The 45,293-nt window shown below is 49.0% G+C and carries 34 protein-coding genes and 2 rRNA genes; 18 read left to right on the plus strand and 18 right to left on the minus strand.

What is annotated here, in order from left to right; translation table 11 throughout:
- From FIM25_RS14270 to mobA, 5 genes are all read left to right on the plus strand, one after another.
- Positions 1-151 (plus strand): 23S ribosomal RNA (locus tag FIM25_RS14270); the annotation flags it as partial.
- Between the two features lie 141 nt (positions 152-292).
- Positions 293-409: ribosomal RNA gene (gene rrf / locus FIM25_RS14275) — 5S ribosomal RNA — on the plus strand.
- Between the two features lie 207 nt (positions 410-616).
- Positions 617-2,872 (plus strand): molybdopterin-containing oxidoreductase family protein, encoded by a 2,256-nt coding sequence (locus tag FIM25_RS14280; RefSeq protein ID WP_139450536.1) that lies wholly within the window; start codon positions 617-619, stop codon positions 2,870-2,872.
- 2 nt (positions 2,873-2,874) lie between these two features.
- Complete coding sequence (locus tag FIM25_RS14285; protein ID WP_139450537.1) at positions 2,875-4,476, plus strand: FmdE family protein; 1,602 nt, start codon at positions 2,875-2,877, stop codon at positions 4,474-4,476.
- A 13-nt stretch (positions 4,477-4,489) separates the two neighbouring features.
- Positions 4,490-5,101, plus strand: coding sequence for a molybdenum cofactor guanylyltransferase (gene mobA / locus FIM25_RS14290; RefSeq protein WP_139450538.1), 612 nt, complete (start codon positions 4,490-4,492; stop codon positions 5,099-5,101).
- 226 nt (positions 5,102-5,327) lie between these two features.
- Here mobA and FIM25_RS14295 read toward each other — a convergent pair whose 3' ends face one another.
- The 5 genes from FIM25_RS14295 to FIM25_RS14315 form a co-directional block, all read right to left on the minus strand.
- A complete protein-coding gene (locus tag FIM25_RS14295) occupies positions 5,328-5,573 on the minus strand; it encodes a hypothetical protein (RefSeq protein ID WP_139450539.1) in 246 nt (81 codons plus the stop codon).
- The gene (locus tag FIM25_RS14300) at positions 5,551-6,627 is read right to left on the minus strand and encodes a lipase secretion chaperone (protein ID WP_139450540.1); all 1,077 of its coding nucleotides are present in this window, start codon (positions 6,625-6,627) and stop codon (positions 5,551-5,553) included. Before FIM25_RS14300 ends, FIM25_RS14295 begins: the two co-directional genes overlap by 23 nt.
- A 76-nt stretch (positions 6,628-6,703) precedes the next feature.
- A complete protein-coding gene (locus FIM25_RS14305) occupies positions 6,704-7,582 on the minus strand; it encodes an esterase/lipase family protein (RefSeq protein WP_139450541.1) in 879 nt (292 codons plus the stop codon).
- 284 nt (positions 7,583-7,866) lie between these two features.
- Positions 7,867-9,204, minus strand: a complete 1,338-nt coding sequence (locus FIM25_RS14310; RefSeq protein ID WP_139450542.1) for a sigma-54-dependent transcriptional regulator — start codon at positions 9,202-9,204, stop codon at positions 7,867-7,869.
- Between the two features lie 26 nt (positions 9,205-9,230).
- Positions 9,231-10,991, minus strand: a complete 1,761-nt coding sequence (locus tag FIM25_RS14315; RefSeq protein WP_139450543.1) for an ATP-binding protein — start codon at positions 10,989-10,991, stop codon at positions 9,231-9,233.
- A 215-nt stretch (positions 10,992-11,206) separates the two neighbouring features.
- Here FIM25_RS14315 and FIM25_RS14320 point away from each other — a divergent pair, with 215 nt between their 5' ends.
- Positions 11,207-11,596: a periplasmic heavy metal sensor gene (locus FIM25_RS14320; protein WP_139450544.1), complete on the plus strand. Its 390-nt coding sequence runs from the start codon at positions 11,207-11,209 to the stop codon at positions 11,594-11,596.
- An 80-nt stretch (positions 11,597-11,676) separates the two neighbouring features.
- Here the strand turns inward: FIM25_RS14320 and rsmA are convergent, their stop codons facing one another.
- Positions 11,677-12,525 carry a 16S rRNA (adenine(1518)-N(6)/adenine(1519)-N(6))-dimethyltransferase RsmA gene (gene rsmA / locus FIM25_RS14325; RefSeq protein ID WP_139450545.1) on the minus strand — a complete coding sequence of 283 codons (849 nt, stop codon included), beginning with the start codon at positions 12,523-12,525 and terminating at the stop codon, positions 11,677-11,679.
- The gene (locus tag FIM25_RS14330) at positions 12,500-13,039 is read right to left on the minus strand and encodes a DUF2062 domain-containing protein (protein ID WP_139450546.1); all 540 of its coding nucleotides are present in this window, start codon (positions 13,037-13,039) and stop codon (positions 12,500-12,502) included. The genes rsmA and FIM25_RS14330 overlap by 26 nt, the downstream gene beginning before the upstream one ends.
- 504 nt (positions 13,040-13,543) lie before the next feature.
- On the opposite strand from FIM25_RS14330, the gene FIM25_RS14335 reads away from it, so the two are divergent.
- The 3 genes from FIM25_RS14335 (at position 13,544) to rnk (ending at position 17,712) form a co-directional block, all read left to right on the plus strand.
- A complete protein-coding gene (locus FIM25_RS14335) occupies positions 13,544-13,966 on the plus strand; it encodes a hypothetical protein (RefSeq protein ID WP_139450547.1) in 423 nt (140 codons plus the stop codon).
- 177 nt (positions 13,967-14,143) lie between these two features.
- Positions 14,144-17,101, plus strand: a complete 2,958-nt coding sequence (locus FIM25_RS14340; protein ID WP_179953407.1) for an insulinase family protein — start codon at positions 14,144-14,146, stop codon at positions 17,099-17,101.
- Between the two features lie 194 nt (positions 17,102-17,295).
- Positions 17,296-17,712 carry a nucleoside diphosphate kinase regulator gene (rnk, locus tag FIM25_RS14345; protein WP_139450549.1) on the plus strand — a complete coding sequence of 139 codons (417 nt, stop codon included), beginning with the start codon at positions 17,296-17,298 and terminating at the stop codon, positions 17,710-17,712.
- 129 nt (positions 17,713-17,841) lie between these two features.
- Here the strand turns inward: rnk and tpx are convergent, their stop codons facing one another.
- The 3 genes from tpx to FIM25_RS14360 all read right to left on the minus strand — a co-directional run bounded on the left by tpx (position 17,842) and on the right by FIM25_RS14360 (position 21,542).
- Positions 17,842-18,351: a thiol peroxidase gene (gene tpx, locus FIM25_RS14350; RefSeq protein ID WP_139450550.1), complete on the minus strand. Its 510-nt coding sequence runs from the start codon at positions 18,349-18,351 to the stop codon at positions 17,842-17,844.
- 220 nt (positions 18,352-18,571) lie between these two features.
- Positions 18,572-19,624 (minus strand): tetratricopeptide repeat protein, encoded by a 1,053-nt coding sequence (locus FIM25_RS14355; protein WP_139450551.1) that lies wholly within the window; start codon positions 19,622-19,624, stop codon positions 18,572-18,574.
- Positions 19,611-21,542 carry a class I adenylate cyclase gene (locus FIM25_RS14360; RefSeq protein ID WP_179953408.1) on the minus strand — a complete coding sequence of 644 codons (1,932 nt, stop codon included), beginning with the start codon at positions 21,540-21,542 and terminating at the stop codon, positions 19,611-19,613. The genes FIM25_RS14355 and FIM25_RS14360 overlap by 14 nt, the downstream gene beginning before the upstream one ends.
- A gap of 167 nt (positions 21,543-21,709) precedes the next feature.
- On the opposite strand from FIM25_RS14360, the gene FIM25_RS14365 reads away from it, so the two are divergent.
- Positions 21,710-23,671: an HDOD domain-containing protein gene (locus FIM25_RS14365; protein WP_139450553.1), complete on the plus strand. Its 1,962-nt coding sequence runs from the start codon at positions 21,710-21,712 to the stop codon at positions 23,669-23,671.
- A gap of 18 nt (positions 23,672-23,689) precedes the next feature.
- Here the strand turns inward: FIM25_RS14365 and FIM25_RS14370 are convergent, their stop codons facing one another.
- The 5 genes from FIM25_RS14370 to FIM25_RS14390 form a co-directional block, all read right to left on the minus strand.
- Positions 23,690-25,648, minus strand: a complete 1,959-nt coding sequence (locus tag FIM25_RS14370) for a cyclic nucleotide-binding domain-containing protein (RefSeq protein ID WP_139450554.1) — start codon at positions 25,646-25,648, stop codon at positions 23,690-23,692.
- A 72-nt stretch (positions 25,649-25,720) separates the two neighbouring features.
- Positions 25,721-26,506 carry a hypothetical protein gene (locus tag FIM25_RS14375; RefSeq protein WP_139450555.1) on the minus strand — a complete coding sequence of 262 codons (786 nt, stop codon included), beginning with the start codon at positions 26,504-26,506 and terminating at the stop codon, positions 25,721-25,723.
- 54 nt (positions 26,507-26,560) lie between these two features.
- Positions 26,561-27,424 (minus strand): Rossmann-like and DUF2520 domain-containing protein, encoded by an 864-nt coding sequence (locus FIM25_RS14380; protein ID WP_139450556.1) that lies wholly within the window; start codon positions 27,422-27,424, stop codon positions 26,561-26,563.
- A 230-nt stretch (positions 27,425-27,654) separates the two neighbouring features.
- Positions 27,655-28,983, minus strand: a complete 1,329-nt coding sequence (locus FIM25_RS14385) for an aminotransferase class I/II-fold pyridoxal phosphate-dependent enzyme (protein WP_139450557.1) — start codon at positions 28,981-28,983, stop codon at positions 27,655-27,657.
- 344 nt (positions 28,984-29,327) lie between these two features.
- Positions 29,328-29,600 carry a PxxKW family cysteine-rich protein gene (locus FIM25_RS14390; protein ID WP_139450558.1) on the minus strand — a complete coding sequence of 91 codons (273 nt, stop codon included), beginning with the start codon at positions 29,598-29,600 and terminating at the stop codon, positions 29,328-29,330.
- Between the two features lie 446 nt (positions 29,601-30,046).
- Here FIM25_RS14390 and FIM25_RS14395 point away from each other — a divergent pair, with 446 nt between their 5' ends.
- Both FIM25_RS14395 and FIM25_RS14400 read left to right on the plus strand, forming a co-directional pair.
- Positions 30,047-31,015, plus strand: a complete 969-nt coding sequence (locus FIM25_RS14395) for a KpsF/GutQ family sugar-phosphate isomerase (RefSeq protein ID WP_139450559.1) — start codon at positions 30,047-30,049, stop codon at positions 31,013-31,015.
- Between the two features lie 392 nt (positions 31,016-31,407).
- Complete coding sequence (locus tag FIM25_RS14400) at positions 31,408-32,706, plus strand: ATP-dependent 6-phosphofructokinase (protein ID WP_246052218.1); 1,299 nt, start codon at positions 31,408-31,410, stop codon at positions 32,704-32,706.
- A gap of 5 nt (positions 32,707-32,711) precedes the next feature.
- On the opposite strand, the gene FIM25_RS14405 is transcribed toward FIM25_RS14400, so the two are convergent.
- Together FIM25_RS14405 and FIM25_RS14410 are read right to left on the minus strand one after the other, a co-directional pair.
- A complete protein-coding gene (locus tag FIM25_RS14405; protein WP_139450561.1) occupies positions 32,712-34,019 on the minus strand; it encodes a 3-deoxy-D-manno-octulosonic acid transferase in 1,308 nt (435 codons plus the stop codon).
- Positions 34,003-35,925 (minus strand): penicillin-binding protein activator, encoded by a 1,923-nt coding sequence (locus FIM25_RS14410; protein ID WP_139450562.1) that lies wholly within the window; start codon positions 35,923-35,925, stop codon positions 34,003-34,005. The genes FIM25_RS14405 and FIM25_RS14410 overlap by 17 nt, the downstream gene beginning before the upstream one ends.
- A 199-nt stretch (positions 35,926-36,124) precedes the next feature.
- On the opposite strand from FIM25_RS14410, the gene FIM25_RS14415 reads away from it, so the two are divergent.
- Positions 36,125-36,640 carry a DUF4124 domain-containing protein gene (locus tag FIM25_RS14415; protein WP_139450563.1) on the plus strand — a complete coding sequence of 172 codons (516 nt, stop codon included), beginning with the start codon at positions 36,125-36,127 and terminating at the stop codon, positions 36,638-36,640.
- Here FIM25_RS14415 and miaA read toward each other — a convergent pair.
- On the minus strand, positions 36,604-37,566 hold the full coding sequence (miaA, locus tag FIM25_RS14420) for a tRNA (adenosine(37)-N6)-dimethylallyltransferase MiaA (protein ID WP_139450564.1): 963 nt from the start codon (positions 37,564-37,566) through the stop codon (positions 36,604-36,606). The two genes, FIM25_RS14415 and miaA, sit on opposite strands and share 37 nt — an antisense overlap.
- Before the next feature lie 330 nt (positions 37,567-37,896).
- Between miaA and FIM25_RS14430 the strand changes: the two genes are divergently transcribed.
- From FIM25_RS14430 to FIM25_RS14450, 5 genes are all read left to right on the plus strand, one after another.
- Positions 37,897-40,929: an FAD-dependent oxidoreductase gene (locus FIM25_RS14430; RefSeq protein WP_150136688.1), complete on the plus strand. Its 3,033-nt coding sequence runs from the start codon at positions 37,897-37,899 to the stop codon at positions 40,927-40,929.
- Positions 40,930-40,996: 67 nt separating this feature from the next.
- The gene (locus FIM25_RS17355) at positions 40,997-41,428 is read left to right on the plus strand and encodes a hydrogenase iron-sulfur subunit (RefSeq protein WP_150136689.1); all 432 of its coding nucleotides are present in this window, start codon (positions 40,997-40,999) and stop codon (positions 41,426-41,428) included.
- A complete protein-coding gene (locus FIM25_RS14440; protein WP_139450567.1) occupies positions 41,428-42,375 on the plus strand; it encodes a ferredoxin family protein in 948 nt (315 codons plus the stop codon). The genes FIM25_RS17355 and FIM25_RS14440 overlap by 1 nt, the downstream gene beginning before the upstream one ends.
- A 35-nt stretch (positions 42,376-42,410) precedes the next feature.
- Entirely contained in the window at positions 42,411-43,445 is a 1,035-nt protein-coding gene (locus tag FIM25_RS14445) for a 4Fe-4S dicluster domain-containing protein (protein WP_139450568.1), read from the plus strand.
- Positions 43,446-43,585: 140 nt separating this feature from the next.
- Positions 43,586-44,431 carry an FAD/NAD(P)-binding protein gene (locus tag FIM25_RS14450; RefSeq protein ID WP_139450569.1) on the plus strand — a complete coding sequence of 282 codons (846 nt, stop codon included), beginning with the start codon at positions 43,586-43,588 and terminating at the stop codon, positions 44,429-44,431.
- The last annotated feature ends 862 nt before the right edge of the window (positions 44,432-45,293 follow it).

A 45,293-nucleotide genomic window follows, 5' to 3' on the forward strand; every position in this document is an offset into this window, starting at 1 on the left:
ATCTAAGCGGGAAGCCAACTTCAAGATTAGATATCCCCTGACGTCAAGTCAGCTAAAGACCCCTTGGAGACTACAAGGTTGATAGGCCGGGTGTGTAAGTGCAGTAATGCATGGAGCTTACCGGTACTAATCGGTCGTGAGGCTTAGCCACAATATTGGTGATCTTTGATTGCAGCAAAAGCGCTTTGGTTTTAATGAGCTTGTCATAGATAAAAAAAATAACTCGACGCATGAATGAATAAGGTATAAAAGCCTTTAGTTCTTTTTTAATACAATACATCGAAATACAATTTTCGGTGGCGATGGCGTCAAGGTCACACCCGTTCCCATCCCGAACACGGAAGTTAAGCTTGACTGCGCCGATGGTACTGCATGGGCAACTGTGTGGGAGAGTAGGACGCCGCCGGATTCTTTTAACGCCCTGCCTTCAAGGTGATTTCACCTCGAAGACAGGGCGTTTTTTATTTGGAAGATTTGAATAGAAAAGAATATTTGTCTTGACCTTGGTACGCATGCGGACTATTCTTTGGCTGTTTTTTTATTTATACAGAATATGTAAGGGAAATTAGGATTGTAGAGTTTTTTATAGAAGACAAAGGCCTTGAAGGGAGATTCCATGGGAAACTGGCATAAGACAGGATGCGTACTCTGCGCCCAGAACTGCGGGCTGGAAATTCTGGTGGAGGAAGGCCGTATGGTGAAAGTGCGGCCGGATAAGGACAACCCCAGAAGCGAGGGCTATGCCTGCCGCAAGGGTCTGAATGTGCTTTATCATCAGTATCCTGCGGATCGTCTCACCCATCCCCTGAAAAGAGTGGACGGTGCCTTTATCCCCATCTCCTGGGATCAGGCCATGGAGGAAATTGCGGAAAAACTGAAAACCGGCCTTGCCGCCCACGGCCCCCGCTCCTTTGCCTATCTGGGAGCTTCCGCCCAGGGCGGTCACATGGAAGCCGGGTTTGGGGTAAGCCTCATGCGGGCTTTGGGTTCCCAGAACCTCTACACCTCCGCAGGTCAGGAGTTCAGCGGAGCCTGGTGGGTGCAGGGCCGCATGTTCGGAAAACAGTACATCCTCACCGGCCCGGATGAGCATGAAACCCAGATGCTGGTGGCCTGGGGCTGGAACGGGATGCAGAGCCATCAGATGCCAAAGACCCCTATGGTACTGAAGGAAATCAGTAAAAACCCGGAACGCCTTCTCGTGGCAGTCGATCCCCGAAAAAGCGAAACTGCTGAAATTGCGGATATCCACCTTGCCCTCCGGCCGGGAACGGATGCCCTCCTCATCAAGGCCATGATCGCCATTCTGGTGCAGGAAGGCTGGGAGAAAAAAGAATACCTTGAAGCCCATTGCGAGGGCTGGGAGCGTATCCGGCCCTGGTTTGAAAATTTTGACAGCATGGCCGCCATTGAAGTCTGCGGCCTTGCCTATGATACCGTGCATGAACTCTGCCGCCTTATGGCTACCCGCAGATGGTCCTTTCATCCGGATCTTGGCATCTACATGGGCAGGCACAGTACCCTCAACTCATATCTGCTCAATGTTCTCGGTGCTGTCTGCGGTATTTTCGGACAAAGGGGCGGCAATATCATCCCCGGCATGGTGATGCCTTTGGGTTCTCATGCGGATGAGCGCAGCGAAAAGGTCTGGAAATCCGCCGTTACCGGAATGCCCCCTGCCGCAGCCGGGTCTTTTCCCTGTAGCATCCTGCCCGAAGAAATCCTCACCGATCACAATGACCGCATCCGCTCCATCATCGTGAGCACCTGCAATCCCCTGCGCTCCTGGCCGGATACCAAGGCTCTGGAAAAGGCCTTCTTAAGCCTCGATCTTCTCGTGGTCTGTGACATGGTGATGAGCGAAACCGCCCGTTTGGCCCACTATGTGCTGCCCTGCCGCAGTTTCTATGAATCCTTCGATGGCACTTTCTTCCCATGGACCTATCCCGAGGTCTATTTTCAGCTGCGAAGGCCCCTTGTGAAACCCCATGGGGAAAGTCTCGAAGCCTCACAGATTTTCACCCTGCTTGCGGACAGGCTGGGACTGATCCCGGAAATTCCGGGAAAGGTGATGGAAGCCGCATCCAAAGACCGCATGACCTTTGGGGCTGAACTCATGGGCTGGATTGCAAACCATCCGGAACACCTTTCCAAAATGCTCTTCATTCTGGGAAAAACCCTGGGCAAAGCCTGGGACAGTGCGGCCCTTGCGGCTCTCTGGGGTATGATGATGACAGCCCCGAAGTCTTTCAGAAAAAATGCGGCCCGTGCTGGATTTGAAACGGGCTTTGACATGGGCGACCGGATCTTTCAGGCTCTGCTGGATCATCCTCAGGGACTCTGGGTTGGGAAGGTGGATAGGGAAAAAAACCTTGATGAAGTCAAAACCCCTTCCGGAAAGATCGATCTTTTCATTGAAGAGCTGGCGGAAAAGGCGGCATCCCTCAATGCAGCAGAAGAGATCAAGGCCCTGACCCTGCCGGAGGATTTTCCGCTGGTTCTCAATGCCGGGCGGCACCGCTCCACCAACATGAACACCCAGATGCGTAACCCGGAATGGATTAAAGGGAAAAGGGGCTGCACCATCGCCGTACATCCTGAAGAGGCCGCAAAACTCGGGCTTCAGGACAAAGACACCGTCCGGGTGGTCACGGAAGGGGGTAGTGCCGTAGGCGAGCTGGAGGTGAAAGAGGACGTGCGGCCGGGCATGGTGTTGATTCCCCATGGTTTTGGTCTCATCTATGACGGTGTGAAATGGGGCTTTAATGTGAATGATCTTACCATGCACACCCACCGGGACCCCATCGGAACGCCCCTTCACCGCTTTGTACCCTGCAGGCTTGAGGTCTGTGGGGAAGAAAAGGGGCTGTGATCATGCAGATCCGGGGTTTATCCATCGAAGCCTATCTGGAAAAAATCAGGGCCTTTCACGGTCATCTGGCTCCGGGCATGGTCTGCGGGGGCTTCATGGTGGAGCTTGCCTTTCAGAGCCTTCCCGAAGGAGGGCTCTACGATGCCATTGCAGAAACCAGAGCCTGCCTGCCCGATGCCATTCAGGTGCTCACCCCCTGCACCATCGGAAACGGCTGGCTGCGCATCGAGGATACGGGCCGTTTTGCCATTCTCCTCTATGACAAGCATACGGGAAAGGGAGTGCGGGTGGCTCTGGATCCGGAACGTCTCAAAAAGTGGCCGGAAGTCCATATCTGGGCCATGAAGCTGAAGCCCAAAAAGGAGCAGGATAAAAAACGGCTCTTCACTGAAATTATCGAAGCGGGTTTCGGGCTTTACAAGGTGGAGCGGATTGTTGTGGACCGGAAGCGTTTTCCCAAAAAAGGCCGGATTTTCACCTGTCCGGACTGCGGCGAAAGTTTCAGGGGATCGGAGCCGGGGTCTTGTGAGGCCTGCATGGGGAGGGTGGTCTTTTCCCCTTTGCGGGAGGAGCGTTCCGGGATGCAGGCCCTTCCCGTGGAAGAGGCTGCGGGCAGAAAAGTCCTGCATGACATGACCCGCATTGAGCCGGGTATTTCCAAGGGGGCGGCCATTGTGAAGGGTCAGAGCCTTGGGGATTCGGATATCATGCTTTTAAAATCCATGGGCCGGGAAAGGGTCTATGTTGAAGAGACCGGGGTGGGGGAGAGGGGGGATTCCCTTCTCCATGAAAACGAGGCCGCCCTTGCCTTTGCGGAAAAAATGGCAGGTTCCGGCATCGGCTACCTCCCCTTTCCCAAGGAAGGAAAGATTGATTTCACGGCAAAGCAGGGTGGGATTTTCTGTGTGAACCGGGAACGCCTTATTCGTTTTAATCGCTGCGAGGGGGTGATGTGCGCTACCCGCAGGAATTTAAGCCCAGTAAGTTCCGGTATGGTGCTGGGTGGCACACGGGCCATTCCCCTCTACCTTGAAAAATGGGACTTTGACAGGGCTATGGAGGTGCTGGCCGAAGGCCCGCTCTTTTCCCTTGCGCCCTATGTTTTTTCACGGCTGGGGGTTCTTGTGACGGGAACGGAGGTGTTTGAAGGCCGGGTTGCGGACGGGTTCCTGCCCATTCTGGAAGAGCTTGCGGCGGGGTATGGTCTGAAAGTCTCGGAAAGCCGCATCTGCCCGGACGATGCAAAAAAGATCGCAAAAGCCGCCTCGGAGATGGTGGCGGGAGGGGCCGAGGTGCTTGTGGTGACCGGAGGCCTTTCTGTTGATCCCGATGATGTGACCCGAAAAGCCCTTCAGGACGAGGGTCTTGTGGATGAGGTTTATGGTGCTCCTGTGCTGCCCGGAGCCATGACCCTTACCGGGCGCATTGCCTCCACCCGTATCCTTGGGGTTCCCGCAGGGGCTCTTTATTCTGCGCCCACGGCCATGGACTTTCTTCTGCCCTGGCTCCTTGCGGATCTCCCCATCACGCGGGTCGACATGGCAAGCCTCGGGGAAGGCGGTTTTCTCGATGCCGGACGCAGGAAATTTAAGGGAAAGCCATGACCGGTAAAAAACCATGATAAACGACTGCACGGGTGTTATCCTTGCAGGCGGGCGCAGTACCCGCTACGGAGGGCGGAACAAGGCCCTGGCTCCCTTTGGTGAGGGCCGCCTCATGGATGCCGTGCTCAGGCCCATGACAGAAATTTTTGGCGAAAAAATCCTCATCGTAAGCCGGGAAACCGGCCTCTATGGGGATTTTGGTTTTCCTGTGGTTGCCGATGTTCTTCCCGTTCCCGGAGCTGCCACGGGCATCCATGCAGGCCTTTTTCATGCGAAAACGGATACCGTTTTTGTGGTGGCCTGCGACATGCCCTTCATACGACCGGAGCTGATCCGCCTTGTGCTTTCACACATGCATCCTCCCCTCCTTGCCCTTTTTCCCTGCCATGGGAAAAACCATCTGGAACCCCTGTGCGCCGCCTATCACAGGGACGGCCTTCCTGTCCTTGAAAGCCACATCCTTGAAGGCAAAAGCAAGGTGCAGTGGATTTTTACGAATGAAAAGAAAGGTCTTGTGCCGGAAAGCCTTCTCAGGGAAGCGGATGAAGATCTGCAATCTTTTATCAACATCAATTCACCTGAGGATGCAAGGAAGGCAAGGGAGGCATTAATGATGTTTCCGTGAACCTGTCAGTTGGTGCGAGGGAGCCTGTTCATCTGCAGTGCGGCTGTACATATCCTGATGTAATTATTCAGCATAAATTTTTTAAGTCCTATACCTCAGGCAGATCCAGAGGCACCCAAGCTATTTGCCCGTGACGCAATCTTATTCGGGAGCTTCTTGCCCTGTGCGGAAGCGGCAAAAACTCCCCGCCACAGGCAGGATAAGCTTTTTGATTGCCATAGCTGGCTTAAGCACGCTGCCTCTGTGGCGGCTCAGACAGTTTGCCGCTTCTTTCGCACAGGGCTTCAAAGCTCTGATCCGAAACGATTGCAACGTCACTTACAAATAGCCGGGGTGCCTTACAATAGAGCTGAGCCCATGAAATTATAGCATTGGAATTTTGAATTAAAATGTGCTGAGCAATTAGATCCTGAGAAGGAACAACAGGATGCAGCCCTTCATGGCTGCCTTTATTTTTTTTGCTCTGAAGCATCCATGCGCTCCTGCAATGCCGCAGCAATGCGCTCACGCCTGCGCATGGACTCCGCATCTTCTCCAAAGAATTGGTCCTGAAGGATGTTCAGTTTCTCCTGTTTTTCTTCAGCATGCAGGGAGCTATCCCTAAGAAGGGCTTCCCTTTTCTCTCTGTACTTTTCTTCCCTTTCCCGTTTTGTGTGAATCTCCTGTTCCACAGCCTCCATGCGTAGTACGGCTTCTTCTGGAAGGGTTTCCTGTCTCAGGGCACGGATACGCTCTTGCCTTTCCGCATCGGAAGCCATGTGGGCAAGATCGAGCTTATGCACTTCCAGAAGTTCACGGTATTGCTGATAGGGATTCCGGGAAAGGGGAGGGGGATCATCTCTTTCCAAGCGGTAATTGTTATCCAGATCCTGCAGGGCGTGAAGTTTTTCCCGGGCACTCATGTCCGGATTGGACACAATCTCCACCCGGTCCATGCGATATCGGCCCTCCGCCATTTCCTTTCCAAAAAGCCATTCCGTATGGGTTTCACCCATATGGGCGATACGGAAATTTCGGACATCCTCCCAGAAAGCCAGGCGTTCTTCCCGGTTTTGCGGTACCTTCTGCATGGTAAGGTAGTCCGCAAGATCCATCTCACTCTGGATATAAGAGTCATAAACAGCAAGTATGGCTTCGGCACTCTCGTTATCGTAATTTTCAAACAGCCAGGCCCGCACCGCATCCATGTGCTCCACATAATCTGCAACCTGACCGAACTCCTGGGTCATCCAGGCAAACAGGGCACGCACCTCTTCACCCTTTTTCTGATCCATGAGATCCGCCATCAGATCCGGACTGCTTTCATCCTTTTTTTCCAGAAAAACAGGGGGAGGAGGGGGGGGCAGGGGGGAAAAAGTCTCGCTTCTGGGATCCTCAGAAATTTCATGGCCTGAGGATGGATTGGCATGTATTATTTTTTTTTCTTCTTTTCCCTGAGGGTAGAGATACAGAATCGCAGCCGTCATGATCAGAAAGAAAATTCCAATCCAGCCAAGGCGGGGTACATGACGGAAAAATATCCGCATGGTCAGACCTCCTTTTAAAAAAAGAACCCTCTGATCCCACAGAGGGGACCAGAGGGTTCATAAAAAAAATAAAAGATCAATGACCTTTTTGTTTCAGATCCGCAGCAATGCTCTTATAAAATTCCGGGGCGTTGAAACCGGGGGTGATACCAAAAAACATACCTACGACATTCAGATGATCACAGCCCGGAGAATACCAGGCCGCCTGCTGTACGCCCCTGAAGTCTCCCCATTGGGCACTTTCCACACTGACAAGGCCGTCATTTTCTCCTTCAAGGCCCAGCATGATGAGCCAGGGCACCTGCATTAGCACACTGGGTGCTCCCCACTTGGCCTTAGCTGCCCAGCTTTGATAATAGATCCCATCTATATCAGGAGTATTGGGATTGAAGTGATCCTGCACGATCTCCGTGGTCACATCCCAGCCATTGGCAAGGCTGTCGGGATTCTGATCCCCCATAATAAGGGCATAGATTATGTCCATGGCACCTCCTGCCAGACCATGCAGTTCTCCCGGAACTCCATTCATAATCATATCGGCCAACTTGCTACCCTGATGGGGGCCTGCAATACTGGTGTGGCTGGCAACTTTATCCCCAAGATCCAGATTGCTGATGGCATAGCGGGAATAGAGGGTGCCATGGGAGTGGCCGATAATATTTACTTTTTTTGCACCGGATGATGCAAGGATTTGAAGAACCTGATTATTGAAATCAATGGCTTTTGCTTCCGTGGAGTCCATGCCATTGACAGAGGTCACATATACCTCAGCCCCTGCCCGCTCCAGAGCTGAAGGGATGGCGCCCCAGTAATCCATGATACCCACAATTTTTTCAGAAGCACCCATGCCGTGGGCCAGCACTATGGGATATTGGGTGTCATATTTTGCCTGCGCAGCCGAAATGAAAACACAAAACAGGAAGATTGCGGTCAAAGGTGCGGTTTTTCCATACATGGCATGCTCCTTTCATCGGGTGTTTTTTTTGCTTTAAAAAAACTTCGAGATAACAGTGGTGGAACGTGTAGGATGCTTGGTGAACAGTGTTTATGGGTGTGTGCAAGTTATATGTGTGCAAGCTTTCTGTCAAGCTAAAATGTTTTTTATAGGTGAGCTGTTTTTATGTGTCCGGTTCAAAGGGCAGGGAGGTGAAATAAAATAGCCGTATTCATCGGATCATCAACAAATCAAAAAAGATAAAGGAATGCAAGCTGGGGGATGATAAAATATCTGCATGGCTTTCATGGTTCTCCATAGAGTTTCAGCTTGTTGTGCAGGGTTGCCCGTGTAATACCAAGTATCCTTGCGGCTTCGGATTTATTTCCTGCAGCCTGCTCCAGGGTTTTTAAAATTGCCTGACGCTCCAGATCCGCAAGGGTTTTGCCCAATTCTCCGGAAGGGAGGCAGTCTGCTATACCCATGGGCAGATGGTCTTCTGTAATGGTGTCTGCAGGGCAGAGGATAACAGCCCTCTCCACGGCATTTTCCAGTTCCCGCACATTGCCAGGCCATTTGTGATGTAAAAGGGCATCCATGGCTCTGGGGGAAAAGCGCAGTACATGTTTTCGGTTTTTTTCTGCATAGTGACGCAGGAAGTGATGGGCCAGTAAAGGAATATCTCCATTGCGTTCATTCAGTGGCGGGATCTGCAGATGCAATACATTGAGTCTGTAATACAGATCTTCCCTGAAGGTTTTTTCCTTGACGGATCGGACCAGATCCTGGTTGGTTGCCGCAAGAATCCGAACATCCACCTTCAGAACTCTGTCGCTGCCCACCCTTTGCACCTCCCCCTCCTGAAGAGCCCTCAGCAGTTTTGCCTGCATGGCAGGGGAGGTCTCACCGATTTCATCGAGAAAAAGGGTGCCACCATCGGCCTGCATAAAGCGGCCTTCACGCCTGCGGTCTGCTCCGGTAAAGGCACCCTTTTCATGCCCGAAGAGTTCCGATTCAAGCAGGGCATCCGTGAAGGCAGCGCAGTTTAAGGGGATAAAGGGTCTGTCTTTTCTGGGACCCATGGCATGGATGGCTTTGGCTATGAGCTCTTTACCAGTACCGGACGGGCCTGTGATTAGTACGGTGGCTTCGCTGCTGGCCATGGCCGTAAGCATTTCCATCATTTTTTTCATTACCGTACTTTTACCTATGATATCGGGAAGGCCGGGGTGGGCTGCCACCTGCTCTTTCAAACGACGGTTTTCATCTTTCAGGCGACTGTGTTCCAGGGAGCGGGATAAAAGAATACGGAGTTCATCAAAGTCCAGAGGCTTGGTCAGGTAGTCGTAGGCCCCGGCTTTCAGGGCTCTGCGTGCAGAATTTACGGAAGAATAGGCAGTCATGATGATGATGGGGAGGGCCGGGTTCCAGCTCAGCATCTGCTCTAAGGCCTCAATGCCGGAAATCCCTGCCATGCGGACATCCATGAGTATGGTATCCATGGCATCTTTTTTAACCATTTCCAGTGCTTCTTCGCCACTTTGTGCCTCTTCAATCCCATAGCCAAAACCTGAGAGCAGGGTTTTCAGCATTTTTCTGTGCGCATCATCATCATCCACCACAAGGATCTTTGCTGTTGTCATGGCAGGATTCCCTTGCCTTAAAAAAGTTATAGGGGAAAGGACAGGGAAAAGCGGGTGCCTTTTGCCAGAATACTGTCCACCCGTATCTTGCCGCCGTGGGCTGTGATTATTTTTTCCACCACGGCCAGTCCAAGGCCTGTCCCCTTGCTTTTGGTGGTATAGAAAGGGTCAAATATTTTTGAGATGTCTTCTTCTGCCATGCCTTTACCCGTATCCTCTATATCGAGAATTAGAAAAGATGCTTCTGTTCTTGCCCTGATACCAAGGGTTCCGCCTTCATCCATAGCCTGTATGGCGTTCAGGCAGAGGTTGAGCATCACCTGGGTGAAGCGGTCCGGATCCAGGCGGATTTCAGGCAATGGAGTCAGATTCTCACTTATCTTAATTTTTTTTATTTCAGCATCCGGTGCAATGAGACGGAGGGCATGCTGAATAAGGGGCAGGGGGAAGGTCTTAACGGGTTGAATGTCCGATGGTCTTGCAAATTCCAGCAGCTCACCAATTACACGGTCCATCCGGTTGACTTCCCGAATTAGAATATCAGCCGCTTCATGGTGGGGGCTTTCACTTGGAAAAAGCTGGCGGAAGTGTGTTGCAAATCCTTTGATGGAACTTAAGGGGTTGCGGATCTCATGGGCCACCCCTGCGGCAAGCTGACCTACGGCTGCAAGTTTTTCTTTGCGCCGGACTTCTTCTTCCAGGCGTCTTATTTCACTTAAATCCCTGAGCACCAGCACTTTGCCGAGGATGCCGTTTTCATTTTTTATGGCAGAAATGCCTGCGGATATGGGAATGGTGCTTGTTTTTGCCGGAAGAAGAATCTCTGATTCCGGTATCCGGGATTCAGTGTTTTGAATCAGGTGGGAAAGTGCGTCGGGCAGATGGGGTGCAATATCCTGCCCTATGAGTTTCTGCAGGGGTTTCTGCAAGAGGGCTTCTGCGGTTTTATTTGCAAAGCGCAGCCGTCCATGGGCATCCAGCACCAGAAGACCTGCGGGAAAGGAGCGTATGATTTCCATGGACATGGCCTGGGTATCCTTCAGACGCAATCTGGAGTAACGGAGTGCTTCGGCCCGAAAAAGGGCTATGATACCAAAAACAGCCAGAAGCAGCAGGACACCGGCAAGGATGAAGGTATGCTGTATGTCTTTGCTGCGGGCTGTATCCAGAGCCTGTACATCCATACCGACAACAAGGGTTTTCTGGGGGCTGGAAGGCTGGAACAGATCTCCGCAGAAAGGAGATCCGCATGGGGATTCTGCTGCTTTGCGGGCAATGGCCTGTCTTTTCATCGGATGCATCATGGAATGTTTTTCCATGGGGCGTACCACAGGGGTGAAGGTCTGGTGGAAGATAAAATGACGGTTTTCGCCTTTGCCGGATATGGTCCATCCTACCTTATCGTTTTGAGTAAGTTTTTGTAGTATGGATTGGGAAAGACTGCGTCGGGCAAGACCATCGGGATCTGCGTTAATATAAACCTGGCCGGAGGAATCCGTCAGAAGAATATAGAAGATATCAGGGAGTGCGGTGGTTTCTTCAAAAAGGGTTTTGAGTTGTGTGGCTTCCCCCAGTCTGCCCATCATGCCCGTGCGGGTTCCGGCTTCAAGGGATCTGGCAAGAAGATGTCCCTTTTCCTGAAGTATGTGGACCATATCCCTCTGGGTTCGCTGATGAAAGGCAAGAACCATGCTTAGTATGGACAGGGCAAAAATAAGGATCAGTGCCGGAATCAGCCACCTGGAACCGCTGATGGGAAGGGTTGAAGATACGGTTTGGTGTGACATGGGAACTCCGGTATGTATGATGTTTATACGATGTCATTATATTAAGTGTATGATTTTTATACGCCAGAAGTTGGAAAATGGAAAGAGTAAATAAGCTGATTTTTATAATTCTTTGTTTTTGTTTGGTTTTTTTTGCTTGGCATCCTAGTTGCAATAGTCGTGGTCAGTATTGTCGATGACGATGAAAAACTCATTCTTAAAAAAGGAGAATCAGGATGAAAAAATTAGTCTTTCTTATGATTGGAATGGCATTGGCTGGTGTGCTGGTGGTTCAGGGTTTTGCCTGGAGTGGGGGGCATGGCCGGGCTAAGGGGGGAATGGGTGCATGTGTGGAGGTGTCTCCTGAAAACAGGGCTGCCTTCATGAAAGATACTGTCGAGATTCGGGTTGCCATGGAAACGAATAGGGCTGAACTGGCTGCCTTGATGACAGAGGAACATCCCGATCAGGCCAGGCTGGAAGTTGTTTTTCAGGATATGGGAAGGTACAAGACTGCCATGGCACTGAAGGCCAGAGAACATGGTCTGACCGGAATGGGTGAGGGCTGCCCCTGCACAGGTACAGGTATGCGCCATGGCCGAAGGGGTGGTGCAGGAGTAGAGTAAACGGACTGGCTGACAGAACTGAGAGATAAAAAAACGGGACTTCTGGTCCCGTTTTTTATGTATGACTGCTTACCCGCTTTTCATTTATATTTAATGAAACAATCCGCCAGTCTGACAAATTCTGCAACCTCAAGGGTTTCTGCCCTTCGGCTGGGTTCAATGTCTGCTTCAATCAGAAGCTTTTCCGCATTTTGGGGTGTCAGTTCTTTCAGGCCGGAGGCAAGACTGTTTCTTAAGGTTTTACGCCTAAGGCCGAAGGCGGCCCTTACCACATCGAAAAACAGCTTTTCATTTTCTGACTGGAGCAGCGGTCTTTCAGGGAAAACCACCTCAATTATGGATGAATCCACCTTTGGTTTAGGATAAAACAGATGGGCTTTGACAGAAGCAAGAATGCGGACGCTCCCGCAGTATTGCATGGCCACGGAAAGTCTGCCGTAATCACGACTGCCCGGAGCTGCTACAATACGTTCGGCCATTTCTGTCTGCAGCATGAATACGCCGCGTGTAATACGGTGACGGAAGGAAAGGAGGCGGATAAGAATCTGGGATGAAATATTGTAGGGGAGGTTTCCGATCACAAGGGTACTCCGGCCTTCGGCCAGCATGGGTTCCAGGTCCACCTTGAGAATGCTGCCGGAATGTACGGTGACATTATTGCAGCCTGCAACACGTATTTCTGTTTCCAGCAAAGGGATGATTTCCCTGTCCAGCTCAACGGCATGGACATGATCTGCCCTCCTGGCTGCGGGAATGGTCATGGCTCCAAGGCCGGGGCCGATTTCAATTATTGTCTGTCCGCAGGCTTCACGGATGCCAGCCCGGTCCAGAATCATTTCCGGGGTGGACGGGTCTGTCAGAAAATTCTGTCCCATATCTTTTTTGGGTTTCAGATTCCAGGCTTTAAGAAGGGTCTGGGGTGCTGTCATTCTTATGCTTTTCCTCACTTGGTATAAGTCTTTCAGATGTGGATGCCCGTAAAAGGCGCAGCGTGAGATAATAGGTACCAATTGCCACCGGAATTCCCATGATAATCCCACCCGTAAGGGTGGCCCAGAGTACCGGCACCTTTCCATGAATCAGGTGACCGGCTTCATGTATTTTTTCCTGCAGGGTTCCGGGACCGTTGAAATGGTAGGCAAGGGTAAGGATTTCATTAAAGCTGACACCCTGTACTCCTGTAATTGTGACACCTAGCCAGTATGCGGCGTAATAAAGAAAAGGAATGGTGACCGGGTTGGAAATCAGGGTTCCTATGAAGGCTGCAGGTATGCTTCCCCGGAGTAAAAAACCAAGGATAACGGCCAGTACGGTGTTAAGGGGGATGGTGGGTGTCATGGAAATGAAAACACCGATGGCAAAACCCCGTGCAACAAAGGTTTTTTCGCCTCCCAGCTGTTCAAGTTGCCGATAAATATGAATAAGGCGTTGTTTCGGCGTCATGGTGCCTGACAGATTGGGGTTGAACGGAAACCGTCTGTTTTTATAATGCTGCTGTTTTTGTTTTACTTTATTGATACGATTGTGGATCAATGGGAGGGCATGGACTGCAGCATTTTAAAAACCCTGATATGGTTAACATGAAATTTCTGTCCGGGCAACTGAATCCCTTGAAAAAATCTTATTCATCGTAGCGTTTATCAGTTTAAGGGATTGGGCTGGATTTTTTGCCTGTATTCAGTGGATGATCTGTTATTCTGTATGGGAATCAGTGATATTTTTTATGGAATATATTTTTACTTTATGATCTGACAGGAAATAGGATTTTTGATTGTTTTTTTGGTTTATTGGCTCTTATTTCTTTTGAGATGATATGGTCTTTGTAGATGTTTTTTTGTGGTAAATAATTCTTTACTTGAATTTTTTACAGGAAAACGTATTTTTATTTCATGTCTTCTTTTGATTGCTTATATAAATTATAACCCGCATGGTATGAAGGAGTGTCCAATGGCCAAAAAGAAAGCCGCACGTCCTGTTTTAAGCGATCTTATTGAGCAGGTTCTGGATCAGCATGATATCCCGAAACGAAAGGATCTTGCAGATTTGATGGACAGGATGATTCAGTTGGAAAATCTTCTGAAGCAGATTCATCTTACGGTTGGCATGGATACAGTCACTCCACGTAAAACCAGCAGTCGCAAGGGAAAACGTTCCGGTCTCAACGCAGGCAATGTTGTTCTCTCTGTTATGCGGGAGCATGGTGGTCTGATAGAATTTAAAGAGATCCGTGAAAAAACGGGGTATGATGATAAAAAACTCCGTAATATTGTTTTTCGTTTGTATAAGACAGGGAAAATACACAGAGAGAAGCGGGGAAGCTACCGGGTTATTGCCGACAGTATGGGAGATGATTCTCTGAAGAGGTTATAAGTTTTTTTTGATTCATATATGAAGGTATGCCTGATATTGATGGTTCTGAGGGTTTTTAGTCAGTCAGTATCCTAATAGTCTTATTTTATTGTTTTAGACACAATCAGTATTTTCATGTCTGAAGCTTTTTTATGTGATCTGTTAAGTTTTAAACAGATGAAAGGATTTTCTTTTTTCATGAATATGATGAAAGATAGTGAAAAGAGCAGTTTATCCGAGGGCCAGCGCATTGGCGGTTATATTGTAAGGAAAACAGCCTCTCTTCCGGAGATCAGGGGAGAATATTATGCTCTGGAACATGAATCAACGGGTGCACGGCATGTGCATGTAGCCTGTGATGACAGTGAAAATACCTTTGCCGTAGGATTTAAAACAGTACCGGCAGATGAGACGGGTGTTGCCCATATTCTGGAGCATACAGCCCTCTGCGGTTCTGCCCGGTATCCGGTGCGGGATCCTTTTTTCTCCATGATTAAGCGCAGTCTCAACACTTTCATGAATGCCTTTACGGCTTCGGACTGGACCATGTATCCCTTTGCCACCCAGAACAGGAAAGATTTTTATAATCTTTTGGGGGTATATCTGGATGCGGCTTTTTTTCCGAAGCTGGATGTCTTGAGTTTCCGGCAGGAAGGACACCGTCTGGAGTTTGACGAAGATGGTGTACTGCAGCGCATGGGGGTTGTGTATAATGAAATGAAGGGAGCCATGAGCTCACCATCCCAGATCATGGGCCGTGGCCTGCTTAAAGCTCTGTATCCGGATGTGACCTATGGTCATAACTCCGGTGGTGATCCTGCCTTTATTCCTGAGCTGACCCATGAAGACCTGCTGGCCTTCCACAGCCGTCATTATCATCCCAGCAACGCCTGGTTTTTCACCTATGGTAATATGCCCCTGGAAGATCATCTTCAGGTTATTGAAAAAGAAGTCCTTTCCCATTTTAAACGTCTGGATCCCAAAACCGATGTGGCTTCCCAGCCCAGATGGAAAAATTCCCGCAAGATCCGGGAAACCTATCCTGCAATTGCAGGACCGAATCTTGAAAAGGAGTGCCAGATAGCCCTTGCATGGCTGACGCCGGATATTCTGGATACCCGTTCTGTATTGGGATTTGTTCTTCTGGAGCAGATTCTTTTGGGAAATGCCGGAGCACCTTTGCGTAAAGCTCTCATGGATTCCGGACTGGGAACGGCCGTCTGTGACGGTGCGGGTTTCGATGGTGACAACAGGGATACGGCCTTTTGCTGTGGGCTGAAGGGAATGGCTGAAAAGGATGCTGAGGCTCTCGAAACTCTGATAATGGATACACTAAGGGAGCTTGCAGAAAAGGGTATTGAGAGGGAGCTTGCGGATGCGGCCATTCATCAGCTGGAATTTCAGAAAAAAGAGATTTCCAATAGTCCCTATCCCTATGGCCTTAAGATGATCATGGGTGTTGCAGGCACATGGTTTCATGGTGGCGATCCTTTGAAGGTTATTCAGTTTGAAGGGGACCTTGAAGCTATCCGCAGTGAGCTGGACAGTGGGTATTTTGAAAATCTGATTCGTCACTACCTTCTGGAAAATCCCCACAGGGTGCTTTATATTCTGGCCCCGGATACGGAAAAACAGCGTCTCATGGATGAGAAGGAGCGCAGGGAGCTGGATGACATTGCTGCATCCCTTCAGGAAGAAGAAAAAAAGAGGATTCTTGAGGAAGCTCAAATACTGAAGAATCTTCAGGAGGCTGAGGAAGATCTTGCTGTCCTGCCAACCCTTGACCGTGAAGATATTGACAGAGAAATCCGTATCGTACATCCCTTTGAACAGAAGGGTAGTCTTGTTTGTTACGATGCGGCAACATCTGGTATTGTTTATGTTAATCTGGCATTTGGTCTTGCGGGACTGGAAGCCGAAAAAGAGGCCCTTGTTCCTTTGTTTTCCCATGTTCTTACCCGTATGGGTACAAAGAAGATGGATTATGTGGCTGTGGCCCGCAGGGTGGACGCCTGCACAGGAGGAATCGGAGCCATGGGCCATGCCCGTACCCGTATGGATGATGGCAGGCTTTCCCCCTTTATCACCCTTTCGGCCAAGGCACTGGAGAGAAACCTCTCTCCCATGCTGGAGCTTCTGGAAGATTTTACCGTATCCTATGATTTTTCTGATACGGAACGCTTGAAAAAGCTTTTGTTTGAATACAGGGCAGCCATGGAATCTGCCGTGGTGCAGAGCGGCCATCGTCTGGCCATTTCCCTTGCGTCAAGAAACTTAAGCCCCGGCTGTGCCCTCTCCGAAGAGTGGGGCGGGGTGCATCAGCTAAAACGCATTAAAGAGATCACGGATCAGATCAAGGCAGGTAAGGATGAAATACTGAGCCGTCTGCAAAATGATTTCAGAGATATGGCGGAAAAGATTTTTGCAAAAAACAATCTTCGTGCAGCCCTTGTATCGGAAAAGGATATCAGGGATACGGCCCGTAAAGGACTGGAAAATCTTCAGGAGAATCTGGGGGCTCAGGTAAATCTCAGTTTCATCTCTTCCCAGCCTCCGGAAATGTCCCGAGAAGGTGTCCGGGAAGCCTGGACAACGGCGACGGCGGTGAATTTTGTGGCATCTGCTCTGGATACACCCGGAATGGATCATCCCGATGCGCCGGTACTGGCCGTGATTGCCAAGCTGCTGCGTTCGGCTTATCTTCACAGGGAGATCCGGGAAAAAGGTGGAGCTTACGGTGGTTTTGCCCTTTTTAATGCCGAAGAAGGTGTTTTTGCCATGGCTTCCTATAGAGATCCCCATATCAGAAGAACCCTGGATGTGTTTGCGGCTGCGGCTGATTTTCTGGCTTCGGGCCATTTTGATGAAAGGGATATTAACGAGGCTATTTTACAGGTATGTTCTGAGATTGACAGGCCTGATACGCCCTCTGCCGCAGCCAGAAAGGCTTTTATGCGGAATCTGGCAGGTCTTTCCGATGAGGCGAGAATACGTTTTAAAGAACGCCTGCTGCAGGTGGATAGAAATGCCGTATGCGACGTGGCTTCCCGCATCTTTGTAAAAGACAGGATACTGCAGGGAGTGGCAGTGATTACTGGTGAAGATATACTGGCAAAGGAAGCGGTTAATCCGCCACTGGTATCCCATAGGATCTGATGTAAACATGATGGCTGTTTTATCATTTTGAAGTTTTTGATAATAAAGTTTAGATGTTTTACAGATAAGGAAAGCGGTGCATGTCAGATGTCAGGCCTGCTTCGCTCTGCGGTGGTTTTTCAGAAGGTTTCAGATTGCTGAAAAACCGCCGTTTGTTTTTCTGCTCGCCCCTTTTGGGTGGAAGGAGGATAGGAATGGTACAGGATCGAAGGATTTATATTACGGAAAAAGATCTGGAGCGTCTGGAACGTCTGGTGGAAGCTACTGATAAGCGGGGGAAACTGGGGGAGCATCTGGAGCGTTTGATGGATGAGCTGGATCGTTGTGAAATTGTGGAGCCCCAGAATGTTCCGGCGGATGCCATTACAATGAACTCAAAGGTTCTTTTAAAGGATCTGGCAACGGAAAAGGAAGCGGAATGGACGCTGGTTTTTCCTGGTAAGGCGGATATTGCCCAAAACCGGATTTCCATTCTGGCACCCGCAGGCATTGCTATGATCGGTCTTCGTGTGGGAGATGTGGTTACCTGGCCAACGCAGGACGGAGAAAAGCGCCTTAAGGTGGAAGCTCTTTTGTATCAGCCGGAAGCAGCAGGGGATTATCATTTGTAAGATTTAATGGTTGCGTCCCCGAATGGTGTCGGGACCGGGGACGCAACCTATGCAGGGATTCAAAATGTTTTTTCTGCGTGTCAATTCGCTTCATTTCATGTCTGACTCAGATCTGTCCGAAAGCTTTTCTTATGTCAGTGCGTCCAGTGCTTCCAGTGCCGCATCAAAGTTGGGATCCTGACCGATTTCCGGTACAAGTTCCGTATAGGCTACCTTTCCGTCTTTATCAATGATCACCACTGCGCGGGCCAGAAGTCCCCGCAGAGGACCGTCCGCAAGGGTAACGCCATAGGTTTCACCAAATTCAGGGTTTCGGAAGGTGGATGCGGAATGAACATCTTTTAAGCCCTCGCTGCCGCAGAAACGGCTGTGGGCAAAGGGAAGATCCGCAGAGATGCAGAGTACAGCTGATTCGGGCCTTTTGCCTGCTTCGGCATTGAAACGACGGACCGATGCAGCGCATACACCCGTATCAATACTTGGGAATATATTAAGTACCAGTTTTTTTTCTGAAAAACTTTCAAGATTTGTTTCTCCCAGATCTGCAGAGGTGAGTGTAAATGCCGGTGCTTTGCTTCCTGTTTCAGGCAGACTGCCTGATGTCTTAACGGGGGTACCTTGAAGGGTGACAGTGACCATGTGGCAAGCTCCTTTTGTCTTGGGTTGAAGGATACATGTGTCTTATTTTGAAACATGGGTACGGGCTGGGCTTTCGTCAAGTCAGGACAGCTTTTTTATACGACCTGCAAGGCTCTATGGTTGTATGTAAAGAAGAGTTCAATCGTTTCGGCTTAGGCATGGGCAAATTATCTGGGGTCTTATGCAGTTGCCTGAGAAGTGTGAGCTTTAGTAAACGAAGTCAGAGAATGCCAAGATCCATGGCTTTTAAAATCTGCCGTGCTTCTTTGAAGTCTTTTTTTATTGTCACAGCCCTTTCAAAGAGAATCCTTGCTTTTTCCATATCCTTCATATCCATACAGATTCGACCCATATTGTAATAAATATTGGGTTCATTGGGGTGAATCTTCAGAGCCTTGGTGTAATGGGCCATGGATTTTTTGTGGTCTCCCCGTTTTCTGTAGATGATGCCAAGGGAGTTAAAAACATTGAGGGATTCATATCCGAGTTCCAGCATTTCCTTTAAAATATCTTCAGCATGGCCATCCTGTTCCCTTTCCATGTAGATCTGGGCAGCATGATGCATGTAGGTATCCGCAAGATCCTCCCGGCCCATGGCAATATAGGCCCTTGCCATGGCTTCGTATGCCTTTGCAAAAAGCCGGTCCATCTGGGTGGCTTTTTTAAAGGCATCTATGGCTTCGGGATATTTTTTCTGGATACTTCGAATGTAGCCTATGTTGTAGTGATATTCCGGTCCTTCTTTTTGGTCCAGAACTGATTTGAGTTCCTTGATTCCTTCTTCGTTTTTACCCGCATCAATAAGGGCAGTTCCTTTTTCCACCTGTGTTTCTGTTTTCTGTATGATGGGATCTTTTTTTACCCTCATATTCTTAAAGAGCTTTTCCTGCAGGATTTTTGTGGAAAAGGGGACTACAATGAGACCACTGACTCCGGCATAACCGGCCTTCATGACCTTAAGACTTGTGAACTGATCATCCGTAAGGAAAAAAGGCGTGTAGATAAAACTCGACTTTTTCCGTATCAGGTTTAAAAAGCGCAGTCCCTCAATATTTTCTGTTTCATAGGCACAGATGAAAAAGGAAATTTTTTTTCTTCTGCTTTCCTCCATGGCTTCTTCAGAATTCTTAAGGGACAGGATGTTTATAAACCCCAGAGAATTTATGGAACGGGTTAATTCCGCAAGTATGACGGGATCCTCATGGAGTATCAGAACAGGGGCACTGGCATCGGAAGCGGGCTGGGCTGGGATGGGTGTGTCATATGATGTCAAGGCGCACGTTCCTTTGAAGGGGAGTGTTGACTTTTTGTTTTTTTATACTGGGGGAATCTTCAATGATGGTTCTGATACGCCCGACGGTCTGTGGCATGGCCTTAAGGGATATCTGAAAAATAAAATAGTGGCTGTCTTCTCCATGGTATTCCAGAACCTTCATTGCTGTATGATAACATTTGTCTTCTTCGGTATCAAGCGGGTCAAAGGGAAGGGCTTCAAAGAAAATTTCTCCCCATGAATTTCGTACCAGAAGCCCTGCCTTATACTTTTCAGATGATCCGTATAAGGCAACGATGATTCTTTCCCAGACAGGTTTCTTAAGAAAAACCTCGTCGGAGATGGGCATCCAGGGTTGCAGAGCCAAAAAAATTGTGGTGCATTTTTCTTCCTTTTCCAGAGAGCCAAAAACTTTAAAATTATCCGGCATATCAAGGCTATTTTTCCCAGGCTTGTAAATACCATTGGCCATGGCCCAGCCCAGCACCCTGAGCAGGCAGATATCAGAGAACAGGATCTTTGGCCCGGAACATAAATGCCAGGGAAATTCTTGATTTTCCGGCATTTTTATGGAGAGACTTGTGTGGGGAAGACTTCTTAAAAAAAGAGATGATCGGGGCATACGGTTTTTCTGGTCCTGCTGCATGACGCAGCGGGCTTTGTTGGCAAGGATGATGAGGTCTCCATTGTCATGGGATTTTCCCCCTTCATTTTCAAGAGAGTGCAGATACATCTGGACAATGGTTTGGGTCATGGTCTGGTCCAGAAGTTTTTTTTCCTCCTCATGCCAGAGATTGTAGTTCAGCAATTTGTGGAGGCGAGGGGCTGTCAGCTGCCATTTTTTTACATAATGGTTCAGTATCTTTCTTTTGGGTGAACCTTCTTCCGGCAAGGTAACCGCAGGAAAGCCGGACAAACGGAAAAAGATGGCTATTTTAGCTTCTGCCAGACTTGCGCTGTCTCCTTGTTCTTCATGGAAGGCCAGAACCCTGTTAAAGGCCTTTACATAGGGGTCTTTTGTGTAATCATCCATGTGAGGATGCTTGAAATTCTGTCTGATTTCATTGCAGAGCAGAGGCGCTGCTGTTTTTTTGTCTCTGCTCTGATAGCTGGCTGTGATACTGGCTTTAATAAGGGCTTTGGAAGGATCTTCCGGAGCTTTACATATCTGCCAGAGAAGTCCCTGTTGAACGACATAATGGGGAAGTGGTTCGGGAGGACATCCCATATCAAGGTATTCTTCAAGCTGCTCCGTATATTTTAGGAAATTCTCTTTTTCTTCCTCTGTCAGGTCAGGAGGTAGAATGGCCCAAAGCGGAATTTTGCCGGTAATCATGAGGAAGGTTCTGTAAAATTCTTCCTTGATAAGAAAAGGAGGGGGCTTGGCCATTACCTCGTCTGTCATATCCAGGATGTTATTTTTTAGTGTTTCTGCCGTGTGTATGAAAAAGCTGATTTCCTGGGAAAAGAATTTTTTACCGTAGGTGGTGATACGCTGCAGTTTTTCCTGGAAGGCAGCCAGCTGATGCTTGTCCATTTGGCAGGGATCAATAATTACCCAGAAGTCAAAGTCGGATTTGGCCGACTGGGTGAAGGTGCCGAGACTGCCTATGTGATAGAGTGCCTGTACCAGAGGCTTTTTTAAAGGAAGGTGGAGATGTTCTTTTATTTCTGGTCTTTTTTTTTGCAGTTCCTTTGCCATGCCTGAGTTTTCGTAGTGCCATAATCCTGGATTGCCTTTGAAAGATGTTGTATAGGCTGGAAATTCCGGGTCATTTATGTGTATAAGAAAAGGGATTTCTATAAAAAGATCGAGTTTGATCGGGGACATATAGCGTAACATTTCCCTTAACCTGGATATGTTGTAAAAAATAAAATTGTTTTTATTCTGCTCCACCACACGCTTTATATTCTGCATGGCAGATCTCCTGTCTTTTTGCTTTATTATGATAAAGACCATGGTTTAATGATTTTGCAGGAAGATTTTTGGTTTGTCCATATCCTGTTGGTATGTCTGTCCGGTCAGCAATATCTTTTTTGTAAGATTTAAAAAAATGAACGGCATCATGTGCAAGGAGAAAAGCAATGGGGAAGGAAGGTAAAACAGGTTCCGGTATTGAGCTTGATAAACTGGATTTGCCGGATATCCCTGAGCTGAATGCCCTGGATGCTTCTGGGGAGGGGGCGGAGAACAGGATAGCACTGGATGCCCTTGACCTTCCTGATCTTCCAGAACTGAATGATTTTGATGAATCTGAGGAGCAGGCTGATGGCAGGATTGCGCTGGATGCCCTTGACCTTCCTGACCTTCCAGAACTGAATGATTTTGATGAATCTGAGGAGCAGGCTGATGGCAGGATTGCGCTGGATGCCCTTGATCTCCCGGACCTTCCCGAATTAAGTACCCTTGATGAATATGGAGATGGAACTGGTAGTGGAAGTGAGTCAAGCATCTTTGTTTCAGGTAATTCTTCAGAAAGATATGATCCGTATTCCCTGAAGAAGAGACCTGAAGAAGGAAGTACTCAGGATCTTTCAGATGAAGGGACCCTGGATGGAATATTGGAAAGTCTTGATAAACAGATGCGATCGGGCAGCTTTCTTCATACTTTCATGGCCCAGATTACTGAAATCAATGAGATTGTAAAAAAAGAATACGCATCCAGCCATGATATTGCCCAGGTGATTCTAAAAGATGTTTCCGTTGCGTCCAAGGTGCTTTCGCTGGTGAACTCCGCTTACTACGGACGATTCGGAAAGGATGGTATTTCAAGTATTTCTGAAGCCATGGTGGTTCTTGGCACGGACATTGTTCAGGAAATAGCATCCTCATTGCTTTTGTTTGAATTTATGCAGGATATTGCAAAAAGTGATCTGCTGAAGGAAAGATCATTGACCAGTCTCATGCGAGGGATCATGGGAAGACAGATGGCGGAAAAGGCCGGGTATGGAGAAAAATTTGCCTTTCACCTTGTCTGTATGCTCTATGATATCGGTGAGCAGGTGCTGATTTTCTGCAAACCGGATGTTTTCAGGAGAATTGAAATTTTTGCCATGCGGCATCAGATGGAGAAGGATCTGGTGACTAAGAAAATGCTGGGGGTTTCCTGCAGTGAGATTGGCAGGGGGATTGCCCTGGGCTGGGGATTTCCAAGGGCCATTGTGGAAGGACTTTATTCTTTTAAGGATTCTGAGGATAAAAGGAAACTGACCACACGGGACCTGAAACGTATTGTGGCATCCTTTACCTATGAGATGTGCAATATTGATTCTTTCACGAATCTCAGGGAAAGAAGATTGAAAATTGAGGAGATTGTAAATCGTTACAGGGGCTTCATTGCCATGGATGCTGCATATGCTGAATCTTTGCTGGATAATGCCATGGAACAGGTGGAAAGGCATGCCCGTGTACTGAAAATTCGTTTGAAAAATACCCGGTTTGATCCGGAACGGGGAAGCCTTTCTGCATTGCTGGGTAAAAGTGTTCCGGTCGATATGGCGGAAGACGAGATGCCGCCGGTGGAAATACAGGCATCATGGATATCTGACAGGATTCTTGCTATTGAAAAACTCCTGGCAGAGGAGTTTCGTTTGGGGGATGTGCTTTTACAGATTATTACAACAATTTATAAAGGTTTTTTCTTCTCAAGGATTGCCATCTGTATTCTGGACAAGGCAAATGGTCTTATGACTCCCCGTTTTGTCCTTGGAGATGATATGGCGGAATTCAGCCGTATGTTTACATTCCCCCTCCGTAAGGATGGGCTTGATATTTTTAATAAAGCACTGAGAACCGGGTTTGATATGGTGGTGGAAGATACGGATCAGAGGGATATGAACAGCAGAGTTCCGGACTGGTATCTGCAGGCCGGTTTTGCCACGTCTTTTGCCCTTTATCCTCTGATTCTGCAAAAAAAAGTTGTGGGGCTGATTTATGTGGACTGGAACAGAGAGTCGGCACAGCTTTATTCAGCAGAGGTTAAGGAGTGGATGCACAGGATCAAGAATCTTACCCTTAAGGCCATTGATAAAAGCAGAAGAAAATAATCTGATGTTTATTATTGTTTATCCATGGAGTGATCGTAGCCCTGGTTCCTCATCCATCCTGCTGACCGCATCCATGAGAAGTTTCATAAAATGGCCCATGGGTTTTTTATCTCTGTCCTGCTTTGGCAGATCCGGGATATAGCTGAAACGTCCCTTTTTTTCCTTTATTATCTGATAAAAAGCTTCCTTTCCGCTATGTTCTCCATAGCGGGCGGCAACCATTTCACCTTTGATCATGGAAATGGCTGCTTTGCCACCTGTAAAGGCAAAAACAAGCATTCCAGTTTTTTCTCCTGTTTTCAGCATCTGCAGAATTTCAGGGATCTGTGTGCTTTCAAGGGTGCCACTCAGCTGGGAAGCGAGGGTGTCTGTTCGGGCAAGATCGGCTTTTTGCAGACGTCTGGCAAGTCTTTGGCTTAAAAGCTGGGCAAAGTGCATTTGCAGGGCTGGGTAGGTTCCAAGTATGCGTATGAATTCTTTTCCTTCAAGGAAGAGGATTTCGGTTTTTTCCATGGTTTTTATGGTGGCATTGACCGGCTCACCACTGATCAGACTCATTTCACCGAAAACATCTCCCCCTGACATGGTATCAAGAACTTTCTCATTTGCATCCAGTACGGCTACTCTGCCTGAAACAAGAATATACAGATTTTTTCCGGCTTCTCCTTTATGCATCAGTATTTCATTTTTCTGACAATTTCTGGATTTTAGCCGGGTAAGGATGCTGTGAAGTTCCTGACTGTTCAGGCTCTGGAACATGGGGTATCCGGCCAGGATATCCGAAAGCTTTTGTTCCCGATGCCCGGCTGCTTCCGGCTCGGGGAGACTATGCAGAGGTGGTGTTTCACGGTTTGCCAGTTGCGTTTTGGTGAAAAATTCCCGGATTTCTTTAAGTTCTGAAGCTATGGCGCTCATACTGGCCGAAACTTCCCTCAGCAGATGGTTGGTTTCATGGAGCAGGGCAGAGGTGTCTTGTGTGCCGGGTCGTGGAGGTAGATCTTCTTCCTTTGCTGAATGAGGGGCAGGTTTTGTTTTTTCTGCTAACACCTGCGGGATTTCTGGGACGATCCGGGATGCCGGAGTCTTTTCCGCTGGTTCAGTTTTCGCTTTTTCCGGTGGACGGTCTGGCAGCTGCTGGGACAGATCCTTTGGTTTTTCTGAATATTTTTTTAAAGGCCCCATCAGAATATTTAGAAATTTTTCAAAGAAATCCTTTGGATACGATACTTTTTCACCGATGTCCTTCTGCTGGATGAGATTCTGGGCTGCATTACGGATGCATCGGGATGCAATACTCTGGGGATAGCGCAGAATAAAGGCTTCCTGCTCAGCAAGGGCATTGGGTACGGCATTGTCCCGTGGAATAATACCAATGGGATGGATTTCCATATCCAGATGGTTTTTTACGGCGTTTACCAGTTTCATAAGAACATTTCTGGCCTTGTCCATACCCGGGGCATTGTTGACGATGACACGGACCGGAGCCTGGAAGCCGTTGAGCTTCAGAACTTTGATCAGTGCATAGGCATCGGTGAGGGAGGCAGGGTCAGGTGTGATGATGAGCAGCAGTTCCGATGATGCCAGGCAGAAGGCCAGCACATCCCTTGCAATACCTGCGGCTGTGTCTATGATAAAATAATCATAGCTGTCCAGGGTTGAGAATTCTTGAACAAGATACAGGATCTGATCGCTTCTCAGGTTGGCCATAGCCTCAATGCCGGAACTCCCCGCAATAATATCCAGCCCTTCCTGTGTTTTAATCAGGATATTCCGGAGAGGAATTTTTTCTAAAATAACATCTTTGAGGTTTTTTTCAGGATGAATATTTAAAAGGATATTCACGTTGGCAAGACCGAGGTCTGCATCCAGAAGACAGGTTTTATGGCCTGACAGGGCAAGATGAAGGGCAAGGTTGGTGCTGATATGGGTTTTGCCTACTCCTCCCTTACCACTGCTGACGGTGATTATTCTTGTCATGGTGTTAGGATGCTCCTCGGACAGAATAAATAAAGGGGCTCCCTAAATGATTTCAGGGAGCCCCTTTATTTTTTATTGCATGCCAGTTCCGGCGGGGGGAAAGAAAAGAGTCTGTTTTGCGCCCTTTAAGCCATAGGCAATGGTATAAATGATTTGATCCGTATTTTCGTAAAGAACCTGATTATTGACAGGGACACCTCCATGGGCTTGAATTTTGCCGGTATCCTTGAAACCCAGCACAGAAACTTCCACATCAAAGATTTTAGCGTCTCTGGTACGGATATAAGGTGTTTCCACGGGTTGGGTGCTGATGGGGGTGGTGCGTACAGCCGGGTTGATGAAGTCTTTCATGAGGTTGGAAGCAAACTGAAGATAGGCAGGGGGCATTTCCGATGGCGGGTTGTCTCCGGCCTGGGTAACCATGCGAAGAATACGGGCCTGGCTGGTTATGGCTTTAATTGCCTCCTGATCCGGTCCCACTGGGAGATTGACGGGGTAGCCTGCAATCTGAACAAGAGTGACATTGCGTTCTCCCTTCTGGGATGCCGTGAAGTTTTCCACCTCAAGGGTTACAAGATCCTGTTGAACGTCTATGACCTTTGTGGTGCTGAGGATGCGATCACCATCGTGGTTTTTATAGCGGGCCAGCGTGGTTACCCACTGACCTTTGGCCAGGGGAATTCTGACATGGCCCGGTGTGTTGATGTTCTGGGGGTTTTTAAAGGCAATCTTAGCGGCCATGTTTTCAATGGCCTGCTGGGCATGGGGATCGGCCGTAGGTGTACTCCGGAGTCCGCCGCAGGAGGTGAGCAAAAGCAGTAGAATAAAGGCAGCTGGTGCCAAAAAATGAGGTAACATCCGGTGCTCCTTTCTGATGGTTTTTTTGTTCTTTATCTACTCAAAAATGCTGATTCAGGAAAAAAGCTGATGGATCTGCCTTTTTGCTTTTTCATCCAGATGGTTTCCCTTTACAGCCAGATTCAGCGTGGCTCTTCCCAGTGCCTTGTACAGGTCGCTGCGTAAGGGACGTTTTTCGTTTATGGCTTCAAGGTGTCTTCTGAGGGTTGCCGCATCTCCCCTTACAACGGGACCAGTGAGGGCAGCTTCCGCAGGCATTTTTTCCAGATTGGCAAGGGTGCCGGAAATAAGGGGGGTAAGAAAGGTCATGGCATCACTGCCTTTAATACCCGAGGCTTCCAGAAGATCAAAGGAAAAATCCATAAGGGTGACAAGGTAGTTGGAGGCCACCACCGCTGCCGTATGATAGAGTACCTTGGCATCGGCTGCAATGGTGATTCCCTTTGCTCCCAGATGTTTCGCCATGGCAAGCCCGGTTTCTACAGCTTCAGGCATTCCTTCCGCAGTCATGAGGATATTTTTGAAAGGGAGTAGCATATCCAGGTTGGATGAAAAGCTCTGCAGGGGATGCAGGGAGGCAGTAAAGGCACTTTTTTTTGCAGCAGAGGTAAGAATTTCTGAGGTTTGGGAACCGCTTAAATGAAAAACCCGCTGGCCGGGGCGGAAGATATTCTTTGCGGCAAAGGTATCGCAGGCGGGTGCAATGGTATCATCTGGAAGTGCCAGAACCAGAATATCTGCTTTTCTGCCCATATCCTCAGGGCAAAGAAGGGGGATTCCAGTAAGCTTTGCAATCTGTTCCGCCTTTTTTATTTCGGCATCCCAGATGCCGCAGACTGACCAGCCTGTCTTTGCAAGGTGAAAGGCAAGGTGGCTTCCAGCTCTGCCGCAGCCGAGGATTCCTGTATTATTTGTCATTTACAACCTACCGTATTCAGGGCGGATGATAAGGGGCACAGATCATGATGACATAATTTTTTTTAAAGTGGAATTCTTTTACTGAAAAAGAAACAGTAATGGTTTCCTGAACCTCCCCATGGCTAAAGCCAGGGGTTTTACGGCGACTTTTGGTAAATGCTTAAAATCTGGCAGCAGGGCATACAGTATAAGCAGTCAGGTCAATGTCAAAATTAAATATTTTAGTATTCTTAAGATTTTAAAGACAGTTCAGCGTTCCGCAGATCCTGAATTCCCTGAAGCAGAATGTCAAAGAGGGGTTTTACTTCATTTTCTTCGATACAGCTGAAGGCTACTCTTATATCGTATTTCCCTAAGGCAATGAGGCCAACTCCATATTTCTCCAGCAGATGAACCCTCAGTTTCTCAGCTTCCACATCATTTAAGCGAACGCACATGAAATAGCCTGCATTGAAAGGATAGGGAGTGAAGGCATCGGCATATGCCGGGTCCTTCAGAACTTCTTTAACCCTTGTGGCTCTGGCTTGGAGTATATCATGTTTCAGGCCATGCTCTGCACTGTAGCGTTCATCCTGCATGGATCTGAGAACAATGCGCTGGCCCAGATGTGATGCATTGGAGATGTTACCGCGGATGCAGCCTGCGGTTTTACGCTCCAGGGCCTCATAAAAGGGAGCCGTTTCTCCGGAGACTTTTGTGCCATAGGTCATGAAGCCTACCCTTAAGCCCCAGACATAGTTTTCCTTGGTGGCTCCATCCAGCTTGATTGCCAGAATATTTTCGTTAAGATCCGCAAAATGGGCAAAAAGGGATTCCTTTAAGGTCTCTTCTTCGTAAAAGAGTCCGAAATAAGCGTCGTCTGTGACCACGAGAATTTTCTTGCCGGATTCTGCTATTTTTTTTATGCCCCCAATCAGAGTGTCAGCCTCTGTTCTGGAAATGGCGTAGCCGGTGGGGTTTTGTGGGAAATTTAAAAGTACAATGGCTTTCCCTGTTTTTTCTGCCTCATCCCGGACCAGCTCCATCATTCCTTCTACATTGAAGCCACCTTCTGGAGTGAAGATGGGATAGTGGCGCAGCCGGATACCCAGACGTACATTCATGATGAGGTTGTAGTTGCCCCACATCATGTCAGGCAGGATCACCGTGTCTCCTGCATTGCACCAGGTTTCCGCAAAAACACTTATGGCATGGGTAATACCGCAGGTTACCACGGGCAGGGAGACGGTTTTTCCCTTTAGCGAAGGATTCTTTTCGAACAGGGAAGTCTGCCAGGCTTTTCTCAGCTCTAGAATTCCAAAGGAAGGCGCATAGGTAAGGGAATCTTCCGGGCTGTAATTCAGGCCATCCATGACCGAAGGAAAGCACATGATGCCCCCATCTTCCCGTGCAATGCCGATGGTGGCATTTATTGCGTGGGCTTTTTCCTTTGCTTCGGCGCTCTGGCTGAGAATGCCTTTGGGAAAGAAGAGATTTTGTCCCACACTGGATAAGAGTTCAAGGGCTTTTGGATTTCCATTGGCAAGGGCTGCGTTCAGCTGCTCGGCTAAGGGATTCATGTCTATCCTTGGCAAAATATCGGTTTTTTTATTGGCAGGGCTGGTTTTGATGGCAGTTCATCGGATTCAGCGTTAATATAGCCCTGGCAGGCAGAATTTAAATCAGGAAAGCCCATGTCCTTAAAAAATTAAGGATGGGCTTTTCCGGTTGCGGGATATCAGTACCTTCTTGGACAGGCAATTTTTTGTCCTGCTTGTCTGTATGGCATTTTTGAATAAAAGCCACAGTTTCTGCTACTGCATATCTGGAATAAAACAATACGGTCACTAAAAGAACAGTGACCTCCCTATGTTTATATGCACAGATATGCCCGTCAGACAAAAAAAGGGCTTTATTCCTTACACTACTTACGCTTGGATGCCTTAAGCGGGTTGACTTTCTTTTTGTCTGCGGCTGCCTCGGTTTTCAGGTGGGTTGCCATGTTGCAGTTACCCAGTTTCCATTTGATGGAGGGATCGGGAAAAACAGTACAGTAGATGCCGCTTTCCTGTTCTGTAATGCGGGCACAGCCCATGCAGGTTTCAACGGCTGAAAGACAGGTGCCGTCAGTATAGGAACAACCGCTGGTTTTCATGAAAACACAGTCTTGGCCTTTACGTGTCGTGGTGCAGATCATAGGGTGAACTCCTGGTTCCTTAAATAATGATAAACTTCTGATATTGATAATACGGACTCGGATTCTGAGCAATGGTTGAACGGAAAAAAATTCTGATGCTTTTTAATGATGATCTTCAGCCCATTTAAACTGAATTCCATCTTTCTTTGTATCAGGAAAAATATGGTTCCGTTCACTCATCATATCAAAAACCCTACAACAATAAAAAAAGGAAGAGGGCTTGTCAATTTGAAAACGCTTTCAGTTTTTTTTAAGGCCTTGAGCTGAAGATGAAATTGATTCATGTTTTACTTGGGTTTATAGTGCCTCCCCGGTTATGGGAGGCTCAGGGGAAAGGTTTTTTGTTCACAATATGTTTTTCTTCGGGAGTTTTTTTATTTTTTTTGTCAGGTTTTTTATTGAAAATAAGCCATGGCAATCGTACCTGTTATTGGGAAACATCCATTATGATAAAAGAAATCAGAGAAGTTCTTGAAATTGAAGCGCAGGGTATCCTTGATTTTGCTGCAAGGGTGGATGCCTCATTTGAAAAGATGGTGGAAACGGTATTTGCCTGCAGGGGCAGGCTTGTGGTTGCAGGTATTGGAAAATCCGGACTTGTGGGTCGTAAGATAGTGGCCACTCTTATTTCCACGGGAACCCATGCTATTTTTCTGCATCCTGTGGAAGCCATGCACGGGGATCTGGGTCTTGTGGGCAGCGGTGATGTTTTTCTGGCCCTTTCCAATTCGGGTGAAACCGAAGAGCTGAATATACTTTTGCCCAGTATCCGCCACATGGGCTGTCCCATTCTGGCCATGACAGGCAATTCCAGCTCCACACTGGCCCGGCAGGCGGATGTGGTTGTCAATGTGGGGGTGGCCAGGGAAGCCTGTCCTCTGGGGCTTGCACCAACCACGTCCACAACGGTTCTTCTGGCCGCAGGGGATGCGCTGGCCGTGGCTCTGATTAATAAACGGAAGTTCAAATCCTCTGACTTTAAAAAATTCCATCCCGGTGGTGCCCTTGGGCAGCGTCTTGCCAGCCGTGTGGTGGATCTTATGCTGACGGAATTTTTGCCGCAGGTGGTGGCTGGAACGCCCCTGCCCGAGGTGCTGGAACTGATGGATCGTGTTTCCCTTGGCGCTGTTATGATTACTGATGAGAAGGGATATCTGCTTGGTATACTGACAGACGGAGATGTCCGCCATCTTGTGGCTACGGGAAAATGCAGCAGTGGCAGGCTTGAGGAAATGATGACCGCCAATCCCCGCTGTGTGGCACCGGAAAGTCCTGTTTATGATGCCCTGAATACCATGGAGGAGCATCAGATTACGGTTCTGCCCGTTGTGGACGCCTCAGGAATGCTTGTGGGCATGCTGCATCTGCATGATATTCTCGGTAAAGGAGCCTTCAAGTTTCATGCAAGGCTTTGAAGATTTTGTTTTTTTGTAACTGTTCAGCACAATTTTCCTTTGGTAAATCGAAAACCTTTAATCAGGTGCATAGACAACCGGACCATTTGTTCGTGACGCAATCTTTTTCGGGAGCTTCTTGACCTGTGCGGAAGCGGCAAAAACTCCCCGCCACAGGCAGGATGCACTTTTTTATTACCATAGCAGGCCTTAGTACGCTGCCTTTGTGGCGGCTCAGACAGTTTGCCGCTTCTTTCGCACAGGCCTGCGAAGCTCTGATCCGAAACGATCGCAATGTCACTCACAAAGAGCCCGATTGTCTTTTGCTGGAACCACGGCTTTGAAATCAATACACAATCTTTCAGGGTAAAATGTGCTGAATAATTACCATTTTTTTTGAAAGGATACCCTTTTTGGATACAGAGATTTTGAATCTGGGAGCCTGTTCCTTTGCCTCTCCTCTCCGTTTTACCCATGGGGGACGTTTTGTTTCCGATGGTGCGCGCATTTTGAAGAGTCTTGACCCTTCTGAGATCCTTTGTGCCACAGGACAGGGAAAAGTACCTGTGAGTTTTGAGGCCGCAGGGCCGAGGGAGCGTATTTTTTTTGATCCTGCCCGTATGCGGGCAGCCATTGTAACCTGTGGCGGACTTTGTCCGGGCTTAAATGACATTATCCGCTCCCTTGTGATTGAGCTGTATCACCGTTACGGCGTAGGAGATATTCTTGGTATCCGTTATGGTCTTCAGGGTTTTATCCGTGAAGCTGGTCATGCACCTCTGGTGCTGACTCCGGCTGTGGTGGAACGTATTCTGGATATGGGCGGCACCATATTGGGTTCTTCCAGGGGGCCGCAGAATTTTGACCATATCTGTGATGAGCTGGAGCGTTCAGGCATTCAAATTCTCTTTATGGTGGGTGGAGACGGAACGCTTACGGCTGCCCATCTGCTTTCGGAGACGGTGCGAAAAAGGGGCATGGATCTGGCTGTGGTGGGCATTCCAAAAACCATAGACAATGATATTGCAATAACGGAAAGAAGCTTTGGTTTTGATACGGCCGTGGAAGAGGCTACACGGGCTGTCCGCAGTGCCCATACCGAGGCCGTGGGCTATCCTATGGGGGTAGGGCTTATTCGTCTGATGGGTCGTCATTCCGGTTTTATAGCCGCCACAGCTGCCCTTGCCCAGCAGGAGGCAAATTTTGTTCTGATACCGGAGGTGCCCTTTGATTTGGATGGAGAAGGGGGGCTTTTGTGGTCTCTGGAGCGGCGCCTTGCCGAGAGGGGCCATGCCGTTATTGTGGTCGCTGAAGGGGCGGGGCAGAATTTTTTTGGGGAAAAGGATGGGGTGAAAGATGCTTCCGGCAACATGATTCTGAAGGATATAGGCCTCTTTCTCAAGGATGCCATAGAATCATGTTTCAGGGCAAAGGGGAAAGCTATTGCCATGAAGTACATTGATCCCGGTTATATGATCCGCAGTCTGCCCGCCAATGCAGGGGATTCCGTTTTTTGCAGTTTTCTGGCCCGCCACGCCGTACATGCGGCCATGGCAGGGAAGACAGATATGCTTGTGGGCTATATCAATGGCAGCTTTGTGCATCTTCCCCTTGCCCTTTGTGCCGGAAAGCGTCGGCATGTGGATCCCGGCGGTTCCCTCTGGCAGGCGGTTCTTGAGACGACGGGCCAGGGTTCCCTCAGGGTTTTCTGATGCAGTTACTTTTTCAAGAGCCTCATGATGGCATGGGTGTGGCAGGACAAGGCGCCCTGATTTTTCTTAAGGGCGCTCAGGCCTGCTTCTCCTGCTTCTCTGGCTTTTTCAGGAAATCGCAGAAGAAAGCAGAGTTTTTGGCCAAGGGCCTCTGCGTCTTGGGTTTCAAAGGCAGCGCCTGCTTCCGTGAGCAGGTTTTTTTCTTCTGAAAAATCTTCCATGGAAGGACCGAAAAGGATGGGCTTTGCCCAGGCAGCTGCTTCCAAAATGTTCTGTCCTCCTGCGGGAACCAGGCTGCCACCGCAGAAAACCACATCGGCAAGGGCATAGAGGCTGCGCAGTTCACCCATGGTGTCAAGGAAGAGAACCGGATGACGAAGGGGCAGACCACGGCTGCGACGCTGGTGTCCAAGGCCTGCTCTGGTAATATTCTTTTCCATTCCTTCAAGGCGTTTCAGATGGCGGGGTGCCAGAATCATGTGGAGATCGGGGAATTCCTCTCTGGCCCTGATGAAGGCCTGTGCCAGGGGGATTTCCTCGTTTTTGCGAATACTGCCACAGATCCAGAGTGGTGTATCCTCCCTCAGGCCAAGTCCGGCTCTGTCAATGGACAGGGGTGCCCCGGTCAGGGAAAAGGGGTCTCTTTTGGCATTTCCGCAGACCCATACTTTTTCGGGAGGGGCTCCCAGCTCCAGGATTCGCTCTGCATCTTTATCGCTTATCATGCTGAAGCCGGACATTTTACTAAAAATTTCCCTTAAAAGCGGACGGAGTTTCATGTAGCGAGGGAAAGATCTTGGAGAAATCCGGCCATTGACCATGAGTACAGGGATGTTAAGGTCTGCGCAGGCCTTTATCCAGTTGGGCCATATTTCCGTTTCCACAAAGACCATGATATCCGGCTGCCTTGATTTAAGGGCTGCTTCCGGCCATCCCGGAAGATCCATGGGAGCAAAAACAGGGGTTGCCACAGCGGAAAGTCGTTTTTCCAGCATGGTGATGCCCGTTTTTGTACATGAGGAAAGGGTAAAATGGATATCCTTTGGGAGAAGACCGCGAAGCTGCTGCACCAGAGATTCGGTGACACCGGCTTCTCCAAGGCTTGCACCGTGTATCCATATGTGGGGTCTACCCTCTTTTTTTTCAAGAAAAGGGAGTTTTCCCCTGAGCTGCTGATACCGCTTGCCCTGTCCCGCAGCATGCATGCCTGCCCAGAGAAAAGGCGCTCCCAGTCCCTTGAGTGCCAGGGTCAGGGCTCTGTAGTGCCCGTAGGAAGGTATGCCGGGTGAAGATATATCAGGGAAGGATTTCACGGAAATCGCCTCCCCGTATTTCAAGGATGCCGGGTGGTGTCATGGACTCCCTTTTTTCTGAGAAACGGATGCGGCCCGTGACACCATCGTAGACTTCTGATTCAATTATATACTCTACAAATTCAGAGCGGCTGTAGGGGTTCTTTTCCAGGGTATGGAAGAGAAACATCAGGGTGTCAAAGACCACTGCTTCAAGGTATCCGGGATCTTCTCCGTAGGTTTCTTTGAAAAGCTGTGCAAATTCCTGAACCTGCGGTCGGGTACTTCCTGCATAAAATCCCGTTGGCAGCAGGGCGCCTCTGGCATGGCCTCCTGTCATTTGAATGAAGCGGGGGCTGTGCCAGAGGTTGGTGCCCAGCAGTTGAACACCTTCCACATCGTGGTAGGACAGCTGGGGAAGAATCAGGCCTGTGCGTTGGGCACTGTCCGGAATGAAGAGGGCGTCAAACTGTATTGCAGGTTTTGGCTCTTTTTCCTCTTCTCCTTCAGGAACCGGAGTGCGGAGATCTTCGGGTAGGGGAAGGTGAAGGCCCGTCAGGCGGCGGATGGGTTCAGAAAAGTCCGTGCTGCGGGGGGGGTAGCTTTCAACACCTGTTATGCGTCCCCCCATGTTTTCTACTTCATCCCAGAAAAGATCCCGAAAATTTTGACCGTAGCTGTCATCCGGATGGAGAATGGCAAAACGGAAAAGATTGCGACGGTTCATGGCATGGGAAACCAGAGCACGGACCTGCATGGCTGGTGTCATGAAGTGCCGGAAGATTCCGGGGCCGATATCCGTCACACCTTCCTGCTGGGTCAGCGTGATCAGGGGAAGGCCAAGGTCGGCTGCTGTCTGGAATGATTCCGGGGAAGCAGCCAGGGGCCCAATGGCGGCCATGATTTTTTTGTCGTTTAAAGTTTTTATGGCTTCTGAAGCTGCATTGTCGTCGGAGCGTGTATCTTCAATCAGGATGCGGACGGGCAGGGCATTTTCCTGTCGGGTGTAAATCATCATGGCCATTTCCACACCCCTGAGGGCCTGATTTCCAAAGGGTTCGAAACGGCCGGAGAGGGGGAGTAGACAGGCAATGGCCAAAGGATCGATTTCTTCTTTATCCATAAGGGCGTTCCTGAGATCTTCGGCCATGATTTTTCTTGGGTGACGTGGGTGGCGGTTCAGGAAGTCCTCAAGTATTTCTTCTGCGCTGCGGTAGCGGCCGGATTCGGCCAGACGGACTGCTCTGGCCAGCGTCAGGCTTGCCAGCGGTTCAGGTTGTGCAGCAAGGGGTATTGTGGAAAGAATGGTGTCAGGCGTCATTGCCCGGGTCTGGTTGAAAATTTTATCCAGCAGTATTGGTTTAAGGGGGGCTGGTGCTGTGGGATAAATGAGAACAAGGCTTTCCAGGGCTTCCTGGTTGCGGTTTATGTTGGTGAGGATATTTGCATTCAGCATTGCCATGCGGATATGTATATCCGGCTTATCTGTTCTCTGTCTGGCATTCTGTATACATTCAAAGGCTTTTTCGGTTTGGTTTTCAGTGTACCATGAAGTGCATCGGGCCAGCAGGGCTTCGGGAAAAAAGTTGCTCTCTGGATAACCCTGAATCAGTCTGCCAAAATAATATCTGGCATTACTGCCATTGCCTTCTGCTGCATGAATTGAGCCGAGTTTATAAAGGGCCTCCGGCGCATGGCGATGGTCCGGATAGTTTGTCAGAAAGTGCAGGTAGGCTTCCCTGGCTTCTTCTCTTTTTCCGGCGGCATATGATTTTTCAGCGGATTCAAAGCTTTTTTCTTCGGGTGTCTGCCTTGAAATATCCATAGGAGAAGGCATTCTGGCGCATCCGGTAAAAATAAAAAGGCAGAGGAGGCATGAAAGGCAGAGCCGCCGCAGGGTTGCCTTGGCTGTGAAATCTTTTTTCATAAATCAGCAGTCGTTCCATGGGTTGATGGTAAGGGCTTGCCGGACAGCAGGCTTTTTCAGCCGACATGGTGTAAGGGAAAAAGCATTTTTTCCTGTGCTTGTCATAAAAACTGAAAAACTATATACACTAAGACCATGGTATGAGGCAAAAGGGAATTGGCTTTTTAAATTTTTTAAAGCTGGAGAAGAGGGGGGCAGTATGCAGACAAAGATCATGGTCATTTTGGGTGTGGGCCTTTTTTTTCTCGTAAATCATACCAGTGCAGAGTTTTATCAGTACAGGGATGAGGCTGGCAGAATTGTTTTTACCGATGACCTTTCCCGCTTACCTGAAAAGGAACGTGAGGCTGTTTTGCGCTTTGAAAGTCTTGAGGCAAGGGAAGGGGCAGCGGCAGATGATGGTATGGAGATCGCAGAAGAGATTGCAGAGCCGGTTTCAATGGAAGAAAATGCTGCATTCCTTGAGTCGGAACGAAAGTCCCTCGCAGAAGAATTCAGGATGCTTGGGGAAAGGCAAGAGGCCCTTGAAGAAAGGGTGAAAACCCTTTCTAATACCGATGCAGAAGCTGTTGCTGCCCATAATGCTGAGGTTGCGGCCTTTGAAAAAGACAGGAAGGCCTATGAGCAGAGGCGCAGGGAATATAATAAGGGGGTTGAAGCCTTTAATGCCCGTGTGCATCAGGATGTCAGTGAAGAAGAAAATGAAGCTCCCTGAGAGGTCAGCTTTTTTTTAATTTCAGGAAGCATTTCTTCCCAGGATTCCGGGGCTGTCCACAGGATTTCGGGGTCTGCATTGAACCAGGTGTACTGTCGTTTTGCATAGCGTCGGGTATCTCTTTTGAGAAGCCGGATACCTTCTTCTCTGCTGACCCGTCCCTGGAGAATGTCCGCCATATGGCGGTATCCGATGGCCTGCATGCTTTTCAGCTCCGGACCATAACCCATGGAGAGGAGCTGTTTTACTTCCTGCTCAAGGCCCTTTTCCAGCATACGATCCACCCGGGCGTTGATGCGCTCATAGAGTGTTTGTCTGTCCGTCAGGATGCCGATTTTAACCACCGCATAGTCGGGTCTGTCTGAAAAGTCATGTTCCTGCTGGCGGTCTGAAATGGCTTTTCCTGTGGCTTCAAAAAATTCAAGGGCACGAACAATGCGGAAGGTGTCATTGGGGTGGATTTTTGCCGCAGCTTCCGGGTCTTTCAGGGACAGTCGGCCATGGAGGCTTGCAGATCCTGCTTCCCTTGCTTCTCTTTCCAGCCTTGCAAGGCTTTCGGGTTCTGCGGGCTGCCCCCGGAAAAGGCCCTGGAGCAGGGCCTTTATATAAAGGCCTGTGCCACCGGCAACAATGGTGAGAAAACCTTTTTCAAAATTATGCTGGATTTCTTTTCTTCCAAGCCTTGCAAAGGCAGCGGCATCAAAGGCTTCATCCGGATCGATAATATCAATGGCTGCGTGGGGGTAGCGTCTGAGTTCTTCCGGGTCGGGTTTGGCTGTGCCTATGTTCATATTACGGTAGACCTGCATGGAATCGGCACTGAGAATACTGGCTTTGAAGATACGGCTGAGTTCTATGGCCATATCGGTTTTACCGCTGGCTGTGGGACCGCATATGACAATGACTCCGGGTCTGGTTTTCTGCATCTCTTCTCCTGAATAAAAGTGTAAGGGGACAGGACCGGTTCAGGGAATTATTAAACCGGATTTTTCCGGAAAAAAACAGGGTAAATATTCCTGTGGAGGCTTGAGATCCGCACAGGACAAATGTATTGACAACATTGGTGTTAGTCGATAAGGATTGGCGTGCTAATAGAATTCATAAATGCTTGTACGGATTCTGGCGCTTGTTTCCGGTGCTGAAACCGGAAGGCGTCAGGCAATATGGGTATTTGTAACGTTGCAGAATTCCTTGAAAACGCTGGATAATGGGGTGGCGGAAAAAGGGACTGCAGAATCGCTACAGGAGAATAGACCATGTCGAAGGAAGTTATTGGATCCGCTGTCGTCGTGGGTGGGGGTATCACCGGGATGCAGTCGGCGCTGGACCTGGCCGATGCCGGGTACTATGTGTATCTGGTGGAAAAAGGGTCGTCCATTGGTGGCGTAATGTCACAGCTGGACAAGACCTTTCCGACCAACGATTGCGCAATGTGAATTATCTCACCTAAACTGGTCGAGGTCGGCCGGCATCTGAACATTGAATTACTGACTTTAAGTGAAGTAACGTCCATCAGCGGTGAAGCCGGAAATTTCGAGGTCGAAGTTTTCAAGAAGCCCCGTTATGTAGATATGGACAAGTGTATTGCCTGTGGTGCGTGTACGGAAAAATGTCCTAAAAAAATTGATGACCTGTACAATGCATCCTTGAAAAAGCGTAAAGCCATTTATGTGGAATACGATCAGGCAGTGCCCCTGAAGTATGTTATTGATCCTGCAAGCTGTATCAAGCTTACCAAGGACAAATGCGGCAATTGCGCAAAAATTTGCCCTGCCGATGCCATCAATTATGATGACAAGGCGGAAACCCTGAAGCTGAACGTGGGTTCCATTGTTCTGTCTCCGGGTTTCAAGCCCTTTGATCCAACCATTTTTGATACCTACCAGTATGCAAAATTTCCCAATGTTGTGACCTCCATGGAGTTTGAAAGAATTCTTTCCGCCTCCGGTCCTACCATGGGACATCTTACCCGTATGAGCAAGGATCATGCGGAACCGAAGAAGATAGCATGGTTTCAGTGCGTTGGTTCCCGTGATATGAACCGCTGTGACAATGCATATTGTTCATCGGTATGCTGCATGTATGCCATCAAGGAAGCGGCCATTGCCAAGGAGCACAGTGGTGATGATCTGGATTGTGCCATCTTCTACATGGACATGCGTACCCACGGAAAAGACTTTGAACGCTACTATGAGAATGCCAAAAAGAAGGGCGTTCGCTTTGTCCGCAGCCGTGTGCATACCATCAATCCTATTCCTGAAACAGATTCCCTTGAAGTCCGCTATGTGACCGATGACGGTCGTCTTGAGACGGAAGTCTTTGACATGATCGTTCTGTCCATCGGCCTTGAAACGGATCCATCCACGGTGAAGCTTGCCAACGATCTGGGTATCAAGCTCACCAAGGGTAACTTTGCCGAATTTGAGACCTTTAAGCCGGTTTCCACTTCCCGTGAAGGGATTTTTGTGGCCGGTGCCTTTGCAGGGCCCAAGGATATTCCCCAGGCCATGATTGATGCCTCGGCTGCAGCTTCTGCTGCGGGTGAGCTGCTGACATCGGCCAGGAATACCCGTACAAAAACCGCAGAGGCAGTGCCTGAAACAAATGTTGCCGGTGACCGCCCGAGGGTGGGTGTTTTTGTCTGCTCCTGCGGCTCCAACATAGCCGGTACTGTGGACGTGAAGGCTCTGGCAGAGTATTCCGAAACCCTGCCCTATGTGGAGTATGTGACCAACAATCTCTTTGCCTGTTCCCAGGATACTCAGGACAAGATGGCTGAGATCATCAAGGAAAAGAACCTGAATCGGGTGGTTGTGGCGGCCTGTACGCCCAAAACCCATGAGGGACTCTTCCAGGAAACCCTGATTAATGCCGGTCTGAACAAGTATCTCTTTGAGATGGTCAACATCCGTAACCATGATTCCTGGGTACATAAGGAAACTCCGGATCTGGCCACGGACAAGGCTAAAGATCTGGTACGCATGGGTGTTGCCAAGGCTTCTCTGTTCGAGCCTCTCCGTGAGGGCGAGCTGAATGTAAACCAGACTGCCATGGTGGTGGGTGGTGGTGTTGCGGGTATGACCGCAGCCAAGGCCCTTTCAAACCAGGGATACCAGACCCACATCATAGAAAAATCTGATCGTCTGGGTGGTCAGGCTTTGAATATATTTAAAACCATCAAGGGCGAAGATGTGGCGGAGAAGGTTGCGGAGCTGGAAAATGCCATCAAGGTGGATGACAGCATAACCGTGCACCTGAATACGGAAATTGCCACCGTTGATGGTTTTGTGGGTAATTTTAAAACTCAGCTCAAAGGTGGTTCAGAGCTTCTGCTTGAGCATGGCATTGCTGTCATGGCCACAGGGGCTTCACCCTTCCAGCCCAGCGAATATCTCTATGGAGAAGACCCCAGGGTCCTCACCAGCCTTGAGATGGATATGAAGTTTAAAACCAAAGATCCCATTCTGGACAGTGCTGAAAGTGCTGTTTTCATCCAGTGTGTGGGATCCCGTCAGCCTGATCGTCCCTACTGCTCCCGCGTGTGCTGCACCCACTCCATTGATAATGCCCTGGAGTTGAAAAAACATAAGCCGGACATGGATGTCTTTATTCTGTACAGAGACATTCGTACCTACGGCGAAAAGGAGTATCTCTACCGTGAGGCAAGGGATGCCGGTGTGATTTTCATCCGCTATGAGCTTGATGCCAAGCCTGTGGTGGAAAAGGTTGGTGACAGGCTTGTGGTTCGGGTTAAGGACCATGTCCTTGGTCGTGCTCTGGAACTGAAGGCAGATATTCTGACACTGGCTTCTGCCGTTGTTCCCAACAAGATCCAGAAGCTGGCCCAGTTTTTCAAATTGTCCATGAATAATGACGGCTTCTTTGTGGAGCGCCATGCCAAGCTCGGACCCAGCGAGTTTGCCACAGATGGTGTCTTCCTTGCCGGTACTGCCCACTATCCCAAGCCCCTGGATGAAACCGTGGCCCAGGGAAGGGCAGCTGCGGCAAGGGCTGTTACTCTGCTGGCCAAGCAGAAGGTCTACACCTCCGGTCAGGTGGCTAAGGTTGATCCTGCTGTGTGTTCCTCCTGCGGTATCTGCGTGAGTGTGTGTCCCTATTCTGCCCCCAGCGTTATGGATACGGGTTATTATGCGGGTAAGGCTGAAATCAATCCCGTTCTCTGCAAGGGCTGCGGCCTTTGTGTGGCGGCCTGCCGCAGCGGTGCCATTCACCATGGCGGCTTTGATAACAGTCAGATTTTTGCGCAGATCTTTACCATGAGTGCATAACCATTTTCCTTTCAGGGTATCCCAAAGGGATGCCCTGAAAGGATTCTATACATAAGGAGAAACAGCCATGAGCTGGGAACCTAAAATTGTGAGTTTCCTTTGCAACTGGTGCAGCTACGGTGCGGCGGATCTGGCAGGCGTAAGCCGGTTTCAGTATCCCCCCAACATCCGGGTTATCCGCATCCCCTGCACGGGTCGTATGAGTCCGAAATTTTTCCTTTCCGCTTTGAGGGAAGGTGCCGATGCCGTATGGGTATCCGGCTGACATCCCGGTGACTGCCATTACCTGGAAGGTAATTACTATGCACGCCGCAGATTTCAGCTGTTCAACGACCTGATGGAACACATGGGTGTGGAACAGGGTCGTCTCCATTATTCATGGATCTCTTCCGCCGAATCCACCAAGTTTGTGGAAGTGGTCAAGGAAGTAACGGATGCTGTAAAAGCCGTTGGTCCCAATACTAATTTTGTGAAGCGTTACATGAAGGAAGCGGAATAATGAGCGGAAACATCGACAGGATTAAAGAGATTGCCCGCGGCCTTCTCGAATCAGAGAAGGTCGATGTCGTGATCGGCTTCAAAAAGGGAACGCTTCCCGTCATGAGTGAGCCGACCATCATCCGTAAGGCATCGGATACAAAGGATCTGATCTGGGACGCCACCTGCCGTCTCAATCTTTGCAATTATTTAACGGGCCGCAAGGACCGGATCGGTATCATTGCCAAGGGCTGTGATGCGCGTAACATTGTTGGCCACATAGTTGAAAACAAGATCAAGCGGGATCAGCTTGTGATCATCGGTGTACCCTGCACTGGCATGGCGGACAAAAAAGCCCTGAGCGACCTTGCAGGCGGCGAAGTAACGGCCTACAGCGAGGCTGGTGATCAGATTACGGTAAAGGGTCCTGCCGGAGAAAAGACCGTTAATAAGGCAGATGTTCTCCAGTCCAACTGCAGCACCTGCATCAAGCGTAACCCTGTAATTTTTGACGAGATGGCAGGGGAGCCCGTGGAAGAACCAACCCTTGAAAATCGCTTTGCCGACGTGGAAGCCATTGCAGCCATGGATGCGGGTACCAAATGGGCGCACTTTGAGGAGCTTCTTTCCGGCTGCACCCGCTGCTATGCCTGCAAGAACGCCTGTCCCTTATGCTATTGTCCCACCTGTTTTGTGGACGAATCCCGTCCCCAGTGGGTAGGTAAGGGAACTGACCCCATGGATATTCGCACCTACCACTTCCTGCGGGCCTACCATTGTGCAGGACGTTGTACGGATTGTGGTGCCTGTGAGTCGGCTTGTCCCATGGATATTAAAATGCGTGCCTTCACACGGAAAAGCATCAAGGATTGTGTGGACAACTACGGTTGGGAAACGGGCATGAAGGAAGGTGTGCGGCCTCCGCTGGATACCTTTAAAACCGATGACCCCGAGGCCTTTATCCGCTAGGCCCTTACGACCCCAAGCATTATCGGAGGAAAATCATGAGTTATATCCGAATTGCCAAGGCATCCTGGGACGGTGGGCTTGAGAAGGCGCGTAAAGCCTACGAACTCATCGGACCTGTGCYAGAAAAAGACAGCCATAAGTATGAAGTTTTGGCCGCAGGCCAGCTTCCGGACATGGGATTTAAAAACACAAAGCTTTCTCCCAAGTGGGTGGTGTTTCCCCAGTCTGAAGTGATGTTTGAATATACTCTGGATGAAAACAAGGCCAACCACCATATTCTGCAGGAAGTTCCAGCAGAGCCGGGCGCAAGGGCTGTGATCGGTATCCGTCCCTATGATGCCAAAGCCATCCAGCTCACCAAGATGAATTTTGACAACAAAGATTACAAAGATCCCTTCTGGCTGCGCAATTACGAGCGCTGCACCTTTGTGGGACTTGCCATCAATGAGCCTTCTTCAACAGATTTTTCCACCTCCTGTGGCACAGGTCCCTTTGCAGAAGAGGGTCTTGATGTGCTTTTGGTGGATGCAGGGGATGCCTTCATTGCCAAGGTGCTGACGGACAAGGGGAAAAAATTCCTTGCAGAGGCAGGCTTTGGTGAAGATGCAGGCGCAGATGYTGCCAAAACYGTGGAAGATCTCAAGGCAAAAGCAGAAGCTGCCATCACTTCTAAAGTGAGCTACAATAAGATCGGTGGTAAGACCATCATGGATCTTTATGAAGCRCCCTTCTGGAAGGATATTCTCTTCGGCTGCATCAACTGTGGTACCTGTACCTATGCCTGCCCCACCTGCTGGTGTTTTGACATTCAGGATGAGGTTAAGGGTACTGAAGGTGTACGTGTCCGCAACTGGGATTCATGCATGACGGCCCTTTTCACCCAYCATGCATCCGGGCATAACCCCCGTGAACATGAATGGGAGCGTACCCGCCAGCGTTTTATGCACAAACTGAAATATTTTCTGGACAAGTACGATGCGGGCCTGATGTGTGTGGGCTGCGGTCGCTGCGTGGAGCAGTGCCCTGCCAATATCGACATCCGGACGGTGTGCAACACCATGAACGATTAATAAATCGGCCACGTGGCAGGGCAGGCTTTTTGCCTGCCCATTACCCCCGTGCCTGCATATCGATAAGGAGCTGTAGGGGCAGCAGGCCCAATGTGTCTGCCCGTTGCCGCCTTCATATAGCAGGATAAGGAGATGACAAGGTGAGAAATCCCAATCCATATGAGCCGTATCCCGTCCGCATAGACGACATCACGGTGGAGACGGAAGATAAGAGCTTGAAGACCTTCAAGTTCGTTTTTCTGAATCCCGAGCATGAAGAGATGTTTGCCTACAAGGCGGGTCAGTTTGCAGAGCTTTCCATTCCGGGTCAGGGCGAAATACCCATTGGTATTGCGTCCAGCCCCACGGAAAAGGGCTTTGTAAAATTTACGGTATTTAAAACCGGCAAAGTGACAAGCTACCTGCACTCCATGCAGGTGGGCGATATAATGGGTCTTCGTGGTCCCATGGGGAACTGGTATCCCTGGGAAATCCTTGAGGGAAAGAACATTTTGATCGTGGGCGGTGGTTTTGCTTTCACGACCCTGCGGTCTTCCATCAAGATGATGCTGGATAACCGGGATAAGTTCGGCAAGATCGATGTTGTTTATGGTGCCCGTGCCCCCGGTATGCTTCTTTACATGGATGATCTCCGTGAATGGGAAGCCCAGGGCAAGATCAACATGCATATTACCGTAGATAAAACCGATGATCCCAACTGGAAGTATCATCAGGGCTTTATTCCTCCGGTTGCGGAAAAGGTTGCACCTCCGGCCAGCGATGACACTTACGCCATTGTCTGCGGTCCTCCCATGATGATCAAGTTTACCCTGCCCGTGCTGGACAAACTGGGCTATAAGCATGATCACATCATCATGAGTCTTGAAAACCGCATGAAGTGCGGCATAGGTATGTGTGGCCGCTGTAATATCGGCAAAGAGCTGGTCTGCAAGGACGGTCCTGTATTTACACTGGATCAGCTCAATCAGATGCCTAAAGAGTACTGATTTTTAATTTTTTCAAAGCCAAAGGGACCGTTTTTTGAAAGTGGCCCTTACACAGTTTTTCTTCAAAGGCCGATGTTCCCATACCGGGGGCATCGGTCTTTTGTTTTTTCAAAAATAAGTGCTTTCTGGCCATGGGAATACCGGGGTTGTAGGTAATGATGACTTTTTATGCCTTTGTTTTTGTGATACATACTTGCCGTTTGCTGGTCTTCAGGCCCATGTGCCCCAAGCCCCAGTACGCTCAGGCTGGTGTTTTCATGATAGCAAAGTCCTTCCAGAGCACAGGATATAATGAGCAGACCGTGTAGGCCCTTAGCACTATTGTTTTTCTGAAGAACCATGTACACCAGTCTTAAGAAATCATCTCTAAGTTCTTAAAGTTGATTAGTGAAAGAGTGGTGTGTTTTTTAAATGCTAATATCGGATTTGGTGTTGCGAAAGTTGAAAAATCAATATTGTTGGAGTGTCGATTTGTGTATAAAATTATGTGTTTTATTGCTATTTTAGTTTTCCTTTCACCCAACAAATAAGGATAGATCGTGTGAGGGACGAACCACGATCTTATCCGACGTTGAACCAGCCCGTAGCGGCATCCCCGACAGGTTTCTAATATAAGAAAATATCATTTTTTGGAAGCGGTGTATCCGGAGGTAGTCTGGAAGGAAGAATTTTTTGAGGACGCAGAGGGGCAAAGCCTTTTACAAGGCTTCAAAAAAGCACTGTATTTTCATAGCTTTGCCACCTCCACGATTCAGTTAATGCCTGGTTATTGCCAATTAATCCTTTTCATCCGGGTCTCAGAAGGAAAAACAGAACCTCCATGGGAGCCTTACAGCGGGGACAGCTGAAAGAAGCTCTTGGG

Source organism: Desulfobotulus mexicanus (assembly GCF_006175995.1).
GTDB classification, from domain to species: domain Bacteria; phylum Desulfobacterota; class Desulfobacteria; order Desulfobacterales; family ASO4-4; genus Desulfobotulus; species Desulfobotulus mexicanus.

Excerpts from the sequence above, each read along its gene's own strand:
- FIM25_RS14280 (WP_139450536.1), top strand. The coding sequence starts at position 617 with ATGGGAAACTGGCATAAGACAGGATGCGTACTCTGCGCCCAGAACTGC.
- FIM25_RS14285 (WP_139450537.1), top strand. The coding sequence starts at position 2,875 with ATGCAGATCCGGGGTTTATCCATCGAAGCCTATCTGGAAAAAATCAGG.
- mobA (WP_139450538.1), top strand. The coding sequence starts at position 4,490 with ATGATAAACGACTGCACGGGTGTTATCCTTGCAGGCGGGCGCAGTACC.
- FIM25_RS14295 (WP_139450539.1), bottom strand. The coding sequence starts at position 5,573 with ATGCTTCAGAGCAAAAAAAATAAAGGCAGCCATGAAGGGCTGCATCCT.
- FIM25_RS14300 (WP_139450540.1), bottom strand. The coding sequence starts at position 6,627 with ATGCGGATATTTTTCCGTCATGTACCCCGCCTTGGCTGGATTGGAATT.
- FIM25_RS14305 (WP_139450541.1), bottom strand. The coding sequence starts at position 7,582 with ATGTATGGAAAAACCGCACCTTTGACCGCAATCTTCCTGTTTTGTGTT.
- FIM25_RS14310 (WP_139450542.1), bottom strand. The coding sequence starts at position 9,204 with ATGACAACAGCAAAGATCCTTGTGGTGGATGATGATGATGCGCACAGA.
- FIM25_RS14315 (WP_139450543.1), bottom strand. The coding sequence starts at position 10,991 with ATGTCACACCAAACCGTATCTTCAACCCTTCCCATCAGCGGTTCCAGG.
- FIM25_RS14320 (WP_139450544.1), top strand. The coding sequence starts at position 11,207 with ATGAAAAAATTAGTCTTTCTTATGATTGGAATGGCATTGGCTGGTGTG.
- rsmA (WP_139450545.1), bottom strand. The coding sequence starts at position 12,525 with ATGACAGCACCCCAGACCCTTCTTAAAGCCTGGAATCTGAAACCCAAA.
- FIM25_RS14330 (WP_139450546.1), bottom strand. The coding sequence starts at position 13,039 with ATGACGCCGAAACAACGCCTTATTCATATTTATCGGCAACTTGAACAG.
- FIM25_RS14335 (WP_139450547.1), top strand. The coding sequence starts at position 13,544 with ATGGCCAAAAAGAAAGCCGCACGTCCTGTTTTAAGCGATCTTATTGAG.
- FIM25_RS14340 (WP_179953407.1), top strand. The coding sequence starts at position 14,144 with ATGAATATGATGAAAGATAGTGAAAAGAGCAGTTTATCCGAGGGCCAG.
- rnk (WP_139450549.1), top strand. The coding sequence starts at position 17,296 with ATGGTACAGGATCGAAGGATTTATATTACGGAAAAAGATCTGGAGCGT.
- tpx (WP_139450550.1), bottom strand. The coding sequence starts at position 18,351 with ATGGTCACTGTCACCCTTCAAGGTACCCCCGTTAAGACATCAGGCAGT.
- FIM25_RS14360 (WP_179953408.1), bottom strand. The coding sequence starts at position 21,542 with ATGCAGAATATAAAGCGTGTGGTGGAGCAGAATAAAAACAATTTTATT.
- FIM25_RS14365 (WP_139450553.1), top strand. The coding sequence starts at position 21,710 with ATGGGGAAGGAAGGTAAAACAGGTTCCGGTATTGAGCTTGATAAACTG.
- FIM25_RS14370 (WP_139450554.1), bottom strand. The coding sequence starts at position 25,648 with ATGACAAGAATAATCACCGTCAGCAGTGGTAAGGGAGGAGTAGGCAAA.
- FIM25_RS14375 (WP_139450555.1), bottom strand. The coding sequence starts at position 26,506 with ATGTTACCTCATTTTTTGGCACCAGCTGCCTTTATTCTACTGCTTTTG.
- FIM25_RS14380 (WP_139450556.1), bottom strand. The coding sequence starts at position 27,424 with ATGACAAATAATACAGGAATCCTCGGCTGCGGCAGAGCTGGAAGCCAC.
- FIM25_RS14385 (WP_139450557.1), bottom strand. The coding sequence starts at position 28,983 with ATGAATCCCTTAGCCGAGCAGCTGAACGCAGCCCTTGCCAATGGAAAT.
- FIM25_RS14390 (WP_139450558.1), bottom strand. The coding sequence starts at position 29,600 with ATGATCTGCACCACGACACGTAAAGGCCAAGACTGTGTTTTCATGAAA.
- FIM25_RS14395 (WP_139450559.1), top strand. The coding sequence starts at position 30,047 with ATGATAAAAGAAATCAGAGAAGTTCTTGAAATTGAAGCGCAGGGTATC.
- FIM25_RS14410 (WP_139450562.1), bottom strand. The coding sequence starts at position 35,925 with ATGAAAAAAGATTTCACAGCCAAGGCAACCCTGCGGCGGCTCTGCCTT.
- FIM25_RS14415 (WP_139450563.1), top strand. The coding sequence starts at position 36,125 with ATGCAGACAAAGATCATGGTCATTTTGGGTGTGGGCCTTTTTTTTCTC.
- miaA (WP_139450564.1), bottom strand. The coding sequence starts at position 37,566 with ATGCAGAAAACCAGACCCGGAGTCATTGTCATATGCGGTCCCACAGCC.
- FIM25_RS14440 (WP_139450567.1), top strand. The coding sequence starts at position 41,428 with ATGAGCGGAAACATCGACAGGATTAAAGAGATTGCCCGCGGCCTTCTC.